The sequence below is a fragment of the Streptomyces sp. PTL18 genome (assembly GCF_059510295.1).
Window position 1 is genome coordinate 1 of the sequence record NZ_JCAJZO010000033.1, and the last position, 52,503, is coordinate 52,503.

General features: G+C 75.1%; 12 protein-coding genes. 1 reads left to right on the plus strand and 11 read right to left on the minus strand.

Features of this window, described 5'->3' with window-relative positions:
• Together AC5WS8_RS34920 and AC5WS8_RS34925 are read right to left on the minus strand one after the other, a co-directional pair.
• On the minus strand, positions 1 to 3,868 hold a 3,868-nt coding region (locus tag AC5WS8_RS34920), incomplete at its 3' end, for a type I polyketide synthase (protein ID WP_496107549.1).
• A gap of 416 nt (positions 3,869 to 4,284) precedes the next feature.
• Complete coding sequence (locus tag AC5WS8_RS34925) at positions 4,285 to 5,670, minus strand: cytochrome P450 (protein ID WP_496107538.1); 1,386 nt, start codon at positions 5,668 to 5,670, stop codon at positions 4,285 to 4,287.
• A gap of 398 nt (positions 5,671 to 6,068) precedes the next feature.
• Between AC5WS8_RS34925 and AC5WS8_RS34930 the strand changes: the two genes are divergently transcribed.
• The gene (locus AC5WS8_RS34930) at positions 6,069 to 6,848 is read left to right on the plus strand and encodes a VC0807 family protein (protein WP_496107539.1); all 780 of its coding nucleotides are present in this window, start codon (positions 6,069 to 6,071) and stop codon (positions 6,846 to 6,848) included.
• A gap of 417 nt (positions 6,849 to 7,265) precedes the next feature.
• Here AC5WS8_RS34930 and AC5WS8_RS34935 read toward each other — a convergent pair whose 3' ends face one another.
• The 9 genes from AC5WS8_RS34935 to AC5WS8_RS34975 form a co-directional block, all read right to left on the minus strand.
• On the minus strand, positions 7,266 to 8,504 hold the full coding sequence (locus AC5WS8_RS34935; RefSeq protein WP_496107540.1) for an NAD(P)/FAD-dependent oxidoreductase: 1,239 nt from the start codon (positions 8,502 to 8,504) through the stop codon (positions 7,266 to 7,268).
• Positions 8,501 to 9,490: a dTDP-glucose 4,6-dehydratase gene (rfbB, locus tag AC5WS8_RS34940; protein WP_496107541.1), complete on the minus strand. Its 990-nt coding sequence runs from the start codon at positions 9,488 to 9,490 to the stop codon at positions 8,501 to 8,503. The genes AC5WS8_RS34935 and rfbB overlap by 4 nt, the downstream gene beginning before the upstream one ends.
• Positions 9,487 to 10,554 carry a glucose-1-phosphate thymidylyltransferase gene (locus AC5WS8_RS34945; protein ID WP_496107542.1) on the minus strand — a complete coding sequence of 356 codons (1,068 nt, stop codon included), beginning with the start codon at positions 10,552 to 10,554 and terminating at the stop codon, positions 9,487 to 9,489. Before AC5WS8_RS34945 ends, rfbB begins: the two co-directional genes overlap by 4 nt.
• A gap of 43 nt (positions 10,555 to 10,597) precedes the next feature.
• Complete coding sequence (locus AC5WS8_RS34950; RefSeq protein WP_496107543.1) at positions 10,598 to 10,792, minus strand: ferredoxin; 195 nt, start codon at positions 10,790 to 10,792, stop codon at positions 10,598 to 10,600.
• Between the two features lie 89 nt (positions 10,793 to 10,881).
• Positions 10,882 to 12,132: an activator-dependent family glycosyltransferase gene (locus AC5WS8_RS34955; protein WP_496107544.1), complete on the minus strand. Its 1,251-nt coding sequence runs from the start codon at positions 12,130 to 12,132 to the stop codon at positions 10,882 to 10,884.
• Positions 12,129 to 23,198, minus strand: coding sequence for a type I polyketide synthase (locus AC5WS8_RS34960; RefSeq protein WP_496107545.1), 11,070 nt, complete (start codon positions 23,196 to 23,198; stop codon positions 12,129 to 12,131). Before AC5WS8_RS34960 ends, AC5WS8_RS34955 begins: the two co-directional genes overlap by 4 nt.
• Positions 23,195 to 23,512: a hypothetical protein gene (locus AC5WS8_RS34965; RefSeq protein WP_496107546.1), complete on the minus strand. Its 318-nt coding sequence runs from the start codon at positions 23,510 to 23,512 to the stop codon at positions 23,195 to 23,197. Before AC5WS8_RS34965 ends, AC5WS8_RS34960 begins: the two co-directional genes overlap by 4 nt.
• On the minus strand, positions 23,509 to 39,264 hold the full coding sequence (locus AC5WS8_RS34970) for a type I polyketide synthase (protein WP_496107547.1): 15,756 nt from the start codon (positions 39,262 to 39,264) through the stop codon (positions 23,509 to 23,511). Before AC5WS8_RS34970 ends, AC5WS8_RS34965 begins: the two co-directional genes overlap by 4 nt.
• 45 nt (positions 39,265 to 39,309) lie before the next feature.
• Positions 39,310 to 52,503 (minus strand): type I polyketide synthase (locus AC5WS8_RS34975; protein WP_496107548.1); only part of this gene is annotated, 13,194 nt, incomplete at its 5' end.

Genomic DNA, 52,503 nt, shown 5'->3' on the forward strand with positions numbered 1-52,503 from the left:
ACCGCTCCACCAGCAGCAGACCCACACCCTCCGACCAGGCCGTACCGTCCGCACCCTCCGAGAACGCCTTGCACCGCCCGTCCGACGCCAACCCCCGCTGCCGCGAGAACTCCACGAACATCTCCGGACCCGACATGACGGTCACACCACCGGCCAACGCCAGATCACACTCCCCCGCCCGCAACGCCTGCACCGCCAGGTGCAAGGCCACCAGCGACGACGAACACGCCGTGTCCACCGTGACCGCCGGACCCTCCAAACCGAAGGTGTACGCGATCCGACCCGACGCCACGCTCAGGGTCGTGCCGGTGAGGACGTAACCGTCGGACTGTTCGGCGGCGTCACGCAGACGGGCTCCGTAGCCCTGTTCCACGAGGCCGGCGAAGACACCGGTGCGGGAGCCGCGCAGACCGGCCGGGTCGATACCGGCCCGCTCGAAGACCTCCCACGACGTCTCCAGCAGCAACCGCTGCTGCGGGTCCATCGCCAGCGCCTCACGCGGAGAGATCCCGAACAGACCCGCGTCGAACTCGGCGGCGTCGTAGAGGAAGCCGCCTTCGCGGACGTAGGTGTGTCCGGCCCGGCCCGGCTCGGGGTCGTAGAGGCTCTCCAGGTCCCAGCCGCGGTCGGCCGGGAAGGCGCCGATGGCGTCGCCGCCCTCGCTCACCAGCCGCCACAGATCCTCCGGCGAGCTCACCCCGCCCGGGAACCGGCACGCCATGCCGACGATGACCACCGGGTCGTCGCCCGTGGCCGCCCGGGTGCGGACCTCGAGTGCCTTGCGGTCGGTGGCCGGGGAGAGCTGCTCCTCCAGGTGGTCCGCCACCGCTTCCGGTGTGGGGCGGTCGAAGAGCAGGGAGGCCGGCAGGCGCAGTCCGGTCGCGGCCCTGAGCCGGTTGCGCAGATCGACGGAGGTGAGGGAGTCGAAGCCCAGGTCCTTGAACGTGCGGCGGGGTTCGACCTCGTCCGCCGAGTCGTGGCTGAGGATGGCTGCGGCGTGGGTGCGGACCAGGTCCAGCAGGGTCGCGCGGCGCTCTCGCGGAGACAGCCGGTCGAGACGGTCACGCAGCGCGGGGGTCTCGTCCTCGGCACGCTCGATGTGCTCGGCGTGTCGGGTATCGGCGCCGACCGTCCGCGACTCGGCGGGGGTCGCCCCGGGCTGCGGGGCGGTGACCGTGTCGGGCAGCCAGTAGCCGCGGCGGCGGAAGGCGTAGGTGGGCAGGTCGGTGCGGCGGGCGCCGTGCGGGGCGAGGACGGGGGTCCAGTCGACGGGCACACCGGTGGTGTGGAGCGCGGCGAGCGCCTCGAGGAAGGCGCGGGCGCCGGGGCGGTCCTTGCGCAGGGCGGCGACGGCGAGGACGTCGTCGCTGTCCAGGGTCTGCTCGGCGAGGGCGGTCAGGGTGCCGTCGGGGCCGAGTTCGACGAGGTGACGGACGCCCTGGGCCGCCAGGGTGCGGATGCCGTCGGCGTACCGCACGGTGTGGCGGACGTGGCGGGTCCAGTGGTCCGGAGACGTCAGCTCGTCGAGGGTGGCGGTGCGGCCGGTGACGTCGGAGACGATCGGCAGGGCCGGCCGGCCGTAGGTGACGTCGGCGAGCACCGTGCGGAACTCGTCGAGCATGGGGTCCATGAGCGGTGAGTGGAAGGCGTGGCTGACGCGCAGCGCCGTCACCTTGCGGCCGCGGGCTCGGAAGTGGGCCGCGACCTCTTCGACGGCGTCGACGGCACCGGACACGACGACCGCGGCGGGGCCGTTGACCGCTGCGACGCCGAGCCGGTCCTCCCGTCCGGCGAGCAGGGGCAGCACCTCCTCCTCGGTGGCCTGGACGGAGACCATGGCACCGCCCTCGGGGAGCGCCTGCATCAGCCTGCCGCGCGCGACGACGACGCGGCAGGCGTCGGCCAGGGACCACAGGCCCGCCACGTGCGCGGCGGCGACCTCGCCGACGGAGTGCCCGAAGAGCACGTCGGGGCGCACCCCGAAGGACTCGGCGAGGCGGAACAGGGCGACTTCGAGGGCGAACAGCGCGGGCTGGGCGTACTCGGTGCGGTTCAGGCGGCCGGCGTCCTCGCCGAACACGATCTCCCGGAGGCTGAACGGCAGTTCGGCGTCCACCGCGTCGAAGGCGGCGGCGAAGACGGGGTACGTCTCGTACAGCTCGCGGCCCATGCCGAGGCGCTGCGAGCCCTGTCCCGCGAAGAGGAAGGCGGTGCCGCCGGGGAGGGGAGCCGCCGAAGTGGCCCGGGCGGTCGCCGTGCCCTTGGGCGTGGTCGTGGCGGCCGGTTCGAACACTCCGGTGACGAGGTCGGGGGCCGGGGTGCCGGAGGCGAGGGCCGTGAGGCCGCGCAGCAGGTCCTCGCGGTTCGTACCGAGGACGACGGCGCGGTGATCGAAGCGGGTCCTCGTCTCGGCCAGGGAGTAGGCGATGTCGGCCGCGTCGGCGGTGGGGGCGGCCTCCAGGTGGGCGAGCAGCCGCTTGGCCTGGGCGCGCAGCGCCTTGCCCGTGCGGCCGGAGACGATCCAGGGCAGGGGCACACGGCCGGCGTCGGGCGGGGTCGCGCCGATGGCGCCGGGCGCGCCGGTCCCTTCGGCCGTGGCCGTACCGGCCGCCTCCGCCTCGGGCCGTTCCTCCAGCACCACGTGGCAGTTGGTGCCGCCCATGCCGAACGAGCTGACGCCCGCCCGGCGTGGCGTGGTCTCGCCCGGCCACGGCAGGGATGCGGTGGCGACGCGCAGGTTGAGGTCGTCGAGGGGGATGGCGGGGTGGGGGTGCTCGTGGTTGAGGCTGGCGGGGATGCGTCCGTGGCGGAGCGACAGCACGGTCTTCAGCAGTCCGGCGATGCCGGCCGCGCCCTCCAGGTGCCCGATGTTCGTCTTCACCGAGCCGACGAGCAGGGGGCGGCCGTCCGTGCGGGCGTGTCCGACGACCGTGCCGAGGGCGGCGGCCTCGATGGGGTCGCCGAGCCGGGTGCCGGTGCCGTGGAGTTCGACGTACTGGACGTCGGACGGGTCGAGACCGGCGTCGCGGTAGGCGAGGCGCAGGACGTCCTCCTGGGCCTCGCGCAGGGGTGCGGTGAGCCCGTCGCCGCCGCCGTCGTTGTTGGTGGCGCTGCCCCGGATGACACAGTGAATGCGGTCGCCGTCGGCCAGGGCGCGGGCGAGGGGTTTGAGGAGGACGAGGCCGCCGCCCTCGCCGCGCACATAGCCGTTGGCGCGGGCGTCGAAGGTGAAGCAGGCGCCGTCCGGGGAGAGCGCGCCGAAGGCGGCGCAGGCGAGGTCGCTGTCAGGGGCGAGGGTGAGGTTGACGCCGCCGGCGAGGGCGAGTTCGGACTCTCCCCGGCGCAGGCTCTCGCAGGCGAGGTGGACGGCGACGAGCGAGGAGGACTGGCCGGCGTCGACGGTGAGGCTGGGGCCGCGCAGGCCGAGGACGTAGGAGAGGCGGTTGGCGATGATGCCGCGGTTCACACCGCTGAGGGTGTGGCGGCCGACGGCCTCGGGGCCGAGGCGCCGGGCGAGGGCCGCGTAGTCGTCCCAGATGGCGCCGACGAAGACGCCGGTGCGGCTGCCGCGCAGCCGGGCGGGGACGACGGCCGCCTCTTCCAGGGCCTCCCAGCCGAGTTCGAGGACGAGGCGCTGCTGGGGGTCCATCGCTGTGGCCTCGCGCGGCGAGATGCCGAAGAAGCCGGCGTCGAAGCGGTCGACGTGGTCGAGGTAGCCGCCGCGGCGGGGGGTCGCGGGCGTGGCGGGGTCGGGGGCGGCGAGGGAGCCGAGGCGGTCCGCGGGGGTATCCGTGACGGCGCTCTCGCCCTCGGTGAGCAGGCGCCAGAACGCGGCGGGGTCGGGGGCCTGGGGAAAGCGGCAGGACATGCCGACCACGGCGATCGCGTCCCGCGGGGTCGCCGCGCTTTCCCGGGCGGAAGGCGTTCCGGGGAATCGCGCGCCGGGGCCCTCGGATTCCGCCGGGTGGAATTCGGTTCCGCGCAGGGATTCGGTTTCCCCGGTGGACGCCGATTCCCGAACGGACGCGGCACCCTCGACGGATGCGGCTCCCCGACGGGGTACCGACACGTTGTCCCGTGCGTGTGCGTCTTCTGGCGCCACGGCCACTGCCTCCGCCCTACGGATCCAGCTCATTTTCTGGCCGCGTATTCCGGCCGGATCCGACTGCCGCGCCATCCGCGGGACAATCGGTGGTTGCGATGCTTGTCATACTGGCGGCTGCCTGCGGGGGAGTCCCGCGGGCAGCCGTCGATCTAGGGAGACTTCTACTAGTTCGGCGCTGGTCAGCGGCCGTTCGCGATCCCTCGGCGCCTGCGGTGGGCGACCATTTCGAGGCCTCCGCGGGGCTGCAGGGTGAAGTCGCTCGTGACCCGGTCCGGCGGGTTGCCGACGGGCTCGAACTCCCAGTGCCTGCTGAGGGTGGCCAATGCCATGACGCCCTCCATCTGGGCGAAGACGTTGCCGATGCACTGGCGGGGTCCGGCACCGAAGGGCAGGTAGGCCAGCTTGGGGCGGCCGGGGGTCTTGGCGTGCCCGGTGAGCGGGTCGTCCGGGTCGGGTTCGGGCAGGAACCGCTGGGGCGCGAACCGCTCCGGCTCCGGCCACCAGGTGGCGTCGCGGTGCAGAACGTACGGGCTGACCATCAGGACGCTGTTGCGCGGGATGCGGTAGCCGTTGGCCGTGTAGTCCTCCAGGGCGCGCCGTACGAGGACCCAGGCCGGCGGGTACAGGCGCAGTGCCTCGGAGTACACGGCGTCGGTGAACTGCAGTCCGGGCAGGTCGGCGACGGTGGGCAGGCGGTCGCCGAGGACCTCGTCGATCTCGGCGTGCAGCTTCTCGCGGACCTCCGGGTGGGTGCCGAGCAGGTGGTAGGCCCAGGTGAGGGCGCCCGAGGAGGTTTCGTGGCCGGCCATCAGCAGGGTGATGGCCTCGTCGCGCAGCTCGCGGTCGGTGAGGTGTTCGCCGGTGTCGGCGTCGGTGACGGTGAGCAGTACGGACAGCAGGTCCTCGCCGTCGCCGGGCCCCTTGCGGCGTTCCTCGATCATGCCGTAGACGATGTCGTCGACGGCCTTCAGGCCGCGCTTGAACTGGCGGTTGGCGGGCAGCGGCAGGCGCAGCAGGATCTTGCCGAAGGGGCTCAGTTCCCAGCGCAGGGGGCCGCCCTCGCGGGGGAAGGCGGTGCGGATGCGGTCGGCGGCCTCGCTGTCGAGGGAGACGTCGAAGAGGGTGCGGGTCACCATACCGAGGGCGAGTTCGTACATCGCCTCGTGGAAGTTCAACCGCTCGCCGTCGGTGAACCGGGAGGCGGCTTCGTGGGCGATGGTGGCGAACGCGGTGCCGTAGCCGGCGATGCGCTGGCGGTGGAACACGGGCTGGATGAGCCGGCGCTGACGGCGGTGGTAGGTGCCGACGCTGGTCACCAGGCCCTTGCCGAGGACGCGTTCAAGGCTGGAGCCCCAGTCGTCGGGGCCGGGACCGGTCTTCTGGGCGTCCTTGTCGAAGCGTCGGCTGGAGGCGATGATGACGTCCTGGACGACGTCGAAGTCACTGACGAGGAACGCGTCGGTCTTTCCCATGGGGACGCGGACCAGCGGACCGTGCTGGTCTCGCAGGCCGGTCAGGTAGCGCGGGACGTTCCGCACGACCTCGCGCATGTCTTTCAGCCGCATGGGACCGGGCGTGGGAATCGATTCCGTCGGCGCAGGCGACTCGGGAGTTGTTTGAACGTCGGTCACTGATGTCTCCTGGGTCAGCGGAGGGTGACAGTCTCAACGCCGAGCCGGATGCGCAGAGTTCGGCTTTCCGCGGCCGCGGCGGGACGGGCGGGGCGTGTGCACGGGGGGTCGACCTGGCGCCCGACGCTAGCATCGGGGCGCTGCGGGCCCGGCCCGTCGTCGTCGAGGTCTAGGGAATTCCAAAGGGTTGGCCCGATGCGATCGGTCGCCATGGGCCGCGGGCGGGGTCCGCACGTACGCTGACGCGAGTGGCCCGGTTCCGCCGTCCAGGTGGGAGGCGCGGGCCGCCTCGCGGCAATCGTTCGTGTACGGTCCCGTCGGACGGAGAGCACATGACCAGCGGCGGAAGCAGCCTGCCGGACCAGCCGACCCCCGACCGCCCCGCCCGCAGCGGCGACACGTCCCGTGGGCCGTCGGACTCGTCGTCCGGGCCGCCCGTGCTGCTGACCGTCCTCGTGGACTTCGGTGTGCCGATCGGCCTGTACTACGGCCTGACGGCGGCCGGGGTGGGCGATGTGATCGCGCTGACGGCGGGCGCGGTGGTGCCCGCGGCGGCGACGCTGGTGCGGTTCGCGAAGACCCGGCGGGTGGATGTGCTGGGTGTGTTCGTGACGGTCATGCTGGTGCTCAGCATCATCGTGTCGGTGGTCGGCGGCGGCCCACGGCTGCTGCTGGTCCGCGACGGATGGCTGACCGGTGTGGCCGGAGTGGGCTTCCTGGTGTCGCTACGCGGCAGACGGCCGCTGGCGTTCGGATTCTCCCGGCGGCTGCTGGAGCGGCGGGCCATGGGGGGCCGGGACTGGGACGAACTGTGGGGCGAGGAAGCGCAGTTCCGGCGGATCTGGCGGGTCACCACGGTGATCTGGGGCATCGGACTGCTCGTCGACTCGGGCATCCGCACGCTCATGGCGTACACCCTGCCCGTGCACATGGTGCCGGCGCTCAACGGTGTCCAGTACGGCGTGTTCACACTGCTGATGCTGGTGATCGTGAACATCTACCACGCGCGGGCCGGCCTGTGGTCGATCCTGTCTCCCGACTCCGGTTCCCCGTCGTGGGACGGCGGTCGCGGGTCGGCGTCGGCGCCCGGCGCCGGACACGACCGCCACTGACCCGGGCGGTCCGCCTTCCCTTCCCCCGGTCCGTCCTGCGCTCCGCCGAGCGCCTGTACCGTCTTGCCCCGCACGTGGTCCCGGCCCCGGCAGAAGCCCTCTGCCGGGGCCGGGCCCGTGGCGTCCGTGGTGCGGCACCGGCGCGAACGCGGCGGCTCGGCGTCGACGTGCGGGGCCGGCGGCCCGATGGAGGTCCGGTGACGGATCCGGCTGGGTCACCGCCACCGGCCCTGTGGTGGGTGCGCCCGTGGCGTCGGCTCCGGAGAGCCGGGCCGTCACCGGCTCGGTGAAGGGGCACGGCCGGGTCGGCGACCCGACAGCGGATCAGACCGCGCCTGCGGGCTCGTGGTGGGCGCGGCCGTGCGACCGCGGTGAAGGCCGGGGCCGGCCCGGCGGAGCCGGGACCACAGCCGGCCTTCACGCCTCCGTCGCGGCCGCCGGTGTCGGCTCGGCCGGGCGGTCCGTCGGGGGTTCCCCGGTCTCCACGGCCGTGCGCAGCCGCAGTGCCTCGCGCGGCATGTTGACCGCGACGGCTCCCAGGACGCGGTCTGCGGCGCAGTACACGGCGGTGAACTTCCTTTCGTCGGGGCGGCCTTCGAGGATCTGGCAGCGTTCGGTCCCGGCGAGGTCCCCGAACACCTGGATCCTCAGGTCGTGCTGGTCGGTCCAGAAGGACCGCAGTGGTGCGAAGGGACGTGCTCCGGTGCCGGCGAGGATATTGCGTGCGACGGCCGCGGCCTGTTCGGTGGCATGGGCACGGTGTTCCAGCCGTCGGCGTCGGCGGGTGCGCGGGTCGGGCCGGTTGGCCACGTCGCCCGCGGCCCACACGCCGGGCCCGGCCGCGCACAGCGCGTCGCAGACGACGCCGTCGTCGACGGGGACGCCGCTGCCGCGCAGCCACTCCGTGTCGGGCACGGAGCCGGTGGCGACGAGCACCACGTCGGCGGGGAGCACGCCGCCGTCGGCCAGCCGGACACCGGTGACCGTGCCGCGGTCGGCGGTCACGGCGGTCGCCCGGCCCTGGTGGACGCGCAGCCCGAGGTCCCGGTGGGTGGCGGCGACGAGGCGGGCGGCCTGCGGGCCGAGCAGGTCGAGCAGGGGCACGGGTGCGGGGCAGACCAGGGTGACGTCGGCGCCCAGGGCGCGGGCCGCGACGGCGGCCTCGGTGCCGAGCAGCCCGGCGCCGGCCACCACCAGGCGCGGGCCGGCGAGGAGAGCCTCGCGCAGGCCGAGGGCGTCGTCGAGGGTGCGCAGTACGTGCACGCCGGCGGGTGCGTCGGACCGGTCGGGGTGGTCGGTGCGGGGCAGTCGCCGGGGGCGTACGCCGGTGGCGACGACGACGGCGTCGGCGTGCAGCCGCGAGCCGTCGGCGAGGTGCACCGTCCGGCCGGTGCGGTCCAGGCCGGTGACGGCGCTGCCCAGGCGCAGCTCGACGGCGAGCCGGTCGTACGCTTCGGGGCCGCGCAGCCGGACACGGTCCGGTTCCCAGCGGCCGGTGAGGATCTGCTTGGACAGCGGCGGCCGGTCGTAGGGCAGGTGGGGTTCGGCGCCGACGAGGGTGAGGCAGCCCTCGTAGCCCTGGCGGCGCAGGCTCTCGGCGGTGGTGGCGCCGGCGGCTCCGGCGCCGACGACGACGATCTCGTTCAGCTCGCTCACGCGGTCACCCCGGGGGTCGGTTTCAGCGGTTCCCACCAGGAGCGGTGGGTGCGGTACCAGTCGACGGTCCGGATGAGGCCGGTGGTGAAGTCGGTGCGGGGCCGGTAGCCGAGTTCGTCGCGGATCTTCGTCCAGTCGACGCAGTAGCGGCGGTCGTGGCCCTTGCGGTCGGGGACGTGCTCGACGCGGTCGGGGCCGGCGCCGCAGGCGTCGAGGAGAAGGCCGGTGAGTTCCCTGTTCGTCAGCTCCGTGCCGCCACCGATGTTGTAGACCTCGCCGGCCCGGCCGCGGGTGCGGACCAGCTCGATGCCGTGGACGTGGTCGTCGACGTGCAGCCAGTCGCGGACGTTGCCGCCGTCGCCGTACAGGGGGACCGTCAGGCCGTCGAGGAGGTTCGTCACGAACAGCGGGACGACCTTCTCGGGGTACTGGTGGGGGCCGTAGTTGTTGGAGCAGCGGGTCACCCGGACGTCCAGTCCGTGGGTGCGGTGGTAGGAGAGGACGAGCAGGTCCGAGGAGGCCTTGGAGGCGGAGTAGGGCGAGTTGGGCAGCAGCGGGCTCTCCTCGGTCCAGGCGCCGGTGTCGATGGAGCCGTAGACCTCGTCGGTGGAGACGTGCACGAAGGTGCGCACGCGGTGCCGCAGGGCCGCGTCGAGGAGGGTCTGGGTGCCCAGGACGTTGGTGCGGACGAACGCGTCGGAGTCGGCGATGGAGCGGTCGACGTGGGATTCGGCGGCGAAGTGCACGACCTCGTCGTGGCGGGCCATGAGGCCGTCGACGAGTTCCCGGTCGCAGATGTCGCCCTTGACGAAGGCGAACGCGGCATGGTCGCGGACCGCGTCCAGGTTGGCGGGGTTGCCCGCGTAGGTGAGCTTGTCGAGGACGGTGACGGCGACGTCGGCCGGCCCGGTGGGCCCGAGCAGGGTTCGCACGTGGTGGGAGCCGATGAATCCGGCGCCGCCGGTCACCAGGATGCGGGTGGTCATGAGGAGATCTGCACCCGCCCGTGGTCGCCGATGACGAGCCGGTGGGTGGCGGGCACCCGCGGGCCGAGGGAGACGTGCACGTTGCGGCCCACGAGGGAGCCCTCCACCCGGCGGATGCTGTCGAAGCTGGACTCCCGCAGGATGATGGAGAACTCGATCTCGCTGTTGCGGATGACGCAGTCCTCGGCGATGGACGTCGACGGGCCGATGTAGGAGTCCTGGACGAGGGTGCCGGAGCCGATGATCGCGGGGCCCACGATCCGGGAGCCCCGTACGGTCGCGCCGGCCTCGATGCGGACCCGGCCGACGATCTCGCTGGTGTCGTCGACGTCGCCGTCGACCCGGTATTCGAGCAGGTCGAGGAGCCGGCGGTTGACGTCGAGGATGTCGGCGGCGTTGCCGGTGTCCTTCCAGTAGCCGGTGATGACCGTGGTGCGCACGTCGCGGTCGCGTTCCAGCAGCCACTGGATGGCGTCGGTGATCTCCAGTTCGCCGCGGGGCGAGGGCCCGATGGCGCGTACGGCGTCGTGGATGACGGGGCCGAACAGGTACACGCCGACGAGGGCCAGGTCGCTGCGGGGGTGGCGCGGCTTCTCCTCCAGCCGCACCAGGCGTCCCTGCTCGTCGAGTTCGGCGACACCGAAGGCGGACGGGTCGGGGACGCGGGTGAGCAGCAGCTGGGCGTCGGGGCGTGTCTTGCGGAACTCCTCGACGGAGGCGTCGATGCCGCCGAAGACGAAGTTGTCGCCGAGGAACATCACGAAGTCGTCGTCGCCGAGGAAGTCCCGGGCGATGAGCACGGCGTGGGCAAGGCCCAGCGGGGCCTCCTGCCGCAGGTAGGTGACGTCGAGGCCGAAGTCGGAGCCGGCGCCGACGGCCTGCCGGATCTCGTCCTCGGTGTCGCCGACGACGATCGCGACGTCGGTGATCCCGGCGTCGGCGATCGCCTCCAGGCCGTAGAAGAGGATGGGCTTGTTGGCGACCGGCACCAACTGTTTCGCGGAGGTGTGGGTGATGGGCCGCAGCCGGGTCCCCGCACCTCCCGACAGCACGAGAGCCTTCACGGTTTCCGTCCCGCCTTACGTGTCGTCGGTGAGGGGCCGCCCGTCAGGGCTGGATCTCGATGGCGCCGGAGGGGCAGATCAGCTCCGCCTCGGTGACGGCGGCGTGCAGATCCTGCGACGGCTCGGGCTGCAGTAGTTCGACCAGGCCGTCCTCACGGCTCTGGTCGAAGACGCCCGCGGCGGCGAGTACGCACTGACCGGCTCCGACACAGCGCTCACGGTCCACGTTGATCTTCATGGTCTCAGTCCTGTTCCTGTTCTCGATCGTCCAGTCGTTGCTGGTCGTCCTGCTGTTGCTGGTTCGGGGTGGTGGGCCGTGGCGGCCGGTCAGCTGACCTCCGCCAGCCGTTCGAGGGACGCCACCACCTCGGCGGGGCTCGGCATGGCCTCGCACCGGGCCCGCACCCGCCGGGCCGCGTCCGCGGCGTCGGGCTGTGCGGTGAGCCGGCGGATGTGGTCGCGGACGTTCTCCGCGGTGGCGTCGCGGTGGTGCAGGTAGACGCCGGCGCCCGAGCGTTCGAGGGCGCGTCCGCGCAGTTCGTGGTCGGACACGAGGGTGGAGAGCATCAGCTGGGGCACCCCGGCGACCATGGCGGTGGCGAAGCTGCCGTAGCCGCCGTGGTGGATGAGGGCCGAACAGCTCGGCAGCAGGGTGTGCAGGGCGACCGAGTCGACGGCGCGGGCGTTGTCGGGGATCGAGGTGAGCTGCTCGCGCTGGGCGGGCAACAGCGCGGCGACGACCTCGACGTCCTCGTCGGCCAGGGCGTCGAGGATCTCGGGCACGGACACGTAGTCGCCGCCGTAGTCCTCGGTGTTGGAGGCGCCGAGGCTCAGGCAGACCCGCGGCTTCTTCGGGGCCTCGCGCAGCCAGTCCCACACCACGGCGCGCCCGTTGTACGGGACGTGCCGCATGGGCAGTTCCGGGGAGGCCGTCGGGACGGACAGGGCCGGCGGCAGGGTGCTGATGGTGGCCTGGCCGTGCAGCATCTCCTCGTCGCAGGAGAACCCGAACGGCTCGGAGCGGGCCGCGAGCCAGTCGGCGAGCGGATCGACACGCTCGGACCCGGGTTGCTCCGCCATGAGTTCCAGGTACGTCTGCCGGGTGCGGCCCCACACGTCGGCGCACCACATCAGCCGCACATGGGCCGCACCGCTGATGCGGGCGGCGACGGCGCCGGCGTAGGCGAGCGGGTCGCGCACCACGAGGTCGGGCCGCCAGCTCTGCGCGAAGGCCGCGAGGTCGTCGATCATGGAGTCGTTGTAGACGGCGAAGGCGTAGGGGACGCTGAGTTGGTAGCGTTCCTTCAGCTCGGCCCAGTCGACGTCGGTGCGTTCGCAGCGGCTCCAGTTGGCCGAGCGGTAGTCCTGCGACTCGCGGTAGGCGGCCATGTCGCGGTGGATGGCGTGGTCGCTGCCCACGGGCACGGCGGTGAGTCCTGCGCGGGTGATGGTCTCGGTGGCCATGGGCTGGCTCGCCACGCGGACCTCGTGGCCGGCGGCGGCGAGCGCCCACGCCAGGGGGGCCATCAGATAGACGTGGGACTTCTCGGACAGACTGACGAACAGGACCCGCATCATGCTCCCTCGGTTCGGTGGGCCGGTTCCCGGCCTGCGGCGTACGGCGGCAGTACCGTGTCGATCCAGGTGGCGAGGGCGCCGGCGGTGGTGGCGGCGTGGGACTCCATCATCGTGAAGTGGTTGCCGGGCACGTCCACCACGCGGTCGGCGCCGTCCCAGGAGCTCTGCCACTCCCCCGGTTCGCCGGGTGCCTGTTCGGCGACGGTGACCGGGGGCTCGCTCGGCCGCACCAGCAGCACCGGCACGGCCGGCGCGCCCGGGTCCCACTCGCCGATCATATTGATGTACCAGCTCATCGCGGACAGCCGGTCGGCGTCCATGGCGGCGAACATCGACTCCCGGTCGAACATCCCGGCGAGCATCTCGGCCGAGAAGCGGGTGAACGGCGAGTCGGCACGCGGCATGTAGGTGTCGAGCAGCGCCACTCCGAGCGGGGGCCGGCCCTCCTTCTCCAGGTGACGGGCGGCGGCAAGGGCCAGCACACCGCCGGAGGAGGAGCCGGTGAGGACGAAGGGCCTGCCGTCGGCGCAGCGCAGGGCCCATTCGGCCTGGGTGCGGGCGACGACGTCCAGCGAGGCGGGCAGGGGCTCGCCGCGGCCGAATCCCGGGGTGGGCAGCGCCCACACGTCGCGGCGTCCGCGGAACGCCGAGGCGAAGCGCGCGTACTGGTGCACGCCGGCCAGTGCCACGTAGGAGCTGAAGCAGACGAGCGGGGCGCCCTCGTCACCGGCGGCCAGCCGCAGTCCGGCGGCGCGGCCGGTGAGGTCGTCCGGTGTGTCGAAGACGGGCCGCAGTCCGGCGACCGCCTGCAGCAGGGCGAAGCCCTCGTCGACGCGGCCCTGGCGGCAGGCGGTGCGGAACAGGGCGCCCACGGTGTCCTCGGGGGGTGCGCCCGTCCGCCCGGGCTCCGCGCCGGTGCGGCCCCCGGTGGCCGGGGCCGGGTCGCCGGCCGCGGCGAACCGTTCGGCGAGGTCCGCGGCGAGCGCCTGCGGAGTGTCGACGTCGAAGACGAGTGTCGGCGGCAGGCGGAAGCCGGTCAGCGAGCCGAGCCGGTTGCGCAGTTCGACCGCGGTGAGCGAGTCGAAGCCGAGTTCCGCGAAGTGCCGGTCGGGCGGCACCTCGTCGGCGGTGTCGTGCCCGAGGACCACGGCGGCCTGTTCGCGGACCGCGTCCACCAGTACGGCGAGCCGCTGCGCGGCGTCGAGGCCGGCCAGCCGGGCGGCCGGCGTCCGGCCGCCGTCCGCCGGTGCGCCGGCGGCCGTGGACCGGCGGGTGCGGGCGCGGGAGGCCGCGGGCGACTGCCGTGCCACGGCCACCACGGCCGCTTCGGGTGCGTCCAGTGCCCTGTCGAGAAGGGCGAGGCCCGCCCCGTTGCTCAGGGGCAGCATGCCGGTGCGGGCCATCCGGTCCCGGTCGGCGGCGGCCAGGCCGGCGGTCATCCCGCTGTCGGCAGCCCACAGCCCCCACGCGACGGACGTGGCGGCCAGGCCCCGGGCCCGGCGGTGCCGGGCCAGCCCGTCGAGGAACGTGTTGGCGGCGGCGTAGGCGCCCTGCCCGGCCGCGCCGAAGGTGCCCGCGGCCGAGGAGAACAGCACGAACGCCGACAGCTCCTGGCGCTCCGTCAGCCGGTGCAGCAGCCAGGCGGCATCCGCCTTCGGCCGCAGTACGGCGTCCAGCCGGGCGTCGGTCAGCGAGCTCAGCGTGGCGTCGTCGACGACCCCGGCGACGTGCACCACGGCCGTGAGGGGCCGCTCCTCGGGGACCGCGGCGAGCAGCGCCTCCAGGTCGGTCCGGTCGGCGACGTCGCAGGCGACCAGGGTCACCTCGGCGCCGTGCGCGGCGAGGTCGGAGAGCAGGGCGTCGGCGCCGGGGGCGTCGGCGCCGCGCCGGGACGCCAGGAGCAGCCTGCGCACCCCGTGGGCGGTGACGAGGTGCCGGGCCACCAGTGCGCCGAGGGCTCCGGTGGCACCGGTGACGAGGACGGTGCCGTGCGGGGGGAAGGGGGTACGGGGGGCAGTCGCCTCCGGCTCGGCCGCGGTGTCCTCGGCCGCACGGTCCAACGGGTGCAGGTCGGGCAGCAGCAGCGTTCCGGAGCGGACCGCGGCCTGCGGGTGGGTGGCGGCGATCGCGGCCGTGACGGCGGCGGCCGGGTCGAGGTCGCCGGGGATGTCGTCGGCGCCGGTGCCGGGCGTGTCAGGGACTCCGGTGGTGCCCGCCGTGTCGAGGTCCAGCAGGTGCAGCCGGTCGGGGTGTTCGAGCTGCGCGGACCGTACGAGCCCCCACAGGGCGGCGGCGGGGAGGTCCGTCACGTCCTCGTCCGGTGTGGTGCCCAGCGCACCCCGGGTGACGAGGACCAGGCGCGAGCCGGCGAAGCGGTCGTCGTCCACCCAGGCGCGCAGCAGGTCCGCGGTTGCGGCCAGCAGTTCCCGGGCGGCCTGCGGCGCGGGCGTGCCGGGGACGGCGCCGAACGTGGCCAGGACGATCCGGGGTGGCGCGGTGCCGGTGTCGACGGCCGCCGCGAGGGAGGCGAGGTCCGCGTAGCACTCCAGGTGCACGCCGGACGCGTCCAGCATCTCGGCGAGGCCGCCGTCGCCCTCGCCGAGCAGGGCCCAGCGCGCGCTCTCCGGTGCCGGGGCGGCGGACTGCGGGTCGGCGGGCCGCCAGCGCTGGACCAGCAGCGGCGGTGTCGTGTCGGCCGCTTCGGTGGTGGGCGCGTCGGGGAGCTGTCCGGCGGCGATCCGGCGCAGGACGAGCCCGTCGGCCGTGACGACGGGCTGTCCGTCGGGTCCGGCGACGGACACCGTGTAGGTGTCGGGGCGTTGGCCGGGGACCAGGTGGACGCGGAGCGCGCTCGCGCCGACCGCGTGGAGGCGAACGCCGTGCCAGGCGAACGGCAGGGTGGCCGCCGCCTCTCCGTCGGCGCCGTGGAGAGCGCGGACGAGCAGGGTCTGCACGGCCGCGTCGAGCAGCGCGGGGTGGATCGCGTACCGGGTGGCCTCGGCGCGGTGCGTCTCCGGCAGGGCGACCTCGGCGAACAGTTCGCCGTCGCGCCGCCAGACCCGGCCGAGTCCACGGAAGGCCGGCCCGTACGTGAACCCTCCGGCCGTGAACCACCCGTACCAGTCACCGCCCTCGCCCGGCCCGCCGGGTTCGACCGGCTGGGCGTCCGGCGGCGGCCAGGCGCCGGTGACGGCCGCGTCGGCCGCGGGGTCCGTGTCGGGTTCCTCGGCGAGCAGGCCCTGCGCGTGCCGGGTCCACGGCTCGTCGGGACCGGCGTCGGCGGAGCGAGAGTGGACGCTGAACGCCCGCCGCCCGTCCTCGTCGGGACCCGCGAGCGCCAGCTGGAACTGCACGGCGCCGCGCTCGGGAAGCACCAGCGGGGTCTCCAGGGTGAGTTCGGCGAGCTGCCCCAGACCGACCTGGTCGCCGGCGTGCACGGCCAGTTCGAGGTAGGCGGTGGCGGGCAGGATGGTCCGGTCCAGCACCCGGTGATCGGCGAGCCACGGGATGGCGCGCGGGGTCAGCAGTCCGCTGAACACCAGCCCACCGGTGTCGGCGACCCGTACGGCCGCGGACAGCAGCGGATGTCCGGGGCGCTCCAACCCGGCGGCGGTGACGTCGCCCGCCTGCGGGGAGGCGGCCAGCCAGTGGCGGCGGCGCTGGAAGGCGTACGTCGGCAGCGGCACCGGCGCGGTGGCGGGAAGCCACGCCGCCCAGTCCACCCCCGCCCCGTCGACGTGCAGCCGCGCCAGCGCGCCCAGCAGGGCGTCGGCTTCGGGACGGTCCTTGCGCAGCACCGGCACCAGCACCGACGCCCCGGGCTCGTCCAGACAGTCCTGCGCGAGGGCGGTCAGGGTGCCGTCGCAGCCCAGCTCCACGAACCGGCCGACACCCCGCCCGACGAGCGCCTCCACCGCATCGGCGTAGCGCACCGCCTGACGGACATGACGCACCCAGTAGTCCGGGGACGTCAACTCCTCCGCAGCGGCCACCTCACCCGTGACGGTCGAAACCAGGGCCAACCCGGGCCGGTTGTAGGTCAGGCTCTCCGCGACCTTGCGGAAGTCGCCGAGCATCGGCTCCATCAGCGGCGAGTGGAAGGCGTGGCTGACCCGCAGCGCGGTGACCTTGCGGTCCCGGGCCCGGAAGTACCCCGCGATCTCCTCCACGGCCCCGGCGGCGCCTGCGACGACCACCGCGCTGGGGCCGTTGACGGCGGCGATACCGACCCGCTCGTCGTCGAGCAGCGGCAGCACCTCCTCCTCCGACGCCTGTACGGCGAGCATCGCGCCACCCGCCGGGAGGGCCTGCATCAGCCGGCCACGCGCCGCGACCAGGCGGCAGGCGTCCGCCAGCGACCACACCCCGGCCACATGCGCCGCCGCGATCTCACCGACCGAGTGACCCGCCAGCACGTCCGGCCGCACACCCCACGACTCCAGCAGCCGGAACAGGCCCACCTCCAGGGCGAACAACGCCGGCTGGGCGTACTCCGTCCGGTTCAGAGCCTCCGCCTCGTCACCGAAGACGATTTCCTTGAGGTCGAAGGGGAGTTCCGCGTCCACCGCGTCGAAGACCTCGGCGAAGACCGGGTACGCCTCGTACAGCTCCCGCCCCATGCCCGGGCGTTGCGATCCCTGGCCCGCGAAGAGGAACGCGGTACGCACATCGCGCCGGGCCGTGCCCGTCGCCGCGTTCACCGCCTCCTCACCGACGGCGACCGCCCGCAGCGCCCGCTCCAGATCCTCCCGGTCCGCACCCCACACCACGGCCCGGTGCTCGAACAGCGACCGCGACCGCACCAGCGAGGACGCCACCCCGGCAACGCTCGGACCCTCGTCACCGGTGACGAACTCCGCCAGCCGCCCGGCCTGCGCCCGCAGCGCGGCAGCCGTACGGCCCGACACCACCCAGGGCACCGCACCACCGGCCACCGGCACCGCACCCGTGCCCTCGTCCGGCACCCCGGGCCCGTCCCCGGCGGGGGGCTCCGCCAGCACCACGTGCGCGTTCGTACCACTGATGCCGAACGACGAGACACCTGCGCGCCGTACGTGCCCGTCGAGCTGCGGCCAGGCGGTGTTCGTGTTCAGGAGTTCCACCGCGCCGGCGGACCAGTCCACGTGGGACGACGGCTCCTCGGCGTGCAGCGTGCGCGGCAGCACCCCGTGCTGCAACGCCAGCACCATCTTGATCACACCCGCCACACCCGCGGCGGCCTGCGTGTGACCGATGTTCGACTTCACCGAACCCAGCCACAACGGCTCATCCCGGTCCTGACCGTAGGTCGCGATCAGCGCCTGCGCCTCGATCGGATCACCCAGCGTCGTGCCCGTGCCGTGCGCCTCCACCGCGTCCACGTCCGCCGGACTCAGCCCGGCACCGGCCAGCGCCCGCCGGATCACCCGCTGCTGCGACGGCCCGTTCGGCGCCGTGAGACCGTTCGACGCACCGTCCTGGTTCACCGCCGAGCCCGCCACCACCGCCAGCACCCGGCGCCCCGCCGCCCGCGCATCCGACAGCCGCTCCACCAGCACCAGACCCGCGCCCTCCGAGAACCCGGCACCGTCCGCCGCGTCCGAGAACGCCTTGCACCGCCCGTCCGAGGCCAGACCCCGCTGACGGGAGAAGTCCAGGAAGAGACCCGGCGTCGACATCACCGTCACACCACCGGCCAGCGCCAGGTCGCACTCGCCGGAGCGCAGGGCCTGCACCGCCAGGTGCACAGCCACGAGCGCCGAGGAGCAGGCCGTGTCGACGGTCACCGCGGGGCCCTCCAGGCCGAGGGTGTACGACAGGCGGCCCGACATCACGCTGGCGGAGTTGCCGGTGCCGAGGTGGCCGGCGACCTCCTCGGCGGCGGTCGGGTCGAGCGGGCGGGACGCGTAGTCCTGGTAGTTGGTGCCGGCGAAGACGCCCGTGCGGGAGCCGCGCAGGCTCGTCGGATCGATCCCGGCCCGTTCGAACGCCTCCCAGGCCAGCTCCAGCAGCAGCCGCTGCTGCGGGTCCATCGCCAGCGCCTCACGCGGCGAGATGCCGAAGAAGCCGGGGTCGAAGTCGGCGACGTGGTCGAGGAAGCCACCGGCGCGGGTGCTGGCCCGGCCGGGGACTCCGGGTTCGGGGTCGTAGAGGTGGTCGAGGTCCCAGCCGCGGTCGTCGGGCCATGCGGTGATGGCGTCGGTGCCGTCGGCGAGCAGCCGCCAGAAGTCCTCGGGTGTGCTGACCCCGCCGGGGAAGCGGCAGCTCATCGCGGTGATGACGATCGGGTCGTCGTCGGTGGCGCGGGGTGCGGGCAGCACGGTGGCCTCGCCGGTGGCGCCGGCCGGGGCCGTGGCGCTGCGCAGGTGCTCGGCGAGGGTGGCGGGGGTCGGGTAGTCGAAGACCAGGGTGGCGGGCAGGGGGCGGCCCAGGGAGCCGCTGAGCGCGTTGCGCAGTTCGACGGCGGTGAGCGAGTCGAAGCCGAGTTCCCGGAAGGAGCGGGTGGGTTCGACGTCCTGGGGGCCGGTGTGGTTGAGGACGACGGCGACGTGGGCGCGGACGAGTTCCTCGAAGGCGGCGCGCTGTTCGGGTTCCGGGAGCGCGGCGAGCTGCCGGGTGAGGTCGTCGGCGCCGGAGGTGTCGGCGTCGGCTCCGGCGTGCGGCTCGTGGGCGGCGGGCCGGGCGGTCAGCGCGCGCCGGGCGTCGGGCACATCGTCGATGAAGGGGCGGGGGCGGGACGTGGTGTAGGCGTGGGCGAACAGGTCCCAGTCGATGTCGGTGACGGCGACCGTGGTGTCGTCGTGGTCGAGGGCGAGCTGGAGGGCGCCGAGGGCGAGGTCGGGCTCCATGGGGCGCACCCCGTGCCGTTGCAGGCGTTCGCCGACGGAGCCCTCGGCCATGCCGCCGTCGGCCCAGGGGCCCCAGGCGATGGCGGTGGCGGGCAGGCCGCGGGCGCGGCGCTGCTGGGCGAGGGCGTCGAGGAGGGCGTTGCCGGGCGCGTAGTTGGCGTGGCCGGGGGCGCCGATGGTGCCGGCGGTGGAGGAGAACAGGACGAACGCGGTCAGATCGAGGTGGGCGGTGAGGGCGTCCAGGTTGCGGGCGCCGCCCACCTTGACCCGCAGCACGTCGGCGAGTCGGTCGGGGGCGAGGGTGGTGACGACGCCGTCACGCAGGACGGCGGCGGTGTGGAAGACGGCGGTGAGGGGCCGTTCGGCGGGGACGGTGGCGAGGGCGGCGGCGAGCTGGTCGCGGTCGGCGATGTCGCAGGCGACGATGTCGACGTGTCCGGCGCCGAGTGCGGTGAGTTCGGCGCGCAGTTCGCCCGCGCCGGGGGCGTCCTGGCCGGTGCGGCTGAGCAGCAGCAGTCCGGGGGCGCCCTGGCGGGCGAGGTGGCGGGCGACCTGGCGGCCGAGGGCGCCGGTGCCTCCGGTGACGAGAACGGTTCCGGTGGGTGTCCACGCGCGGCGGGCGCCGAGGCCGCCGGTGGCCGCGCGGGTGAGGCGGCGGGCGAGCAGGCCGCCCGCGCGGACGGCGAGCTGGTCCTCGTGGCCCACGCCGGCGAGGGCGGCGGTGAACCGGTCGGCGGCGGGGGTGTCGAGGTCGGCGGGCAGGTCGATCAACCCGCCCCAGCGTTGGGGCTGTTCGAGGGCGACGACCCGGCCGAAGCCCCACACCAGGGCCTGCTCCGGCGTGTCCACGGTCTCCCCGCCGCCGGTGGCGACGGCTCCGCGGGTGGCGAACCAGACGGGTGCCTCCTGGCCGAGGTCGTCGAGGGCCTGGACCAGGGCGACGGTGGCGGAGAAGCCGCGGGGCAGGCCGGGCAGGCCCTCGTGCTCGCTGTCGTCGAGGGCGAGCAGCGACAGCACGGCGTGGGGTCGGTCCTCACCGGTGGCGCGCAGGAGGTCGGCGATGCGGGCGCGGTCGTCGTCGGCCGCGACGGGGACGGTCACGGGGGTGGCGCCGGTGCGGGCGAGCGCGTCGATGACGGCGGTCGTCCGGGCGTGACCGGGGTGGCCGGGGTCCTGGTGTGCGGCGGGGACGGTGACGAGCCAGGTGCCGGTGAGGACGGGGGCCGGGGGCGCGGGCAGGGGCTTCCAGGTGACGCGGTAGCGCCGGCCGTCGACGGTGGCGGTCGCGCGGCTGCGCCGGCGGTAGTCGCTCAGGGCGGGCAGAACCGTGGCGAGGGTGTCCTCGTCGAGGTGGAGGGCGGCGGCCAGCGGTGCGGTCTCGCCGTTCTCGACGGTCTGCCAGAAGCGCGCGTCGAGGTCGGTGCCCGGGGCGGCGGTGGCGCCGGGTGCGGCCGGGGTGGGCCAGTAGGTGCGGTGCTGGAACGCGTAGGTGGGCAGGTCGACGCGGGTGCCGGTGCCGATGAGGGCGGGCCAGTCGACGCGCGCGCCGCCGCGTACGGTCAGCTCGGCCAGGGAGGTGAGGAAACGGCGCGGGCCGCCCTCGCCGCGGCGCAGGGTGCCGGTGACGACGGTGCCGCTGCGGCCGTCCTCGTCGAGGGTGTCGCGGACGGCGGCGGTGAGCACGGGGTGCGGGCTGGACTCGACGAACGCCCGCACGTCCTGGGCGGCGAGGGCGCGCACGGCGTCGGCGAAGCGGACGGTGCGGCGCAGGTTCTCGTACCAGTAGGCGGCGTCGAGGCGTTCGGTGTCGAGCCAGTCGCAGGTGACGGTGGAGAAGAACGGCACCTGCGCGGCCTGCGGGCGCACGGGGGCGAGGTCGGCCAGCAGCCGCTCGCGGATCTCCTCGACCTGCGCGGAGTGGGAGGCGTAGTCGACGGGGATCTGCCGGGCCTGCGCGCCGGCGGCGGTGAGGCCGGCGACCAGGTCGCGTACGGCGTCGGCGTCGCCGGAGACGACGACGGAGGCGGGACCGTTGACGGCGGCGACCGAGATCCGGCCGTCGCAGCGGGCCAGGTGGGCCTCGACGTCGGCGACGGGCAGCAGCACGGAGGCCATGCCGCCGCGTCCGGCGAGCGCGGTGATGGCCCGGCTGCGCAGGACGACCACGCGTGCCGCGTCGTCCAGGGTGAGGGCCCCGGCGACGCAGGCGGCGGCGATCTCGCCCTGGCTGTGCCCGACGACCGCGTCGGGGTGCACTCCGCGGGACTGCCACAGCCGGGCCAGCGAGACCATCGTCACGAACAGCAGCGGCTGGACGACGTCGACGCGGTCCAGGGTGGGGGCGCCGTCCGCGCCGCGCAGGACGGCGTGCGGGGACCAGCCGGCGCAAGCCTCGACGGCGCTCGCGCAGGTGGTGAAGTGCGCGCGGAACTCGGGGTCGGTGTCGAGGAGTTCGGTGGCCATGCCGGGCCACTGGGGGCCCTGGCCGGGGAAGACGAAGACGGTGCGGCCTTCGACGTCGGCGACGCCGCGCACCAGTCCGGCCGCCGGGGCGTCGGCGGCCAGGCACTCCAGGCCGCGCAGCAGCTCCGTGCGGTCGTCGGCGACGACCACCGCGCGGTGTTCGAAAGCGGCGCGGGTGGCCGCCAACGACCAGGCCAGGTCGTGCGGGGCGAAGGCGTCCGGGGTGCCGGCGTCGGCGCGCAGCCGGGCGTGCAGGGCGGCGGCCTGGGCGCGCAGCGCGGTGGCGCTGCGGGCGGAGACGACGTAGGGGAGGGTGGGCCGCGGCAGCCGGGCGCTGTCGGCGGCGGGGGTCCCGCCGATGGCCCGGTGGGCGGGCTCGGCGTGGCCGGGCGGTTCGGGGGCGGGCTGTTCGAGGATGACGTGGGCGTTGGTGCCGCTGACGCCGAACGACGAGACGCCCGCGGTGCGAGGGCGGTCGGCGGTGGGCCAGGGGCGGGGCCCGGTGAGCAGTTCGACCCGGCCCGCGCTCCAGTCGACGTGGCTGGTGGGCCGGTCGACATGGAGGGTGCGGGGCAGCGTGCCGTGCTGCATGGCCAGCACCATCTTCATGACGCCGGCGACACCGGCGGCGGCCTGGGTGTGACCGATGTTCGACTTCACCGAGCCGAGCCACAGCGGCTGTTCGCGGTCCTGGCCGTAGGTGGCGAGCAGGGCCTGCGCCTCGATCGGGTCGCCGAGTGTCGTACCGGTGCCGTGCGCCTCGACGGCGTCGACGTCTGCGGCGGACAGCCGCGCGTCGGCGAGGGCCTGCCAGATGACGCGCTGCTGGGAGGGGCCGTTGGGCGCGGTCAGGCCGTTGGACGCGCCGTCCTGGTTGACGGCGCTGCCGCGGACCACGGCGAGCACGGGGTGGCCGAGACGGCGGGCGTCGGCGAGCCGCTCCACGAGCAGCATGCCCGCTCCCTCGGCCCAGCCGGTGCCGTCGGCCGCGTCGGCGAACGCCTTGCAGCGGCCGTCCGGGGCGAGGCCCCGCTGCCTGCTGAACTCCAGGAACAGGCCGGGCGTCGACATCACGGTGACGCCGCCGGCCAGCGCCAGGTCGCACTCCCGCGCGCGCAGCGCCCGCACGGCCAGGTGCAGGGCGACCAGGGAGGAGGAGCAGGCCGTGTCGACGGTGACCGCCGGGCCCTCCAGGCCGAGGGTGTAGGAGATGCGGCCCGAGACGACGCTCGCGGCGTTGCCCGTGCCGACGTGTCCTTCCAGGCCCTCCTGCGAGGCGAGCAGCAGCGCCGGGTAGTCCTGGCCGTTGGTGCCGGCGAAGACACCCGTGCGGGAGCCGCGCAGGCTCGTCGGGTCGATCCCGGCCCGCTCGAACGCCTCCCAGGAGATCTGCAGCAGCAGCCGCTGCTGCGGGTCCATCGCCATCGCCTCGCGCGGCGAGATCCCGAAGAACGACGCGTCGAAGGCACCCGCCCCGGCGAGGGCGCCGCCGCGGGTGCTGTACGTCCTGCCGGGGCGGCCGGGCTCCGGGTCGTAGTGGTCGGCGAGGTTCCAGCCGCGGTCGGTGGGCCACTCGGCGACCGCGTCCGCACCGGATTCCAGCAGCCGCCAGAGCTCCTCGGGCGAGTCGGCGCCACCGGGGAGGCGGCAGCTCATCGCGACGATGGCGACGGGCTCCCGCGACGCGGACTCGGCCTCCCGCAGCCGTCTGCGCGTCTCGTGCAGGTCACCGGTGACCTTCTTGAGGTAGCTGAGGAGCCTCTCCTGCTCGTTCACGCGTACTCACCCACCTGGAAGGTCGTGTCGGTCGTGGCGGGGACGTGGGCCCGCCGGGTGGCGCTCCGCCTCGGGGCGGGGGTCCGCTCGGCGGCGGGGATCGCGCGGGAGGCGGTCAGCGCCGTCGCCCGGTCGGCAGCCGTGGCCGTACGAACGGCCGTGGCCGTACGACCGGTCGCGGCCGGCGTGCGACCGCCCGTGACCGCCGTACCGGGGGCACCCGCGGTCCGGTGCGGGTCGGTGCGGCCCGGCGGGGTGCCGGGTCCACTGCCGCCGGCGGTCACGGCACCGGCCCTCCTCGTGGTCGCGCTCATGAGATGCCGAGGTCGTTGTCGATGAGGGCGAAGATCTCCTCCGCGCCCGCGGACTCGATCCGCTCCTGCATGTCGCCCGCGCCGTCCTGGGTCCGCCCGGCGGTCCGCATCTCGTCCTCGCCGTTCCAGCGGGAGGCGAGGGCGAGCAGACGGGAGGCGATCCGGCCGCGCCGCGCGTCGCCCTCGGCGAGCCGGCCAAGGGCGGCCTCCAGTTGGTCGAGGGCGTCCAGGACGGGCGCGCCGCCGTCCTCGTTGCCGGTCAGGGACCGCAGGTGGCGTGCGAGCACGCGCGGCGTGGGCTGGTCGAACAGGAGCGTGGCGGGCAGTTGCAGCCCGGCGGCGACACCGAGCCGGTTGCGCAGCTCGACCGCCATCAGCGAGTCGAAGCCCAGTTCGGTGAAGGCGCGGTCGGGGTCGACGGCGTCGGCCGAGCCGTGTCCGAGGACGGTGGCGACGTGTCCGCGGACCAACTGGAGCAGCAGACGCTCCTGTTCGGCCTCGGACAGTCCGGCGAGCCGGGTGCGCAGCTCCCCGCCCGTCGTGTCGTCCGCGCCGCCCTGCTGCGACGACTGCCGCAACAGCGCCTGGGCCTCGGGAAGTTCGGCGAGCAGCGGGGCGGGCCGTACGGCGGTGAAGCCGGGGACGAAGCACTCCCAGTCGAGGTCGGCAACAATCAGTGCGGCCTCGGCTCCGGTGACGGCCCGGTCCAGCGCGGCGAGCGCGAGGTCCGGGTCGAGCGGGACGACTCCCCCGGCGCGCAGCCGGGCCTCGGCGTCCGGACCGCCGGCCGCCATGCCGCCGCCGGCCCACGGGCCCCAGGCGACGGAGGTGGCCGGCAGTCCCTCGGCGCGGCGCCGGGCGGCGAGCGCGTCGAGGTAGGCGTTGGCGGCGGCGTAGTTGGCCTGGCCGGCCGAGCCGACGGTGCCCGCGAACGACGAGAACAGCACGAACGCGGACAGCTCGCGGTCCCGGGTCAGCCGGTCGAGGTTGCGGGCCGCGGCGAGCTTGGGCCGCAGCACCGCCTCCAGTCGCTCGGGGGTGAGCGACTGGAGCAGCCCGTCGTCCAGGACCCCCGCGGCGTGCACCACGGCGTCGACCGGGTGCTCGGCCAGCAGGGCGGTGAGCGCGTCTGCGTCGGCGGTGTCGCAGGCGGCGAGGGTCACCGCGGCGCCCGTGGCGGCGAGTTCGTCGCGCAGCGCCTGTGCGCCCTCGGCGTCGGGGCCGCGGCGGCCGACGAGCAGCAGGTGCCGTGCGCCGCGCTCGGCGAGCCGGCGGGCGACTCGGGCGCCGAGGGCGCCGGTGCCGCCGGTGACGAGCACGGTCTGTCCGGCGCAGTCCCAGGTGCCCGCGCCCTTCGCGTCGGAGGCGGAGGGACGGGCGTGCACGAGGCGCCGGGCGAGGATCCCGGTGGCCCGTACGGCGATCTGGTCCTCGCCGGTGGTGCCGGACAGCACCGCGGCGAGCCGTTCGGCGCTGCGGCCGTCGGGTTCGGCGGGCAGGTCGACGAGGCCGCCCCAGCGCTGCGGGGTCTCCAGCGCGGCGACCCGGCCCAGTCCCCAGGCGGCGGCCTGCGCCGGCGAGGCCGGGCGTTCGCGGTCGCCGGCGGCGACGGCGCCGGAGGTGGCGCACCACAGGGGCGCGCCGATCTCCAGGTCGCCGAGTGCCTGGGTGAGGGCGAGCAGCGCGGCGAGGCCGGCCGGGGTGGCGGTGTACTCGTCGGTCGCCGGCTGTGTCTCGTCGAGGGCCAGCAGCGACAGGACGCCCTGCAGGGTGTCCCGTTCGGGGAGCTTGCGCAGCTGTTCGGTGAGGGCGGCTCGGTCGGTGAGGGCGCAGTCCACGACGAGCGGCACGGGGCGCGCGCCGTGCGCGGTCAGGGCCTCGGCGAGCGTGTCGGTCCACGGGTCGTCGGCGCGGGATGCGGGCACCGCGAGCAGCCACGTGCCCGGCAGGACCGGCGGGGCGCCGTCCGGTACGGGCCGCCAGGCCACCGTGTAGGTGCCGGAGTCGAGGGCGGAGCGTTCGCGGCGGCGGCGCCGCCAGGACGTCAGCGCGGGCAGCAGTTCGCCGATCGGTGTGCCGGCGCCGAGGCCGGGCCGGTCGGTGAGTTCGCCGAGGCCGCTGAGGTCGCCGCGTTCGACGGCGGCCCAGAACTCCTCGTCCAGCCGGTCCGCCCCGCCGCCCGCCGGGGCGGTCGCCGGGGTGGCGGTGTCCGGCCAGAAGTGGCTTCGCTGGAAGGCGTACGTGGGCAGCTCGACCGTACGGGCCGGGCCGGTCGGCGCGGCGGCGAGGCCGCGTACGTACAGGGCGCCGGCGGCCAGCAGCGCGGCGACCGGTTCGGGCCGGCCGCGGCGCAGCAGGGGCACGGCGAGGGCCCGGCTCTCCGCGTCGTCCTCGCCGGTGGCCTGGAGCGTGTCGAGGGTGAGCGCGGTCAGCGAGCCGTCGGGGCCGAGCTCGACGAAGGCGCCGACGCCGTCCTGCCGCAGGGTGCGCACCCCGTCGGCGAACCGCACGGTGCCCCGCACGTGCCGCACCCAGTGGTCCGGCGAGGCGAGTGCGGCCTCGGTGGCCCGTTCGCCCGTCACGTTGGAGACGATCGGGATCGCGGGCGCGGCATAGCGCACGCCCCGCGCGACCTCCTCGAACTCCGCAAGCATCGCGTCCATATGCGCTGAGTGAAACGCATGGCTGACCCGCAAACGCCTAGTCTTTCGGCCCAGTGCGTCGAAATGACCGGCGATGTCCGACACGGCGTCCTCGTCGCCGGACACGACGACCGCGCGGGGCCCGTTGACTGCGGCGATGGCGGCGCTCTCGCCGAGCAGTTCCAGCACCTCGTCCTCGGTGGCCTCGACGGCGGCCATCGCGCCGCCCTCGGGCAGCGCGTCCATGAGCCGTCCGCGGGCGGCGACGAGCGCGCAGGCGTCCGGCAGGGTCAGCACACCGGAGACGTGCGCGGCGGACAGTTCGCCGATGGAGTGGCCCATCAGCGCGTCCGGGGTGACGCCCCAGGAGCGGACCAGCTCGTACAGGGCCACGTGCACGGCGAACAGCGCGGGCTGGGTGTAGGCGGTGCGGTCGAGCAGCCGGGCGAGCCCGGTGCCCTCCTCGGCGAGGACGACGTCGGCCAGCGGAACCGTCAGGTGCGGTCCGAACGCCTCGCAGATCCGGTGGAAGGCGTCGGAGTACACCGGGAAGCGGTCGAGGAGTTCGCGGCCCATGCCGGGGCGCTGCGAGCCCTGCCCGCTGAACAGGAACGCGGTACGGCCCGACGCACCCGTACGGCCGCGGACGACGCCCGCGGGGTCCTCGCCGCGGGCCAGGGCGGCGAGCCCGGCCAGCAGTTCCTCCCGGTCGGCGCCGACCACGACGGCCCGGTGCTCGAACACCGCGCGGCCGCCTGCCAGCGAGTGGGCGATGTCCGCCGGGTCCAGGCCGGGGCGGGCGGCGACGTGGGCGTGCAGCCGTTCGGCCTGGCCGCGCAGGGCGGCCGGGGTCCGGCCGCTGAGCGGCCAGGCGAGCTGCTGCACGCCCTGCGGCTCGCCGGAGCGGGGCGTGCCGGTGTCGTCCTGCGGGACGCCGGCACTCTCGCAGGCGCCCTCTTCGAGGACGACGTGGGCGTTGGTGCCGCTGATGCCGAACGACGACACGGCGGCCCGGCGCGGGTGGTCGGCACGTGGCCAGGGCTGTGCCTCGGCGAGCAGTTCGACGCGGCCCGCCGTCCAGTCGACGTGGGTGGTCGGGCGGGACAGGTGCAGGGTGCGCGGGAGCATACCGTGCCGCATGGCCAGGACCGTCTTGATGACGCCGGCGACACCGGCGGCGGCCTGGGTGTGGCCGATGTTGGACTTCACCGAGCCCAGCCACAGCGGGCGTTCGCGGTCCTGGCCGTAGGTGGCCAGCAGCGCCTGCGCCTCGATCGGGTCGCCGAGCGTCGTACCCGTGCCATGGGCCTCCACCGCGTCCACATCGGCCGGGGCCAGGCCCGCCGACGCCAGGGCGGCCCGGATGACCCGCTGCTGCGACGGGCCGTTGGGGGCGGTCAGGCCGTTGCTGGCGCCGTCGGAGTTGACGGCGCTGCCCCGGACCACGGCGAGCACCGGGTGCCCGTTGCGGCGGGCGTCGGACAGCCGCTCCAGCAACAGGATGCCGGCACCTTCGCCCCAGCCGGTGCCGTCGGCGTCGTCGGAGAACGCCTTGCAGCGGTGGTCGCCGGCGAGGCCGCCCTGCCGGTCGAAGTCGGCGAACGCGCCCGGCGTCGCCATCACCGTCACACCGCCGGCCAGGGCCAGGTCGCACTCGCCGGACCGCAGGGACTGCGCGGCCCAGTGCAGCGCGACCAGGGAGGACGAGCAGGCGGTGTCCACGGTCACCGCGGGCCCCTCCAGGCCGAGCACGTAGGCGACCCGGCCGGAGGCCACGCTCGCGGCGTGCCCGGTGAGCAACTGGCCCTGCGCGTCCTCCGGGACGGCGTGCGCGGCCGACCCGTAGCCCTGGTAGTTGGTGCCGACGAACACACCGGTGCGCGATCCGTGCAGCGACCGCGGATCGATCGCGGCCCGCTCCAGCGCCTCCCAGGAGATCTCCAGCAGCAGCCGCTGCTGCGGGTCCATCGCCAGCGCCTCACGCGGGGAGATCCCGAAGAAGTCCGGGTCGAACTCGGCGGCGTCGTACAGGAATCCGCCCTCGATGCCGTCGGCCTGCCAGCCGCGGTCCGCGGGGGGCCCGCCGATCGCGTCGACCCCGTCGGCGAGGAGTTGCCAGAACTCCTCGGGGCTGCGCACCCCGCCGGGGAAGCGGCAGCCGATGCCGACGACGGCGATGCGTGCGTCGTCGTCGGCCGCGTCGTGAACGGTCCGGGACACGGCGCCCTGGGTGGCCCCGCCGGCGGGTGCGGTGTCGCCGAGGAGTTCGCCGCCGATGTGGCGGGCCAGGGCCTGCGGCGACGGGTAGTCGAACACCAGGGTGGCCGGCAGGCGGAGCCCGGTCGCGGCGCCCAGCCGGTTGCGCAGTTCGACGGCCGTCAGTGAGTCGATGCCGAGGCCGCGGAAGTCCCGGCCGGGCTCCACCGTGTCCGCGCCCGCGTGCCCCAGCACCAGTGCGGTCTGGGTGCGGACGAGGTCCAGCACGGCCGTCGCGCGTTCCGCGTCCGCCAGGCCGGCGAGCCGCGCCCGGAAGCTCCGGGCCGCGTCGCCGTCGCCCGCGGCGGACGCCGTGCGCCGGGCCGGGGCGACGGCGAGGCCCCGCAGTATGGCGGGCAGCGCGGCGACGGCCTGCCGGTCCCGCAGCACGCGCCGGTCCAGCGCGATCGGCACCAGCGCCGCCTCGGTGCGCCGCCAGGCCGCGTCGAGGGCGGCGAGGCCCTGTTCGGCGCTGAGGGGCCGCATGCCGCCGCGGGCCATGCGCCGCAGGTCGGCCTCGGACAGCTCGGCCGTCATGCCGGTGCCGGGTGCCCAGGGGCCCCAGGCCAGGGACACGGCGGGCAGTCCGGCGGTGCGGCGGCCGGATGCGAAGGCGTCCAGGAAGGCGTTCGCCGCCGCGTAGTTGGCCTGCCCGGCACCGCCGAAGGTACCGGCGACGGAGGAGAACATCACGAACGCCGCCAGGTCCGCATCGCGGGTCAGCTCGTGCAGGTGGGCCACCGCGTCGACCTTCGGCCGCAGCACGTGCGCCAGCCGGCCGGGGGTGAGCGCGGAGACCACGCCGTCGTCGACGATGCCCGCCGTGTGGACGACCGCCGTCAGCGGGTGCTCCGCCGGAACCGCACCGAGCACGGCAGAGAGCTGATCCCGGTCGGCCACGTCCACGGCAACCACCTCGACCCGCGCTCCCGACTCGCCGAGCTCACCGACGAGTTCTGCTGCACCGGGCGCCTCGATACCACGCCGGCTCGCCAGCAGCAGATGCCGTACACCGTGCTCGGTCACCAGATGCCGGGCCACCAGCGCGCCCAGACCGCCCGTGCCACCGGTCACCAGCACCGTGCCATCCGGGTTCAGCGGCGCCGGGACCGTGAGGACCACCTTGCCGACATGCCGCGCCTGCGACAGATGGCGGAAGGCGTCCGGCGCACGCCGCACATCCCAACACGTGACCGGCAACGGCTTGAGCGCACCGGCCTCGAACAACTCCACCAGATCGGCCAGCATCCGCCCGATCCGCTCCGGACCGGCCTCCCACAGGTCGAACGCCCGGTAGACAACGCCCGGATGGTCGTTCCCGACCGTTGCCGCGTCGCGGACATCGGTCTTGCCCATCTCCAGGAACCGCCCACCACGCGGCAGCAACCGCAACGAGGCGTCCACGAACTCACCGGCCAGCGAATCCAGTACGACGTCCACACCGGCACCACCGGTCGCGGCGAGGAACGCCGCCTCGAAGCCGGTGTCGCGGGAGGACGCGATGTGCTCCCCGTCCAGACCCAGCTCCCGCAGCGTGCCCCACTTGCCGGCACTCGCCGTACCGAACACCTCCGCGCCCAGATGGCGGGCCAGCTGGGTGGCGGCCATGCCGACACCGCCGGCCGCCGCGTGCACCAGGACCCGCTCCCCGGCCCGCAGCGAGCCGAGGTCGGTCAGCGCGTAGTACGCCGTCAGGAACACGATCGGCACGGACGCCGCCTGCGCGAACGACCACCCCGCCGGAATCCGGACCACCGTCCGCACGTCCGCGACCGCCACCGGGCCGAAGGAACCGGGGAACATGCCCATCACGCGGTCACCGACCGCCAGCCCGGACACGCCCGGACCGACCTCCGTCACCACACCGGCGCCCTCGAGACCGAAGTCCTTCGCGTCCCCCGGGTACATGCCGAGCGCGTTGAGGACGTCGCGGAAGTTGAGGCCCGCCGCACGCACCGCGATCCGAACCTGGCCCTCCGCCAACTCCGACTCCGAGTCGACGGGCGTGAGCGCCAGCCCCTCCAGCGTGCCCTTCTCGACGATGTCCAGCCGCCAGGCCGGCGCACCGGCCGGGACGGGGAGTTCCCGGTCGGCGGTGGCGCGGGCCAGGCGCGGGGCGAAGGCGGCTCCCGAGCGCAGGGCGATCTCCGCCTCGTCGGAGGCGAGGGCCGCCGCGAGCGTGGTCCAGGACTCGGGGGCGGCGTCCACGTCGGCCAGTGCGAACCGTCCGGGGTTCTCGGCGCGGGCGGCCCGCACCAGGCCCCACACCGCGCCGAGCGCGGGGTCGGGCCCGGTGGTCTCGAGCGCCACGGCGCCCTCGGTCACCACCACGAGCCGGGCGCCCTCGAAGCGCTCTTCCGCCAGCCAGGTGCGGATCAGCTCCAGGGTGGCCGCCGTGGCGGCGTGGGCCGCCGACGCCGGGTCCCCCTCGGGGCGCACGACGCGGACCAGGGCGTCCGCACCGGCCGCGACGGTGTGCTCGGGGAGGGAGGTGGGCACGTCCGCCGGCGTCGCGGGGAAGCCGGACCCGTCGCCCGCCGCAGCCTGCTCGGCGCGCAGCGGGGTCCACTCGACTCGGTGCAGCAGGTCCGCGTGGCCGCCGGCGGCCGGGGCGCCGGGGGCCGCCGTGAGGGGGCGCAGGGTGAGGGAGGTGACGGTGGCGACGGGTGCGCCGGTCGGGTCGGTGAGGTCGAGCGCGACCGCTCCCGAGCCGGTGGGGCGCAGCCGGGCGTGCAGGCCGGCGGCCCCGGTGGCGTGCAGGGTGACGCCCTCCCAGGAGAACGGCAGGCCCGGCCCGGACGCCTCGCCCGCGCCGTCGGCGGTCGCGGGCGCGGTGCCGAGGGCGTGCAGGAGCGAGTCCAGCAGGGCGGGGTGGATGCCGTAGCGGCGTGCCTCGCCGGTCGCCTCGGCGGGCAGGGCCGCCTCGGCGAACACGTCGTCGCCGTGTCGCCGTACCGCGGTGAGTCCGCGGAACAGCGGGCCGTACGCCAGCCCCGTGGCGGCCAGTTGGTCGTACAGGCCGTCGGTGGGGATGCCGGTGGCGTCGGCGGGCGGGCGGGTGCCGTCGGCGGGGTCGGTGGGCTCGGGCCGCAGGGTGCCGGTCGCGTGCTGCGTCCACGGCTCGTCGTCGACGTCGTCGGTGCTGTCGGCGGGGCGTGAGTAGACGCCGATGTCGCGTCGCCCGGTGGCGTCGGGGGCACCGACGGTGACCTGGAGCCGGGCCGCGCCGTGCTCGGGCAGCACCAGCGGGATGTGCAGGGTGAGTTCCTCGACCGTGGCGCAGCCGACGCGGTCGGCGGCGTGGAGGGCGAGTTCCAGGAAGGCGGTGCCGGGCAGCAGGACCGACCCGGAGACGACGTGTTCGGCCAGCCAGGGCTGGAGCCGGGTGGAGAGCCGCCCGGTGAGGACGGCCGTGCCGCTGTCCGCGAGGGTGACGGCGGCGCCGAGCAGCGGGTGTCCGGCGGCGGACAGGCCGGCGGAGCGCAGGTCGCCCGGGTGGGCGCCGCCCGGGCGCGGCCAGTAGCGGCTGTGCTGGAAGGCGTAGGTGGGCAGTTCGACGGTGCGTGCCGCGGGCAGCAGTGCGGCCCAGCCGACGTCGGCGCCGTGGGTGTGGAGCGTGGCGGTCGCGGTGAGCAGCGCGTGGGACTCGGGGCGGTCGGTGCGCAGGGCGGGGACCGCCACCGGTTCGCCGTCGGTGAGCGAGGCGTGGACGAGGGCGGTGAGGGTGCCGTCGGGGCCGAGTTCGAAGAACCGGGTGACGCCGTCGGTGTGCAGGGTGTGCACGGCGTCGGCGAACCGGACGGCGTGCCGGACGTGCCGCACCCAGTGGTCCGGAGACATCAGGTCCTCGGGGTCGGCGCTCTCGCCGGTCAGCGTGGAGACGATCTCCAGCTGAGGCCGCTCGTACGACAGTTCCTGGGCGACCGCCCGGAAGTCGGCGAGCATCGGCTCCATCAGCGGCGAGTGGAAGGCGTGGCTGACCCGCAGCGCGGTGACCTTGCGGTCCCGGGCCCGGAAGTACCCCGCGATCTCCTCCACGGCCCCGGCGGCGCCTGCGACGACCACCGCGCTGGGGCCGTTGACGGCGGCGATACCGACCCGCTCGTCGTCGAGCAGCGGCAGCACCTCCTCCTCCGACGCCTGTACGGCGAGCATCGCGCCACCCGCCGGGAGGGCCTGCATCAGCCGGCCACGCGCCGCGACCAGGCGGCAGGCGTCCGCCAGCGACCACACCCCGGCCACATGCGCCGCCGCGATCTCACCGACCGAGTGACCCGCCAGCACATCCGGCCGCACACCCCACGACTCCAACAGCCGGAACAGGCCCACCTCCAGGGCGAACAACGCCGGCTGGGCGTACTCCGTCCGGTTCAGGGCCTCCTGATCCTCGCCGAACACGACCTCGCGCAGCGGGCGCGGCAGTTCGGTGTCCAGGTGGGCGCAGGCCGCGTCGAAGGCGTCCGCGAAGACCGGATACGCGTCATACAGCTCCCGCCCCATACCGCAGCGTTGCGATCCCTGGCCCGCGAAGAGGAAGGCCGTGCGGCCCTCGGGGTGCGCGCGGCCGGTGACGGTGTCCGTGGTGGGCTCGCCGGCGGTCAGGGAGGCGAGGGCCGCCCGGAGTGCGTCGCGGTCGGTGCCGAGGACGACGGCGCGGTGTTCGTGCGCGGTGCGGGTGGTGGCGAGGGACCGCCCGATGTCGGCGGCGGTGAGGTCGGGTCGTGCCGCGGTGTGCGCGAGCAGGCGTGCGGCCTGGTCACGCAGGGCGTCGGCGGAGGCACCGGAGATCACCCAGGGCAGTGGGCCGGTACCGGCCGCGGTGGGTTGCGTCGTCGGCTCGGTGCCCTGTGGCCGCCCGGGCTGCTGCGGCTGTTCGACCGTGGGCGGCTCCTCCACGATGACGTGGGCGTTGGTGCCGGAGACACCGAAGGCGGAGACGCCGGCGCGGCGCGGCCGGTCGCCGGCGGTCCACGGCCGGCTCTCGGTGAGCAGTTCCACGGCGCCGGCGGACCAGTCGACATGGGAGGACGGCTGTTCGGCGTGCAGGGTGGGCGGCAGGACGCCGTGGCGCATCGCCTCGACCGTCTTGATGATGCCGGCGACGCCCGCGGCGGCCTGGGTGTGCCCGATGTTCGACTTCAACGAGCCGAGGTACAGGGGCTGTTCGCGGTCCTGGCCGTAGGTGGCCAGGAGGGCCTGCGCCTCGATCGGGTCGCCGAGGGCCGTACCGGTGCCGTGCGCCTCGACGGCGTCCACGTCGGCCGGGGCGAGCCCGGCGTCGGCCAGCGCGGCACGGATGACGCGCTGCTGGGCGGGCCCGTTGGGCGCGGTGAGACCGTTGGAGGCGCCGTCCTGGTTGACCGCGGAGCCGGCGATCACCGCGAGCACGTCGTGCCCGTTGCGGCGGGCGTCGGACAGCCGCTCGACGACGAGGACGCCGACACCCTCGGCCCAGCCGGTGCCGTCGGCGTCGTCGGAGAACGCCTTGCAGCGCCCGTCGGCGGCGAGACCGCCCTGGCGGCTGAACTCGATGAAGGCGCCGGGGGTGGACATCACGGTGACGCCGCCCGCGAGGGCGAGGTCGCACTCGCCGGAGCGCAGGGACTGCGCGGCCAGGTGCAGTGCGACGAGGGAGGACGAGCAGGCGGTGTCGACGGTGAGGGTGGGGCCTTCGAGGCCGAGGACGTAGGCGATGCGGCCGGAGACCACCGCGGCGGCGTTGCCGGTGCCGAGGAAGCCGTCGCCGGCGTCGGGGGTGCTCAGCAGCAGCGCGGGATAGTCCTGGCCGTTGGAGCCCATGAACACGCCGGTGCGGGAGCCGCGCAGGGCGCCGGGGGCGATGGCGGCGCGCTCCAGCGCCTCCCAGGAGATCTCCAGCAGCAGCCGCTGCTGCGGGTCCATCGCCAGGGCCTCGCGCGGGGAGATGCCGAAGAAGCCCGGATCGAAGTCGCCGACCCCGGTGAGGAATCCGCCGTGCCGGGAGTAGCTGGTGCCGGGGTGTCCGGGCTCGGGGTGGTAGAGGGCGTCGAGATCCCAGCCGCGGTCGGTGGGGAACCCGGTGATCGCGTCCCCGGCGCCGGCCACCAGCTCCCACAGTTCGCCGGGGCCCGTGACTCCGCCGGGGAGGCGGCAGCCCATGCCGACGATGACGATCGGGTCGTCGGTCCGGTCCGCTCCGACGGCGGCGGGCAGGTCGCCGCGGGCGGGGTCGGTGCCGTCTCCGAACAGTTCGCCGTGCAGGAACGCGGCGAGGTCGACGGGCGTGGGGTGGTCGAAGACGAGCGTGGCGGGCAGCGCGAGGCCCGTGTCGGTGGTGAGGCGGTTGCGCAGTTCCACGGCGGTCAGCGAGTCGAAGCCCGAGTCGCGGAAGGCCCGCCGGGACTCCAGCGACCCGGTGTCGGCGTGGCCGAGGACGGCGGCGGCGTGCGTGCGGACCAGTTCCAGCAGGGCGCGGGCGCGCTCTGCGGGTGCGCGGCCCGCCAGGCGTTCGCGCAGGGCGCTGCCCGTCTCACCGTGCTCGGCGGCCGATCCGGCGCGCAGGGCGTCGACGGCCTCGGGGACGCCGGTGAGCAGGGGGCTGGGGCGGGTGCCGGTGAAGCCGGGGGCGAACCGGGCCCAGTCGACGTCGGCGACGACCTGCCCGGTGGCGTCCTGCTCCAGGACGCGGCGCAGCGCGGCGAGCGCGGTGTCGGGGTCGAGAGCGGCGAGGCCGCGGCGGCGCAGGTACTCCTCGGCGCCCTCCGCGGCGGCCATGCCGCCCCCGCCCCACGGGCCCCAGGCCACGGAGAGAGCGGTGGCGCCGCGGGCGCGCCGCTGTTCGGCGAGCGCGTCGAGGAAGGCGTTGGCGGCGGCGTAGGCGCTCTGCCCGCCGCTGCCCCACACGCCGGCGATGGAGGAGAACAGCACGAACGCGTCGAGCGGCCGGTCGCCTTGCTCACGCAGCACGGCGTCGAGGTGGGCGGCGCCGTGGGCCTTCGCGGCGAGCACACCGCGGAACCGGTCGTCGTCGACGTCGGTGAGCGGCACGCTGTCGGTGACGCCGGCCGCGTGGACGACGGCGTCGACGGTGTGGCGGTCCAGCAACTGCTCGACGGCGGCGCGGTCGGAGACGTCGCACGCCTCGACGGTGACGCGGGCGCCGAGCGCGGCGAGCCGGGCGGTCAGGTCGGCGGCGCCCGGCGCGTCAAGGCCCCGGCGTCCGGTCAGCACGAGGTGTTCGGCGCCCTGTTCGGCGGCCCATCGGGCGATCCGGGCGCCGAGCGCTCCGGTGCCGCCGGTGACGAGGACGGTGCCGCGCGGCTGCCAGCCGGCGCCGGTGTGGGGCGTGTCGGCGTCGTCGGCGTGGCGCAGGCGGCGGGCGAGGACTCCGGAAGCACGCACGGCGAGCTGGTCCTCGTCCGTGCCGGCCAGGACGGACACGAGCCGTGCGGCGGCGCGCCGGTCGACGCTCGACGGCAGGTCGACGAGGCCGCCGAAGCGGTCGCCGAGTTCCAGGGCGGCGACCCGGCCCAGGCCCCAGAGTGCGGCCTGCGCCGGGTCGGGCGCGGCGTCGGAGCGGGCGGTGGCGACGGCGCCGAGGGTGGCCAGCCAGAGCGGGGCGCCCACCCGGGCGTCGCCGAGCGCCTGCACGAGCCGTACGGCACGCAGGGCGAGGGTGGCCGGGTCGTCGGCGGTGCCGGGCAGGGCGAGGACGCCTTCCGGGCTGTCGGTCTCCGCGAGGCGGGCGGCGAGCGTGGCGCGCTCCTCCCCGCCCGGGTACGCGAAGAGCACCGGTTCGGCGCCGCGGGCCGTGAGGGCGTCGCGGACGGTGCGGGTGAGGTCGTCGTCGGCCGCGCCGTCGGGCACGACGAGCAGCCAGCGGCCGGTGAGCGGGGGGCCGGCGGCGGGGTCGAGGGGTTGCCAGGCGATCCGGTAGCGCAGCCGGTCGACGTGTCCGCGTTCGCGGCGTCCGCGCCACCACGTCGACAGGGCGGGCACGAGCGGCCGCAGGAGCCCCTCGTCGACCTCCAGGGTGTCGGCGAGGGCGGCGATGTCCTCCTGCTCGACGGCCGACCAGAAGCCGGTGTCCTGGCCGGGGGCGCCCTCCCCGGTGGTGGCGGTGTGTGCGGTGGGCTCCAGCCAGTAGCGGGCACGGCGGAACGCGTACGTCGGCAGGTCCACGGTCTGCGCGCCGGTTCCCGCGAAGACGGCCTGCCAGTCGACCGGCGCGCCGTGGGCGAAGGTGTCGGCGACAGCGGCCATGAGCGCGGTCGGCTCGGATCGCTCCTTGCGCAGCGTGGGCACGGCCGTCAGGCCCTCGGTATCCAGGCAGGCGCGGGTGAGCGCGGTGAGTGTGCCGTCGGGGCCCAGCTCCACGAACCGGGTGACGCGGCGCTTCTCCAGCAGCCGTACGCCGTCGGCGAACCGGACCGCCTCGCGGACGTGACGCACCCAGTGGTCGGGCGAGCACAGGTCGGCCGGGCGGGCGGTCTCGCCGGTCGTGTCGGAGACGATCGTCAGCCGCGGCGGGTGATAGGTGACGCTCTCGGCGACCTCACGGAACGCGGCGAGCATCGGCTCCATGAGCGGCGAGTGGAAGGCGTGGCTGACCCGCAGCGGGGTGGCCTTGCGGTCCTGGGAGCGGAAGTGCGCGGCGATCTCCTCGACGGCGTCGGCGGCACCGGAGACCACCACGGCGCGCGGGCCGTTGACGGCGGCGATGCCGACGCGCTCGCCGAGCAGCGGCAGCACCTCCTCCTCGGTGGCCTGCAGCGCGGCCATCGCACCGCCCTCGGGCAGGGCCTGCATCAGCCGGCCGCGCGCCGCGACCAGCCGGCAGGCGTCGGCGAGGGACCACACGCCCGCGACATGGGCGGCGGCCAGCTCGCCGACGGAGTGCCCGAGCAGGAACTTCGGGGTCAGGCCCCATGCCTCCAGCTGGCGGAACAGGGCCACTTCCAGGGCGAAGAGGGCCGGCTGGGCGTACTCGGTGCGGTTCAGCAGCTCCGCGTCGTCGCCGAAGACCACTTCCTTGAGGTCGAAGGGGAGTTCGGCGTCGACCGCGTCGAACGCGGCGGCGAACACGGGGTGCGTGTCGTACAGTTCGCGGCCCATGCCGGGGCGCTGCGAGCCCTGCCCGGCGAAGAGGAACGCGGTGGCGCCGCGCGCGGTCCGGCCGCGGACGGTCGCGGGGCCGGGCTCTCCCGCGGCGAGCGCGGTCAGTTCCCGTACGGCGTCGTCGTGGCCGGTGGCGAGGACGACCGCCCGGTGTTCCAGGGCGGCGCGGGTGGTGGCGAGGGCGCGGCCGATGTCCAGCGGTCGCGGCGGTTCGGGGTCCCGGCGCAGCCGTTCGAGCAGCCGGGCGGCCTGGGCGCGCAGGGCGTCCTCGCTGCGCGCGGACACCGGCCAGGGCACGACGGGCAGCTCGCGCGGCGCGTCGTCCGGTCCGTCGGAAACCGCCTGCGGAACGGTGTCGTCGGCGGGAGCCGGGGCCTCCTCGACGACGGCGTGGGCGTTGGTGCCGCTGATGCCGAACGAGGACACACCGGCGCGGCGCGGCCGGTCCGAGCGTGGCCAGTCGACCGGTTCGGTGAGCAGGCGCACCGCTCCCGCCGACCAGTCGACGTGCCGGGACGGCTCGGACACGTGCAGGGTGCGCGGCAGCACGCCGTGCCGCATCGCCTGGACCATCTTGATGATGCTGCCGACACCCGCCGCGGACTGGGTGTGCCCGATGTTCGACTTCAACGAGCCGAGCCACAGCGGATGTTCACGGTCCTGGCCGTAGGTGGCGAGCAGGGCCTGCGCCTCGATGGGGTCGCCGAGGGTGGTGCCGGTGCCGTGCGCGTCGACGGCGTCGACGTCGGCGGGGGCGAGGCCTGCGGCGGACAGCGCGGCCCTGATCACCCTCTGCTGGGCCGGGCCGTTGGGCGCGGTGAGGCCGTTGGAGGCGCCGTCGGAGTTGATGGCGGTGCCGCGCACGACGGCCAGCACGGGGTGACCGAGTCGGCGGGCATCGGACAGCCGCTCCACCAGGAGCATGCCGGCGCCCTCGGCCCAGCCGGTGCCGTCGGCGTCGTCGGAGAACGCCTTGCAGCGGCCGTCGGGTGCGAGACCGCGCTGCCGGCTGAACTCGTAGAACATCGCGGGGGTCGCCATCACCGCGACACCGCCCGCGAGGGCCATGTCGCACTCGCCGCGGCGCAGCGCCTGGGCCGCCCAGTGCAGCGCGACCAGCGACGACGAGCACGCCGTGTCGACGGTGACGGTGGGACCCTCCAGGCCGAGGGTGTAGGCGATGCGGCCGGAGGCGACCGAGGTGGCGTTGCCGGCCAGCAGCAGACCCTGCACGCCGTCGGGGAACTCGCTGACTCCGGCGCCGTATCCGGACGTCGCGGCGCCGACGAAGACGCCGGTGCTGCTGCCGCGCACCGAGCCGGGGTCGATCCCGGCCCGTTCGAACGCCTCCCAGGAGATCTCCAGCAGCAGCCGCTGCTGCGGGTCCATCGCCAGGGCCTCACGCGGCGAGATCCCGAAGAAATCGGCGTCGAACCGCGACGCCTCGTGCAGGAAGCCGCCGCCGAGCGCGTAGAAGGTGCCCGGGTTGTCGGGATCGGGGTCGTAGCCCGCGTCCACGTCCCAGCCGCGGTCGGCGGGGAAGCCGGAGACGGCGTCCCCGCCCTCAGCGACGAGCCGCCACAGCTCCTCAGGGCTGTCCACACCGCCGGGGTAGCGGCAGCTCATCGCGACGATCGCGATCGGTTCCCGGTCCCGTGTCTCCGCCTCGCGCAGCTGTCGGCGGGTCTGCCGCAACTCCGCGGTCAGCCGCTTGAGGTACTCGACGTACTTTTCGTCCATCTTGTCGTCTTCAGCCACCAACGCCACATCCCTGAGCCGATGCCAACGGTTTCCCGCGGCTGATCACGACATCCCGAGTTCTTTGTCGATGAGGTCGAACAGCTCGTCCGCCGTCTCGACGGAGTCGAGTTCTCCGTCGTCGACGTCGGCGAGTGCCGCTCCGGACTGCCCGGAGCCGGTGCCGTTGTCGTGTCCGGCACCGCTGCCCTTTGTTGCCGGTTCCTGCCACTTCGCCGTCAGCCGCTGCAGCCGGGAAGTGATCGCCGCGCGGTCGTCGCCGCCGATCGTGACGGCGGCGAACGCGGCCTCCAGCCGGTCGAGTTCGGCCAGCAGCGGAGCCGCCGTCGCGGCGGCGGCCGGGCCGTCGGTCTGCTGGGTGCCGGACGCCTCCGGCAGGGTGATCCGCGCCAGCAGATGACCGGCCAGCACCGTCGGCGTCGGGTGGTCGAACACCAGCGTGGCCGGGAGCCGCAGCCGGGTGGCCGCGCCCAGCCGGTTGCGCAGTTCCACCGCGGTGAGCGAGTCGAAGCCGAGCTCCTTGAACGCCTGGTCCGGTTCGATCTCGTCGCCTGAGGCGTGGCCGAGCGTGGCCGCCGCCTGGGCGCACACCAGGTCGACCAGGTACTGCTCCCGGTCGGCCGGGGCGAGCGCGGCCAGCCGGGCGCCGAGGTCCTGCGGCTCGGCCTGCGTGCCCGCCGCCGTGTCGGCCGCCTTCCGTGCGGGCGCCCGAACCAGACCGCGCAGCAGCGGCGGTACGGCCTCGGCGTGGGCGCGCAGCGCCTTCAGGTCGAGGTCCACCGGCAGCAGCAGCGCCCGGTGTGCGGGGGCCGCCACGGTCGCCAGGGCCGCCCCGTCCAGCAGTCGCAGGCCCTGTTCGGCGCTGAGGGGCCGCATGCCGCCGCGGGCCATGCGCCGCAGGTCGGCCTCGGACAGCTCGGCCGTCATACCGGTGCCGGGCGCCCAGGGGCCCCAGGCCAGGGACACGGCGGGCAGTCCGGCGGTGCGGCGGCCGGATGCGAAGGCGTCCAGGAAGGCGTTCGCCGCCGCGTAGTTGGCCTGCCCGGCACCGCCGAAGGTACCGGCGACGGACGAGAACATCACGAACGCCGCCAGGTCCGCATCGCGGGTCAGCTCGTGCAGATGGGCCACCGCGTCGACCTTCGGCCGCAGTACCCCGACCAGCCGGTCGGGGGTGAGCGCGGAGACCACGCCGTCGTCCAGGACACCGGCGGTGTGGACGACCGCCGTCAGCGGGTGCTCGGCCGGAACCGCACCGAGCACGGCAGAGAGCTGGTCCCGGTCGGCCACGTCCACGGCAACCACCTCGACCCGCGCTCCCGACTCGCCGAGCTCACCGACGAGTTCTGCTGCACCGGGCGCCTCCGCGCCGCGGCGGCTCGCCAGCAGCAGATGCCGTACACCGTGCTCGGTCACCAGATGCCGGGCCACCAGCGCGCCCAGACCACCCGTGCCACCGGTCACCAGCACCGTGCCATCCGGGTTCAGCGGCGCCGGGACCGTGAGGACCACCTTGCCGACATGCCGCGCCTGCGACAGATGGCGGAAGGCGTCCGGCGCACGCCGCACATCCCAACACGTGACCGGCAACGGCTTGAGCGCACCGGCCTCGAACAGCTCCACCAGATCGGCCAGCATCCGCCCGATCCGCTCCGGACCGGCCTCCCACAGGTCGAACGCCCGGTACATCACACCGGCGTGCCCGGCCGCCACCGCCTGCGGGTCGCGGACGTCGGTCTTGCCCATCTCCAGGAACCGTCCACCCCGCGGCAGCAACCGCAACGACGCGTCCACGAACTCACCGGCCAGCGAGTCCAGTACGACGTCCACACCGGCACCACCGGTCGCGGCGAGGAACGCCGCCTCGAAGCCGGTGTCACGGGAGGACGCGACATGCTCCCCCTCCAGACCCAGCTCCCGCAGCGTGCCCCACTTGCCGGCACTCGCCGTACCGAACACCTCCGCCCCCAGATGGCGGGCCAGCTGGGTGGCGGCCATGCCGACACCGCCGGCCGCCGCATGCACCAGGACCCGCTCCCCGGCCCGCAGCGAGCCGAGATCCGTCAGCGCGTAATACGCCGTCAGGAACACGATCGGCACCGAAGCCGCCTGCGCGAACGACCAGCCCGCCGGAATCCGGACCACCGTCCGCACGTCCGCGACCGCCACCGGGCCGAAGGAGCCGGGGAACATGCCCATCACGCGGTCCCCGACGGCCAGCCCGGTGACACCCGGACCGACCTCCGTCACCACACCGGCGCCCTCGCCGCCGAGTGGCCCCGCCTCTCCGGGGTACATGCCGAGCGCGTTGAGGACGTCACGGAAGTTGAGGCCCGCCGCCCGCACGGCGATCCGAACCTGGCCCTCCGCCAGCTCGGCGGACGCCTCGGGGAACGGGGTGAGGGCGAGGTTGTCCAGGGTGCCCTTCTCGATGCTGTCGAGGTGCCAGGCCGGCTCGCCCACCGGGAGCGGGAGCTGACCGCCCACCGGGACGCGCCCCAGACGCGGGGCGTACAGGTCGCCGTCGCGCAGGGCGACTTCCGGCTCCCCGCAGGCGAGCGCCGCTTCCAGCGCGGCGCGGGAGGCGTCGGTGCCGTCGGTGTCGACCAGCGCGAACCGGTCCGGCGCCTCGGCGCGGGCGGCCCGTACCAGGCCCCACACCGCGGCGAGCGCGGGGTCGGGCCCGGTGGCGTCGAGCGCAACGGCGCCTTCGGTCACCACGACCAGGCGGCAGCCCTCGAAGCGGTCTTCGGCGAGCCATGCGCGTACGGCGTCCAGGACCCGGCTGGTCGCGGCACGCACCGCTTCCGGCACATCGGCGGCAGCCCGCGGAGCTGTCACGGGGAACAGCACCGTCGCCGGAACCGCCGTGGGCAGCTCGTCCAGGCTCGGGTGGACGGCCGCACCGGGCAGGAGCCCCGTGTCGCCGACCACCGCTGCCGTGGCGGCCGTGGACTCGGGCGCGGTCAGCTTGGTCCAGTCGACCTGGAAGAGGCCCTCGCGGTGGCCGTCGGACCCGGCGCGGGCGGCGAGGTCGCCGGAGACCTGGCGCAGCAGCAGCGACTCGACGGAGGCGACGGCGCCGCCCGCGGGGTCGGCCAGTTGCAGGGCGACGGCCTCCGGACCGGCCTGCACCATGCGCACGCGCAGGGCACGGGCGCCGGACGCCCGCAGCGACACGCCGCTCCAGGAGAACGGCAGCCGTCCCTGACCGGCCTCGGCGAGCGACACGAACATCATCGCGTGCAGGGCGGAGTCCAGCAGCGCCGGGTGGATGCCGAAGTCCCCCGCGAGTCGCTCGTGGTCGTCGGGCAGGCCGACCTCGGCGAAGACCTCCTCGCCGCGCCGCCAGACGGCACGCAGACCGCGGAAGACCGGCCCGTAGGCGAATCCGGCCTCGGCGAAGCGGTCGTAGAAGTCGTCCACGGAGACGGGTTCGGCGTTCGGCGGCGGCCAGGCGGCCAGGTCGGCCGCCTCGGTGGCCGCGGGCGCCGGGCCGGCCACAAGGGAACCGCCGGCGTTCAGCGTCCACGGGTCGGTGTCGAGGGCGTCCTCGGCCCGCGAGTAGACCTCCAGGGTGCGCGTGTCGTCGTCGTCCGGTGCGCCGACCCGGACCTGCACCAGGCGTCCGGTGCGTTCGGGCACGACGAGCGGGGCGGCGATGGTCAGTTCCTCCACCCGGTCGTATCCGAGCTGTCCGGCAGCGCACAGGGCGAGTTCGAGGAAGCCGGTGCCCGGGAAGAGGACGGTGCCGGTGACGGCGTGGTCGCGCAGCCAGGGGTGCGTGCGCAGCGACAGCCGCCCGGTGAACAGTGCCTCTTCGCTGCCGGCCACGCGTACGGCGGCTCCCAGCAGCGGGTGTTCGGCCGAGCCGAGGCCCGCCGAGCCGAGGTCGCCGAGGGTGACGCCGGTGAGGTTCGGCCAGTGGCGGCGGCGCTGGAAGGCGTACGTCGGCAGCGGCACCGGCGCGGTGGCGGGAAGCCGCGCCGCCCAGTCCACCCCCGCCCCGTCGACGTGCAGCCGCGCCAGCGCGCCCAGCAGGGCGTCGGCTTCGGGACGGTCCTTGCGCAGCACCGGCACCAGCACCGACGCCCCGGGCTCGTCCAGACAGTCCTGCGCGAGGGCGGTCAGGGTGCCGTCGCAGCCCAGCTCCACGAACCGGCCGACACCCCGCCCGACGAGCGCCTCCACCGCATCGGCGTAGCGCACCGCCTGACGGACATGACGCACCCAGTAGTCCGGGGACGTCAACTCCTCCGCAGCGGCCACCTCACCCGTGACGGTCGAAACCAGGCCCAACCCGGGCCGGTTGTAGGTCAGGCTCTCCGCGACCTTGCGGAAGTCGCCGAGCATCGGCTCCATCAGCGGCGAGTGGAACGCGTGACTGACCCGCAGCGCGGTGACCTTGCGGTCCCGGGCCCGGAAGTACCCCGCGATCTCCTCCACGGCCCCGGCGGCGCCTGCGACGACGACCGCGCTGGGGCCGTTGACGGCGGCGATACCGACCCGCTCGTCGTCGAGCAGCGGCAGCACCTCCTCCTCCGACGCCTGTACGGCGAGCATCGCGCCACCCGCCGGGAGGGCCTGCATCAGCCGGCCACGCGCCGCGACCAGGCGGCAGGCGTCCGCCAGCGACCACACCCCGGCCACATGCGCCGCCGCGATCTCACCGACCGAGTGACCCGCCAGCACATCCGGCCGCACACCCCACGACTCCAGCAGCCGGAACAGGCCCACCTCCAGGGCGAACAACGCCGGCTGGGCGTACTCCGTCCGGTTCAGGGCCTCCTGGTCCTCGCCGAACACGACCTCGCGCAGCGGGCGCGGCAGTTCGGTGTCCAGGTGGGCGCAGGCCGCGTCGAAGGCGTCCGCGAAGACCGGATACGCGTCATACAGCTCCCGCCCCATACCGCAGCGTTGCGATCCCTGGCCCGCGAAGAGGAACGCCGTGCGCACATCACTGCGGGCCGTGCCCGTCGCCGCGTTCACCGCCTCCTCACCGACGGCGACCGCCCGCAGCGCCCGCTCCAGATCCTCCCGGTCCGCGCCCCACACCACGGCCCGGTGCTCGAACAACGACCGCGACCGCACCAGCGAGGACGCCACCCTCGCAACGCTCGGACCCTCGTCACCGGTGACGAACTCCGCCAGCCGCCCGGCCTGCGCCCGCAGCGCGGCAGCCGTACGACCGGAGACGACCCACGGGATCAGCCCACCGGCGTCACCCGTGACCTCCTCGGGCGCGTCCCCGGCGGGGGGCTCCGCCAGCACCACGTGGGCGTTGGTGCCGCTGAGGCCGAAGGAGGACACGCCCGCTCGGCGGGTCCGCCCCTCGGTGCGCGGCCACTCGACGTGGTCGCCCAGGAGTTCCACCGCGCCGGCGGACCAGTCCACGTGGGACGACGGCTCCTCGGCGTGCAGCGTGCGCGGCAGCACCCCGTGCTGCAACGCCAGCACCATCTTGATCACACCCGCCACACCCGCGGCGGCCTGCGTGTGACCGATGTTCGACTTCACCGACCCCAGCCACAACGGCTCATCCCGGTCCTGACCGTACGTCGCGATCAGCGCCTGCGCCTCGATCGGATCACCCAGCGTCGTGCCCGTGCCGTGCGCCTCCACCGCGTCCACGTCCGCCGGACTCAGCCCGGCACCGGCCAGCGCCCGCCGGATCACCCGCTGCTGCGACGGCCCGTTCGGCGCCGTGAGACCGTTGGACGCACCGTCCTGGTTCACCGCCGAGCCCGCCACCACCGCCAGCACCCGGCGCCCCGCCGCCCGCGCATCCGACAGCCGCTCCACCAGCACCAGACCCGCGCCCTCCGAGAACCCGGCACCGTCCGCCGCGTCCGAGAACGCCTTGCACCGCCCGTCCGAGGCCAGACCCCGCTGACGGGAGAAGTCCAGGAAGAGACCCGGCGTCGACATCACCGTCACACCACCGGCCAGCGCCAGGTCGCACTCGCCGGAGCGCAGGGCCTGGACGGCGAGGTGGAGGGAGACCAGGGCGGCGGAGCAGGCGGTGTCGACGGTGACCGCGGGGCCCTCCAGGCCGAGCACGTAGGAGACGCGGCCGGAGACGATGCTCGCGGCGTTGCCGGTGCCGAGGTGGCCTCCGACGTCCTCGCCCGAGGCCACGAGGAGCGGGGTGTAGTCGTTGCCGTTGGTGCCGGCGAAGACTCCCGTGCGGGAACCGCGCAGGCTCGTCGGATCGATCCCGGCCCGTTCGAACGCCTCCCAGGCCAGCTCCAGCAGCAGCCGCTGCTGCGGGTCCATCGCCAGCGCCTCACGCGGCGAGATGCCGAAGAAGCCGGGGTCGAAGCCGGCCATGTCCTGCAGGAATCCGCCTTCGCGCGCGGTGCAGGTGCCGGGGTGGTCGGGGTCGGGGTGGTAGAGGTTGTCGACGTCCCAGCCGCGGTCCGCCGGGAACGGGGCTATGGCGTCGGTGCCGTCGGCGAGCAGCCGCCAGAAGTCCTCGGGGGCGCTGACCCCGCCGGGGAAGCGGCAGCTCATCGCGGTGATGACGATCGGGTCGTCATCGGTCGCCGCCGCGCCGGCGGCGGGGCCCGCCGGGGAGGGCAGGCGGTCGTCGCCGTCCGTCGTGTCGCCGAGTTCGGCGAGCAGCATGCGGGCGAGTTCGACGCAGTTGGGGTGGTCGAAGACCAGGGTGGCCGGCAGGCGCAGCCCGGTGATCCTGTTCATGCCGTTGCGGAGTTCGACGGCGCTGAGCGAGTCGAAGCCGAGGTCACTGAAGGCGCGGGTCGGCTCGACGGCCTGCGGTCCGGGGTGGCCGAGGACGGTGGCGACGTAGCCGCGGACGACGTCGAGGACGGCGTCGGCGCGTTCGGCGCCGCTCAGCCCCGCCAGATGGCGGACGAGCGCCGGCCGGTCCCCGTCGGCCGCGTCCCCGCCGAAGGCGTCGGCCGTGTTCTGCCCGGACGCGGTGCCGTTCGCGGGGGCGAGGACGCGCCGGGCGTCGGGCAGATCGCGCAGCAGGGCGCTGGGGCGGGAGCCGGTGAAGGCCGGCGCGAATCGTTCCCAGCCGATGTCGGTGACCGCGACGTAGGTCTCGTCGTGGTCGAGGGCCTGCTGCAGTGCCTGGCAGGCCAGTTCGGGCTGCATGTCGTAGACGCCGTAGCGGCGCAGGCGTTCACCGACGGCGCCCTCGCCCATGCCGCCGTCGGCCCAGTGGCCCCAGGCGACGGCGGTGGCGGGCAGACCCTGGGCGCGGCGCCGGGCGGCCAGCGCGTCGAGGAAGGCGTTGCCGGGGGCGTAGTTGCCGAGGCCGGGGCCGCTGATGGTGCCGGACGTCGAGGAGAACAGGACGAACGCGGACAGCTCCAGGTCGGCGGTCAGTTCGTGCAGGTGAAGGGCGGCGGTGGCCTTGGTGCGCAGCACCGGGTCCATGCGGCCGGCGTCGAGGGCGTCGATGACGCCGTCGTCGAGGTGGCCGGCGACGTGCAGCACCGCGTCGAGCGGCTGGTCCTCGGGGATCGTGTCGAGCAGGTCGCGCAGGGCGTCCCGGTCGGTGACGTCGCAGGCGGCGATGGTGACGCGGCCGGCGCCGAGGGCGGTGAGGTCGGCGCGCAACTCGTCCGCGCCGGGCGCGTCGGCGCCGCGGCGGCTGGTGAGCAGCAGGTGGTCGGCGCCGAGGGAGGCGAGCCAGCGGGAGACGTGTCCGCCGACCGCGCCGGTGCCGCCGGTGACGAGGACGGTGCCGCGCGGCCGCCACGGATCGCCGGGCGCGGTGGCGTCGGCGAGCGGGGCGCGCCGGAGGCGCCGGCCGTAGGTGCCGGCGGGACGGACGGCGGTCTGGTCCTCGCCGTCGGGGCGGGCGAGCAGCGCGCACAGCCGGTCGCCGGCGCGGCGGTCGAGGTCGGCGGGCAGGTCGATCAGGCCGCCCCAGCGGTCGGAGTGCTCCAGGGCGGCGACCCGGCCGAGGCCCCAGACGAGGGCCTGGGGCGCGCTGAGGACGGCTTCCGCGCCGGTGACGGCGACGGCGCCGCGGGTGGCGCACCACAGGGGTGCGGCGATCCGGAGGTCACCGAGCGCCTGGAGCAGGGCAAGGGTGCCGGCGAGGCCCACGGGCACGGACGGGTGGTCGCGGTGCGGGGTCTCGTCGAGCGCGAGCAGGGAGAGGACACCGCCCAGGTCGTCCGCGGTGGGAGTGCCTTCGTCGCCGGTGTCGGTGAGGGCGTCGGCGAGGAGAGCGGCCAGGTGGGCGCGGTCGCTGCCGGGGGCGGCGCCGTCGACGGTGACGACACGCACGGGCACGCCGTGGTCGGTGAGGGCGCGCCGGGTGGCGTCGACCAGCGGGTGGGCGGCGGCGGGCACGGCGAGGAGCCAGGTGCCGGCCGGGGGTGCGCCCGCGGTGTCCTGGGTGAGCGGGGTCCAGCCGACGGTGTAGCGCCAGCCGTCGACGGTGGACTGCTCCCTGCTGCTGCGCCGCCAGGCGGACAGCGCGGGCAGCACCTCGCGCAGCGGGGTGTCGCCGCCGAGGTCGAGGGTGGCGGTGAGAGCGTCGAGGTCCTCTTCCTCCACGGTGCGCCAGAAGCGGCTCTCCACCTCGTCGGAGACGGCGGCGGCGGGGTCGGCGGCGGGGTCGGTGAGGTCGTCGCGCAGTTCGGGCCAGAACCGCGTGCGCTGGAAGGCGTACGTCGGCAGGTCGACGCGGCGGGCGCCGGTCCCGGCGAAGACGCTGTGCCAGTCCACGGGGACGCCCTCGGCGTGGGCCTCGGCGAGTGAGGTCAGGAACCGGTCGTGGCCGCCCCGGTCGCGGCGCAGGGTGCCGAGGACGACGGCGTCGACGGCGGCGTCCTCGATGGTCTCGCGCACGCCGAACGCGACGACGGGGTGCGGGGACACCTCGATGAAGGCGCGGTGGCCGGCGGCGAGGAGGCCGCGTACGGCGTCCTCGAAGCGGACGGTCTCGCGCAGGTTGGTGTACCAGTAGGCGGCGTCGAGGACGGTGTCGTCGTCGAGCCAGTCGCCGGTCACCGAGGACCGGAAGGGGATCTCGGCGGGGCGGGGCTCCAGCCCGGCGAGCGCGTCGAGGACGGGGCCGCGCAGGGGTTCGACGTGCGCGGAGTGGCTGCCGTAGTCGACGGCGACCTTGCGGGCCTGGACTCCCTCGCCGGTCAGTTCGGCGAACAGCTCGTCCAGGGCGTCGGCGGCGCCGGAGACGACGACCGAGCCGGGGCCGTTGACGGCGGCCACGGCGAGCCGGTCGCCGAAGCGCTCCAGCCGCGGGCGCACCTGGTCGGCGGGGAGCGGCACGGACATCATGCCGCCGTCGCCGGCGATGGCGGTGATGGCCTTGCTGCGCAGGGCGGCCACGCGCGCGCCGTCCCGAAGGGACAGCGCGCCGGCGACGACGGCGGCGGCGATCTCGCCCTGGCTGTGTCCGACGACGGCGGCGGGTTCGACGCCGTGCGCGCGCCACAGGTGGGCGAGGGAGACCATGACGGCCCACAGGACGGGCTGGACGACGTCCACCCGGTCCAGGTCGGGCGCGTGGGGTCCGCCGCGCAGGGCGGCGGTCAGCGACCAGTCCACCCAGGGTGCCAGGGCTTCCTCGCACTCGGCGATACGGCGGGCGAACTCCGGTGCGGTGTCGAGGAGTTCGCGGCCCATTCCGGGCCACTGGGCGCCCTGGCCGGGGAAGACGAGGACGGGTCCGGTGCCGCGCCGGTCGACGCCGCGGACGACGTCACCGGCCATGCGGTCCTCGGCGAGGTCGCGCAGGCCGCGCTCCAGGCCGTCGAGGTCGGCGGCGAGGACGACGGCGCGGTGCTGGAACGCGGTGCGGGTGGTGGCCAGCGACAGTCCGAGGTCGGCGAGGCCGGTGCCGGGCTGTTCGCGCAGGTGGACGAGGAGCCGGCCGGCCTGCGCGCGCAGCCCCTCAAAGGTGCGGGCGGACAGCGGCGCGGGGACGAGGGGCAGGCGCGCGGCGTGCTCGGTGTCGTCCCCGCGGCCGGTCCCGTCCGACGGGCTCTCGGCGATGTCGTCGGGGGCCTGCTGGAGGACGACGTGCGCGTTGGTGCCGCTCATGCCGAAGGAGGAGACGCCGGCGCGGCGCGGGCGGCCGGTCTCGGGCCATGGCACGGACTCGTCGAGCAGCCGTACGGTGCCCGCGGACCAGTCGACCTCGGGGGTCGGCGTTCCGGCGTACAGCGTGGCCGGGAGGACGCCGTGGCGCAGGGCCATGACCATCTTGATGACGCCGCCGACACCGGCCGCCGCCTGCGCGTGGCCGATGTTGGACTTCAGCGAGCCGAGCCACAGCGGCTGGTCCGCGGGCCGCTCCCGGCCGTAGGTGGCGAGCAGGGCCTGCGCCTCGATGGGGTCCCCGAGGGTGGTGCCGGTGCCGTGCGCCTCGACGGCGTCGACGTCGGCCGGGGTGAGGCCGCCGCCGGCCAGGGCGGCACGGATGACGCGCTGCTGGGAGGGGCCGTTGGGCGCGGTGAGGCCGTTGGACGCGCCGTCCTGGTTGAGGGCGCTGCCCTGGACGACGGCGAGGACCGGGTGGCCGCCTCGCCGGGCGTCGGAGAGGCGTTCGAGGACGACCATGCCGACGCCCTCGGCCCAGCTGGCGCCGTCGGCGTCCGCGGAGAACGGCTTGCAGCGGCCGTCCTCGGCGAGTGCGCGCTGCCGGCTGAACTCGATGAGCGAGCCCGGCGTCGACATCACGGTGACGCCGCCCGCGAGCGCCAGGTCGCACTCGCCCTGCCGCAGGGACTGCACGGCGAGGTGCAGGGCGACGAGGGAGGAGGAGCAGGCGGTGTCGACGGAGAGCGCCGGGCCCTCAAGGCCGAGGGCGTAGGCGATGCGGCCGGACAGGACGCTCGGCGAGTTGCCGGTGCCGATGTACCCCTCGAAACTGTCCTTCGCGGCGCCGAGGATGCCGATGTAGTCCTGGTAGGTGACACCGGCGAAGACACCGGTGAGGCTGCCGCGCTGGGACGCCGGGTCGATGCCGGCCCGCTCCAGTGCCTCCCAGGAGGTCTCCAGCAGCAGGCGCTGCTGCGGGTCCATCGCCAGGGCCTCGCGCGGGGAGATGCCGAAGAAGCCGGGGTCGAAGTGGCTCGCGTTGTGCAGGAAGCCGCCTTCGCGGGCGTAGCAGGTGCCCGGGTGGTCGGGGTCCGGGTGGTACAGCTTCGCCAGGTCCCAGCCGCGGTCGGTGGGGAAGGGCGAGATGCCGTCGCCCCGGTTGACCACCAGCTCCCACAGCTCCTCCGGGCTGGTGATGCCGCCCGGGTAGCGGCAGGCCATGCCGACCACGACGATCGGGTCGTCGTCGAGGCGGGCGTGGGCGGCGACGGGCGCCGCCGGGTCGGTTGCCGTGCCGAAGAGTTCGGTGTCGAGGTGCGCGGCGAGCGCGAGCGGGGTGGGGTGGTCGAAGACGAGGGTGGCGGGCAGCAGGACGCCGAGGTCGGCGCTGAGCCGGTTGCGCAGTTCGACGGCGGTGATGGAGGCGAACCCGAGGTCCTTGAAGACCCGGCCGGGTTCCACCTCGTCGACGTCGGCGTAGTTCAGGACGGCGGCCACGGTGCGGCGGACGAGATCCAGCAGGACGCGCTGCCGTTCGGCCGGGGAGCGGCCGTCGAGCCGGTCCACGAGTCCCGTGCCCCGGCCCGCGTCCCCGGAGTCGTCGGCGGCGCGACGGCGCCGCGCCCGGGCGGGGACGGTGGTGGGCGCGCGGTGCGCGTCGGTCCCTGCGGCGTCCTCGGTCGTGGCCGCGTCCGTACGGTCGGTGCTCGCCGTCGGGGCCTGCTCGGCGGCGACGGGGCGAAGCCGCAGGGAGTCGACGGTGAGGACGGCCCGGCCGGAGGTGTCGGCGGCGAGCAGGGCCAGTGTGTTCTCGCCGGTCCGGGTGAGGCGGACGCGCAGGGTGCCGGCGCCGTCGGCGTGGAGGACGGCGCGCTGCCACGCGAACAGCAGCAGTGCGTCGTCGAGTCCGGCGGGCAGGCCGAGTCCGAGGGGCTGCAGGGCCGCGTCGAGCAGCGCCGGGTGCAGGGCGAACCGGCGTGCGCCGTCCCGTTCCCCGTCGGGGAGGGCGACCTCGGCGTACACGTCGTCGCCGTGCCGCCATACGGCGCTCAGCGCGCGGAACGCCGGGCCGTACACCGGGCCGGCGCCGGCGGCGAGACGGTCGTACAGGTCGGCGATGTCGACGGGTTCGGCCCCGGCCGGGGGCCAGTCGGCGAGCGGCGTGTCCGTCTGCGCGGCGGCGGTGCCGGCGGGCGCGAGCAGGCCTTCGGCATGGCGCGTCCAGACGGTCTCGTCGTACGGCGTGTCGTCATCGCCGGAGTGGACGGCGACGGGCCGGGTGCCGCGTGCGTCGGGTTCGCCGACGCGGACCTGGATGCGGACCGCACCGCGCTCGGGCACGGTCAGCGGCGCCTGCAGGGTGAGGTCGCGCACCTCGTCGCAGCCCACGTGGTCGCCCGCGTGGACGGCGAGTTCGAGGAAGGCGGTGCTGGGCACGACGGCGTGGCCGCCGAGCCGGTGGTCCGCCAGCCACGGGTGGGAGCGCAGCGACAGCCGTCCGGTGAGGACGACCGCGTCGCTGTCCGCGACCCGTACGGCGGCGGCGAGCAGCGGGTGGCCGGTGGCGTCGAGCCCCAGTGCGGAGGCGTCGCCCGCGTCGGCGGGCACCTCCAGCCAGTAGCGGCGGCGCTGGAAGGCGTAGGTGGGCAGCGCGGTCCGCGACGCCCGGGTCAGGGCGGGCAGGGCGGCCGTCCAGTCGACGTCCGCGCCACGCGTGAACAGTGCGGAGGCGGCCTCCAGCAGGGCGCGCGGCTCGGGACGGTCGTCGCGCAGCGCGGGCACGTGCAGGGCGTCCGCCAGGTCCGGGCAGGACGCGGCCAGGGTGGTCAGGGTGGAGTCGGGGCCGATTTCCAGGACGCGGGTGACGTGCTGGGCGGCGAGCGTGCCCACGCCGTCGGCGAAGCGTACCGCGTTCCGCACGTGCCGGACCCAGTACTCCGGGGAGGTCAGCTCCTCGGGGGTGGCGGGAGCCCCGGTGACGTCGGAGACGACGGGGATGCGGGGCGCGGCGTAGGACAGGGTCTCGGCGACGGCACGGAAGTCGGCGAGGACCGGTTCCATCAGCGGGGAGTGGAACGCGTGGCTGACGCGCAGCCGCCGGGTGCGCCGGCCGAGCGCCTCGACGGCGGCGGCGATCTCCCGCACCGTGTCCTCGGTGCCGGACACCACGAGGGAGAGCGGCCCGTTGAC

Bases quoted from the DNA above. Each gene is read 5' to 3' on its own strand.
- rfbB (WP_496107541.1), bottom strand. From the start codon at position 9,490: ATGACCACCCGCATCCTGGTGACCGGCGGCGCCGGATTCATCGGCTCC.
- AC5WS8_RS34930 (WP_496107539.1), top strand. From the start codon at position 6,069: ATGACCAGCGGCGGAAGCAGCCTGCCGGACCAGCCGACCCCCGACCGC.
- AC5WS8_RS34925 (WP_496107538.1), bottom strand. From the start codon at position 5,670: ATGCGGCTGAAAGACATGCGCGAGGTCGTGCGGAACGTCCCGCGCTAC.
- AC5WS8_RS34965 (WP_496107546.1), bottom strand. From the start codon at position 23,512: ATGAGCGCGACCACGAGGAGGGCCGGTGCCGTGACCGCCGGCGGCAGT.
- AC5WS8_RS34950 (WP_496107543.1), bottom strand. From the start codon at position 10,792: ATGAAGATCAACGTGGACCGTGAGCGCTGTGTCGGAGCCGGTCAGTGC.
- AC5WS8_RS34955 (WP_496107544.1), bottom strand. From the start codon at position 12,132: ATGATGCGGGTCCTGTTCGTCAGTCTGTCCGAGAAGTCCCACGTCTAT.